This window comes from Agrobacterium sp. 22-209-1, assembly GCF_053522485.1.
Genome location: NZ_JBNWCH010000002.1, coordinates 446,917 through 503,538 on the forward strand (window position 1 = coordinate 446,917; position 56,622 = coordinate 503,538).

The following is a 56,622-nucleotide window of genomic DNA, read 5'->3' on the forward strand; positions in this document are numbered from 1 at the left end:
CTTTCCGATCTCTTCGGCGACAGGCGCGAGGATTGGGACGGCGCCCGCGCCATCATCAATGGCAGCGACAGGGCGCGGCTGGTGGGCGGTTACGGGCGCGCATTTCATCACGCGCTTGTCGCGGCGCGGATTGAACCCGGGCGGGCCAGATGATAACCCGTTACCCGGCGCCGAAAAAGCTGCCTTCGAATTCTGCATGACAGGTGACACCGTGATCCGCCATATCGTCTTTTTCACCGTTCCCGAGGAAAACCGCGACGCCGTGCGCAGGGGGCTTTCCGGCCTGACCGCGATACCGCATTCGCTGAAGCTGGAAATCGGCGAGAACGTGAAGAAGGACCAATGGGGCAATTCGGTCGATTTCATCGTCTATGGCGAGTTTGAAAACGAGGCGGCGCTGGCGGCCTATAAGGCCGACCCCGCTTATGATCTTTCGACCCGCACGGTAAAGCCGCTGCGCGAGACCCGTGTCGCGGCCGATTTCGACAGCGACACGGCGGTGAAAGCGCCGATCCGGTAAACGTCCGGTTTCGCCGAAGTTGGCGCGAGATATTGCCGCTGTGCGGACGGGGTGCCTCACGCGCGACGTCATCCTTGGGCTTGTCCCAAGGATCTGATCACGTCCAATAAAATCGAGACGTTGCAGATGCTCGGGACAGGCCCGAGCATGACGAAAGAGAGCTTTCAGGACTTCGTCAGAAATGTCAGGGTCTAGCCTGTCGGTGAAAACCCCACGCGGGCGACGCCGCAGGACTCGACGCCGCGCGCCATCAAAACAAGGACAACTCCATGCGATTTCCCTTCTCCCTGCCGTGGCTGCGCCCGGCGGATGGCAGAGCCGCGCCTGAAAGCCGGAAAATGGCCGATGGCTTCATGGCGGTTGCCGTGCAGGGCGGGCAGGCCTTCTGGTCGGGCCGGTCCTATGCCGCGCTTGCCCGCGAAGGCTTCATGAAAAACCCGGTCGCGCACCGGGCCGCCCGCATGGTGGCGGAGGCGTCGGCCTCGGTCAGCTGGCTGCTTTATGATGGCGATGAGGAACTGACCGATCACCCGCTTTTGGCGCTGCTTCTAAAACCGAGCGCCCATATGGGCGGGCCGGATTTTTTTGAGGCGCTTTATGGCCACCTCATGCTCGCCGGAAACGCCTATATCGAGCCGTTGACGGTGGGCGGGCGGCTGCGAGAGCTGCATCTTCTGCGGCCCGACCGGGTCAGCATCGTCGAAGGGCCGGATGGTTGGCCGGTGGCCTATGACTACCGCGCCGAGGGCCGCGCCTCCCGCCACATCGCCGTCGAGCGCGACGGGCTGGGGCTTCTGCATGTGAAACTTTTCCATCCGCTCGATGATCGGGCGGGTTTTGCGCCGCTCGCCTCCGCAGGCGCCGCGCTCGATCTGCACAATGCCGCGAGCCAGTGGAACAAGCGCCTGCTCGACAATTCCGCCCGGCATTCCGGGGCGCTGGTCTATCAGCCGAAGGAGGGCGGCAATCTCTCCACCGAGCAATATGAGCGGCTGAAGCGTGAACTGGAGGAAGGCTATCAGGGCGCGATGAATGCCGGCCGTCCGCTGCTGCTGGAGGGCGGGCTTGACTGGAAGGCCATGGGTCTTTCGCCGCGCGACATGGATTTTCTGGAGGCCCGCAACGGGGCGGCGCGCGATATCGCGCTTTCGCTCGGCGTGCCGCCGATGCTGATCGGCATTCCCGGCGACAATACCTATGCCAATTACCAGGAGGCGAACCGCGCCTTTTATCGCCTCACCGTGCTGCCGCTGGTTTATCGCACGGCGGCACGGCTCTGCGGCTGGCTTTCTCCGGTCTTCGGCCCGGGGTTGAGGCTCGAACCCGATCTCGACAAGATTGCCGGGCTTGCCGGCGAGCGGGATGCGCTCTGGTCTCGCATCGGCGCGGCCTCGTTCCTGAGCGACGAGGAAAAGCGCGAAGCCGTCGGTTATTGATCGCCGTCCGGCGGGATCGAAACCCCGGTTTCCTGTTCAATCATTTTCTGAAGAACCGGACTCTCTTTGTGAGGTGTTCCGCCCAAGCTTCTCCGAAGATTCGCAAAATCACCCGGCGCAGGCGCGCAAAAAACGCCTGCGTGCGACGCGGCGCGTCCGCCCGATGACAACATCCTAGAACGGAATGATTACCCATGTCTGAATTCGCCAATGAGGCCGGCATCTGGGCCGCCCGCATCACCGGCGCCGTGGCGGGCGCGGGTGTATCGCTCGTTTATCTCCTGCCGAAAAGCAAACGCGAGGCTGCGAGCCGGTTCATCACCGGCGTTTCCTGCGGCATGATCTTCGGCGGGCCTATCGGCTTGTGGATCGTGCAGCAGCTCGATATCGCCGGCGCGCTTTCGGGCCGGGAAATCATGGTGGCGGGTTCCGCCGCCGCCAGCATGGGCGCGTGGTGGGGGCTGGGCCTGCTGGTGCGCATCGCCGATCGTTACAGCGCCCGTCCACGCGGCTGACATTCCCCTTCACATCGCAGGAGTTACCCATGCACGTCTATCGCGGGCCGCGTCCCGCCACGCGCAAATTCGCCAGTCTGGAGCTGCGCGGCATAACCGTCGATGGCACCTTTTCCGGTTATGCCAGCGTTTTCGGCGAGGTCGATCTCGGTCAGGATGTCATCGAGCGCGGCGCTTTCCGCCGCTCCATCGAGGAGCGGGGCGCAGCCGGCATCCGCATGCTCTACCAGCACGATCCGGCCGAGCCTATCGGCGCCTGGCGCACCATCCGCGAAGACGAGCGCGGCCTTTATGTCGAGGGCGTTCTCGCCCCCGGCGTTGCCCGCTCCCGCGAGGTGCATTCGCTGATGAAGACCGGGGCGCTGGACGGGCTGTCCATCGGCTTTCGCACCGTACGTTCCGGCAAGGCGGCGAACCAGGGTGTCCGGCGCATTCTGGAAGCCGATCTGTGGGAAATCTCGGTCGTGACCTTTCCGATGCTGCCCTCGGCGCGGGTTTCCGACGTCAAGCATGCCCGCTTCTTCCGCGACCGCGAGACCGAACTGGTGCGCAGCATGCGCCGCGCCGCCCGCTCGCTGTTCGACACAACCTTCAAACGCTGACCGCAAAGATATCAACGAACAAGGAAAACCAGATGACGAAACCAGCCCCGATGACCGCCGCGCCGCAGGTGAAGGCCGTACCCGATACGGTGACGGCCGCCTTCGACGAGTTCATGGAGGCTTTCGAGGTCTTCCGCGAAACCAACGACCAGCGGCTTGCCGATATCGAGCGCAAGATGGGCTCTGATGTCGTGACCCGCGACAAGCTCGACCGCATCGACAGGGCGCTCGACGACAACCGCAAAATCATGGACGACCTGGCGCTCAAGAAAGCGCGCCCCGCGCTTGGCCGCAAGGATGCGCTTTCCCACGATGCCGAGGAACACAAGGCCGCTTTCGAGGCCTATATCCGTCGCGGCGAGGAGGGCGCGCTGCGCGATCTGGAGGCCAAGGCCTTTGCCGGTTCGACCGGGGCCGATGGCGGTTTTCTGCTGCCGAACGAGACGGATGGCGAGATCGGCCGGCGCATGACGGCGATTTCGCCGATCCGGGCGCTGGCGACCGTGCGGCAGGTTTCGGCCGCCGTTTTGAAGAAACCCTTCTCGCCCGGCGGCATGACGACCGGCTGGGTTTCCGAGACGGCGGCACGCCCGCAGACGGCAACGCCGCAGCTTACCGAGCTTTCCTTCCCGACCATGGAGCTTTACGCCATGCCGGCGGCCACACAGGGCCTGCTGGATGATGCGGCAGTCGATATCGAAGCCTGGATCGCCTCCGAAGTTGACATTGCTTTTGCCGAACAGGAGGCCGCCGCCTTCATCGCCGGCGATGGCGTGAACAAGCCCAAGGGTTTCCTCTCCTACACCGCCGTCGCCAATGATGGCTGGAGCTGGGGCAATATCGGGTATGTCGCGACCGGCGTTTCGGCCGGTTTCGCCTCCGCCGGGCCGATGGATGTGCTGCTCGACGCCGTCTATGCGCTCAAAGCCGGCCACCGCCAGAACGGCACCTTCCTGATGAACCGCAAGACGCAAGGGGCGCTGCGCCGGTTCAAGGATACCAGCGGCGCCTATCTCTGGCATCCGCCGGCCGCCGCCGGCCAGCCGGCCTCGCTGATGGGCTTTCCGGTGACGGAAGCGGAGGACATGCCGAACGTGGCGGCCAACAGCTTTGCCATCGCCTTTGGCGATTTCCGCGCCGGCTATCTCGTCGTTGACCGCACCGGGGTGCGCATCCTGCGGGATCCCTATTCGGCCAAACCTTACGTGTTGTTCTACACCACCAAACGCGTGGGCGGCGGCGTGCAGAATTTCGAGGCGATCAAGCTGGTGAAATTCGGGGTGAATTGAACCTCGACGGTGCCGCTCCTTTCTTCTCCCCGGACGGGGAGAAGGTGGCCCGAAGGGCCGGATGAGGGGGCAACGTTGCCGAATATCTCTACCCTTGCCCCCCTCATCCCGCTGCCGCGGACTTCTCCCCCACGGGGAGAAGAAATTCGTTGCGCCCGCTCGCTCATCCAGCCTTTATTGCCGTCACCCCGGAGACCCCATGACCTATGCCCTCATTCATCCGCCGCAGGCGGAGCCGCTGACGCTTGCCGAGGCGAAGGCGCATCTGCGTCTCGACAGCGGCGATGAGGACGCGCTTCTTGCCGCGCTCATCCGCACCGCCCGCGAGCATCTGGAACGCACGACCGGACTTTGCCTGATCCGCCAGACCTGGCGGCTTTATCTCGACCGGTGGCCTGAGAACGGTGTGATTCTGATTGGCAGGACACCGGTGCAAGCCATCGAAACCATACTGGTTTTTGACGGCGAGGGGCGCTCGGCGGACATTACCGCCGGGGAAAAATTGCTCGATGGCGCGGCGCGTCCCGCAAGGCTGTGGCTGCGCGATCCACCAGCCCCTGGACGGGCGATGAACGGCATCGAGATCGATTTCATCGCCGGTTACGGCGAGGCGGGAACGGATGTGCCCGACACGTTGAAACGCGCCATGCTGATACATGTGGCGCAGATGTTCGCACTTCGCGGCGCGGTCGCCCCGGAAAACCAGCCCGCCGCTGTTCCCGCCGGCTACGAGCGGCTGGTGGCGCCCTTCTGCCGTCTGGGGCTTTGAGACATGAACCTTGTTTTTCTCGATCCCGGCAGGCTGACCGCGCGGCTGGAACTGGAGGTGCGGACCGAAACGCCGGACGGGCAGGGCGGTGCTGCCGAAAGCTGGAATTTCCTGCGGTCGCTCTGGGCTGCGATCGAACCCCTTTCCGAGGCATGTCATGAAAGGGCCTCGGCCGAGGGCGTGACGATCACCCACCGCGTCTGGCTGGCTTACCGTGGCGACATCGACCCCGGCATGCGCTTTCGCAAGGGCCGCCGCATTCTGGCGATCCGGGCGGTCATTGACCCGGATGAAACACGCCGCTTCATCGTCTGCCGCTGTGAGGAGGAAAGCCGATGAGCGCCGCAAACCTGCTTCTTCAGGCGATTTTCGCGCGACTGACGGGCGATGCGGCGCTGACGGCGCTCATCCCCGGCGGTGTCGTCGACCGGCTTCTGCCGCGCGCGGTTCTGCCGTGCATCGTTATCGATGATCTCGAAAGCCGTGACTATTCGACGGCGACGGAAAGGGCCGAGGAGCATTTCCTGTCGCTGCATATATGGAGCGACGCCAATGGCCGCAGGGGTGCAGGCGAAATCGTCGACCGGGTGACGATCCTGCTCGATGATGCCGCGCTGCCGATTGCCGGCGTCTCTCTCGTCAACCTGCGGCTTCTTTCCAGCCGCTCGAGGCGCGAGGCGAAGTCCCGGAACTTCATCGCGGAGATGCGTTTCAGGGCGGTGACGGAGTAGCGCCCTTTCAGGCGCTTTGCCTGCGTACGGTTTTCCACAGAAGGACAAGCAGCACGAACGAAATGGCGATCAGCACGGCGGCGATGCCAAGCATGGCCGCCACCCCGCCGCGCTCCAGCGCCAGCGTGAAAATAACGGGTGCAACGGCGATGGCGAGGTTCTGCGGCAGCGAGATGCGCGCCGCCTGAAGACCGTATTCCCCCGGGGAAAACACCGCCAGCGGCAAAACGGCCCGGCTGACGGTGAGCACGCCGGCGCCGAAACCGAAAAACACGATGAAGCCGATGAAGGCCGGTATGGCCGGGGCAAAGGCCAGCAACAGCAGCAGCGACAGGAGCAGAAGACAGAGGCCGATCATGGCGGTAAGAAAGGGACCGCCGCGTTTTCCCAGCAGGAAATCCAGCCCGCGCGCGGTAATTGCCAGCAGGCTGCGCGCCGATGCCAGCTGCACCGCAAGCGATTGCGTTGCGCCCGCCTGAACCAGCAGCAGCGGCAAGAGCGGCGACAGGCCGAAGGTCGTAAAGGCGCTGATTGTCGTCATGGCCGCCAGAAGCAGAAAAGCCCGGCGTGTATCGACCGGCGAAGACGAAGGAGCGTCGGATGTCTGCCGATGCGATTCCTTGTGGGGCGGACGGGCGGGAAGGACAAAGAGATAGAGGGGCAGAAGCACGAATATCTGCAGGCAGGCATAAAGCAGAAGTGTGCCGCGCCAAGCGAGATGCTGTTCAACAAACGCGGTGAGGGGCAGAAAAACCGCCCCCGAAAGCCCGGTGAACAGCATCAGAAGCGTCAGCAACCGGCCGCTTTCCGCGCCCACGCGCTCCACCACCGCCGTATGGGCAGCCGTCGTCAACCCGCAGGTCGCGGCCAGACCCATGACGGCCCAGCCGAAAAGATAGCTTGCGATATCGCTCGAAACGGCAAGCACGGCAAAACCGACGGCGAACAGCACGGAACCGGCCGTCAGCACGGGGGCCGCGCCGCGGCGGACGAGCATTCTTCCCAGCAGCGGGCCGCAAAGCGCGCTGATCAGCATCATGATGGTGAGGCCGGCAAAAACGACCTCATTGCCGATCGCCAGTTCGCCGCCAATGCGCGGCGCAAGAACGGCCAGCATATCGAAACCGGTGCCCCAACTCACGATCTGCCCGAGCGCAAGCACGCCGATAAGGCGCGCGCGGGACGTCAGGGTGGCAGCGTCGGACATGGCAAGATCGCTGAATGCGAGAGGAAGAAACATTTTTTGGTCGCAGGCCCGCAACACCCTGCAACCGCAATCGAAACGGAAGGAAACATGATGGTGGCGCAGAAGGGCAAGGATTTTCTGCTGAAATTCAACAATACCGGAACATATGTCACTGTTGCCGGGCTCAGAACCAAGCGGCTGGCCTTCAACGCCCAGGCGGTGGACATTACCGATGGGGAAAGCGCCGGTCGCTGGCGCGAGTTGCTGGCGGGTGCTGGCGTGCAGAGAGCCGCTCTGACGGCGTCGGGCATCTTCAAGGATGCGGCTAGCGATGCACTGGTGCGCGGCGCATTTTTCGCCGGCACCATTCCGGGCTGGCAGATCGTCATTCCCGATTTCGGCACCATTGCCGGCCCGTTTCAGATCGTGGCGCTCGAATATTCCGGCCGCCACGATGGCGAGGTGCAATTCGAGATCGCGCTGGAATCGGCCGGTCTTCTCAATTTCGGAGCGTTGTGATGGCTGAGCGTTTGCGTTACGGGCGGGCGAACCGCCATCGCGGCGAGATCGAAGCGCTGATCGACGGCGAAAGGCGCATTCTCTGCCTGACGCTCGGGGCTCTCGCCGAACTCGAAACCGCCTTTGCAGCCGAGGACCTCACCGCGCTCGCCGAACGTTTCGCGAGCGGCCGCATGAAGGCGGCCGACATGATTAGAGTGATAGGCGCGGGCCTGCGAGGTGCGGGCAATGTCTTTTCCGACGACGATGTGGCCGCCGCCACGGTGGAAGGCGGCATTGCCGGCCATGCCGCCATTGTCGCCGATCTTCTGACCGCGACCTTCGGCGGCCTGAAAGGTGAGACGCCACCGGACCCTTGAGCGCCGCAGCAGGCGAAGCGACGCCGCGCCCGTTCCCCTGGGAGGCGGTTGTCCATGCCGGCTTCTGCCTGCTGCGGCTCTCCTCAGAAACCTTCTGGCGGCTGACCCCGCGCGAATTCTTCGCGATGACGGGCGGCAACGCCGTTCCCCGCGGCCCCGACCGTGCGGCGATGGAAGCGATGATGCGGCGGTTTCCGGATCGGTGAGTTAATTCCCTAAAACGATCAAGCATTTCAAAAATTTATGGTTCCGATTTGAATCAGAAAGGCAAGCGCGATGGCGGGCGAAGGATCGATGGCGGAAAACCGGCAAGAGGCGGAGGCGCTGTCCGAGGCGATGGGCGATCTCGAACGCCGGTCCGAGCGGTTCGGGGCGGCCTTGTCCTCGGCCCTGCAGGCGGCGACGGCGGGCGGCAAAGGGCTGGACGACGTCTTGCGCGGGTTGGGGCAGCGGTTGTCCGGCATTGCGCTCTCTGCCGGTCTGAAACCGCTTGAGGGCATGATTGGCAATGCCGTCAGCGGGCTGTTGAACGGCGGCGGTTCGCTGTTCGCCTTTGCCGATGGCGGTGTGCCGGGACGCGGCATCACGCCCTTTGCCGATGGCGGCGTCGTTTCCAGCCCCGCCTTTTTTCCGATGGGCGGCGGGCTTGGCCTGATGGGCGAGGCGGGGGCGGAAGCGATCCTGCCGCTGAAGCGCGGTTCGGATGGCGCTCTCGGCGTTGCCGCGCCGTCGGGCGGCGGCGGGGCGCAGATCGTTTTTAACGTGACGGCGACGGATGCTGCGAGCTTTCGGAAAAGCGAAGGCCAGATCGCCGCCATGCTGGCGCGCAGCGTCGGGCGCGGCCAGCGCGGATTGTGACGCGCTCTTTTCCCAGACCACAGAAAAGAATCCAGGAACAACGACATGGCGGCATTTCATGAAGTGCGGTTTCCGCTGCGGCTTGCGCTCGGCGTCAGCGGCGGGCCGGTGCGCCGAACCGATATCGTTAACCTCTCCAATGGCCGCGAAAGCCGCAACCAGCGCTGGAGGAACGCCAGACGCAGCTATGACGCCGGGTCCGGTATCCGCTCCATCGCCGATCTTTATGAGGTGCTTGCCTTTTTCGAGGCGCGGCGCGGCGAACTATATGGCTTTCGTTTTCGCGACCCTGTGGATTTCAAATCCTGCCCGCCGGGGAAGACGCCCGCCGCGACCGATCAGAAGATCGGCACCGGTGACGGGACGACAGCAGGTTTTCACTTGCGGAAGATCTATGCCGATGCGGGCGGCGCGTTCTCCCGGCGGATCGAGAAGCCGGTCGAAGGCTCTGTCATGGTTTCGGTCGAGGGGGTGAAGGTTGAAGCGGCTGATGTGGCGGTCGATCATGTAACCGGCATGATCGTGTTCCGGGCGGGGCGGGTTCCGCACGCCGGCGCCGCGATCCGCGCCGGTTTCGAATTCGACGTGCCGGTCCGCTTCGGGATCGACCGTATCGACGTGAATCTGACCGCTTTCGAGGCGGGCCGCATTCCCTCCATTCCACTGATGGAAATCCTGCCATGAAAACCATTCCCGCCGCGCTTGCGGAGCATCTCAAGGCCGATGCGACGACGACATGCCATTGCTGGAAGGTGACACTGAAAGATGGTGCGGTGATTGGTTTTACCGATCATGACGAGGCGATTTCGTTTGCCGGCACCTCCTACCTTGCCGCCAGTGGCTTTTCTGCCAGCGATAGCGAGGGCGAAACGGGGCTCGGCGCAGGCGTCGGGGAGGTGGCGGGTGGTTTTTCGAGCGAGGCGATTGTCGAGGGCGATCTGGCCGCCGGACGTTTCGATGGCGCGAGGGTGGAGCTTTTCCTCGTCAACTGGCAGGCGCCCGAGCAGCATGTACTGCTGAGCAGGCGCGAGATTGGCGAGGTGACGCGGGCCGGCGGGGCGTTTCGCGCCGAGCTGCGCAGCCTCGCCCACCGCCTCAGCCAACCGCAGGGCAGGGTTTATGGGCGGCGCTGCGACGCCGCCCTTGGCGACGGGCGTTGCGGCGTCGATCTGGCGCGCTTTACCGGGCACGGCCGCGTGGCGGCGGTGGACGCCTCGGGTGGCCTGATCGTCTCCGGGCTAGATGCCTTTGCCGATGATTTCTTCAGCCGGGGAAAGCTGCATTTTCTGACCGGCCCGCTCGCCGGCAAGGGGTTTGATCTCGACGGGCAGGAGCGACGTGACGGCGGGGTGCTTCTGTCCTTCTGGCTGCCGCCGGAACAGACGCCTTCGCCGGGAGACACGTTTTCCGTCACCGCCGGCTGCGACAAGAGTTTTTCCGCCTGCCGGGCAAAATTCGCCAACCATCTGAATTTTCGTGGTTTTCCGCATCTTCCGGGGTCGGATTTCGCCTATTCCTATGCCGCAGGCGGCGAGAGCCATGACGGCGGGGCGCTGTTTTCATGAGCGATACCGGCGAAAGAGTGCTGGCGCTTGCCGAAGGCTGGATCGGCACTCCCTATCGGCATCAGGCTTCGTTGAAGGGTGTCGGTTGCGATTGCCTCGGCCTCATTCGCGGCGTCTGGCGAGACCTTTACGGCCTCGAACCGGAATTGCCGCCGCCCTATGCGCCCGATTGGGCCGAACGCGGCGGCGAGGACCGGCTGATGGCGGCGGCAAGACGCCATTTTCCGGCGGTGTCGGGCATGGAAGAGGCAAGGCCGGGAGACCTGCTCCTGTTTCGCTGGCGGGCCGATGCGGCGGCCAAACATCTCGGCATTCTGGCCGGGCCGCAGCATTTCATCCATGCCTATGAACAGGCGGCGGTCGTGCGTTCGGCGCTGGTGCCGGGCTGGCGGCGGCGCATCGCCGGCGTTTCCCGTTTTCCCGATCCCTGATTTTTCGAGGCAAGCATGGCGACAATCGTTTTTCAGGCGGCGGGCGCGGCACTCGGCGGCATTTTCGGTCCTTTGGGCGCAGTAATCGGTCGGGCGGCCGGGGCGCTGGCGGGCAATGCCATCGACCGCACGCTGCTTTCCAACGGGCGGACGGTAACGGGCGCGCGGCTCTCGACCGCGCGCATTCCGGGGGCGGATGAGGGCGCGGCGATCAACCGGCTTTATGGCGCAGCAAGGATCGGCGGCACGTTGATCTGGGCGACGCGTTTTGAAGAAAGCGTCGAGGTGGAGCGCCGTGGCGGCAAGGGCAACCGTGGCCCGAAGGTCGAAACCTTCAGTTATTTTGCCAACGTCGCCATCGGCCTTTGCGAAGGTGAGGCGGCCATGGTGCGGCGTGTCTGGGCCGATGGGCGGGAGTTGGACCTGAGCGCCATCGAGATGCGTTTTTATCCCGGCAGCGAGACACAAATGCCCGATCCGTTGATCGAGGCGAAGCAGGGGGCGGGCAATGCGCCGGCCTTTCGCGGACTGGCCTATGTGGTCTTCGAACGCCTGCCGCTCGACGGCTTCGGCAACCGCATTCCGCTGATGCAGTTCGAAGTGGTGCGGCCTGTCGGGCGGCTGGAAAAAGCCATCCGCGCCATCACCGTCATTCCTGGCGCCACCGAGCATGGATACGCCACCGCGCAGGTTTGCGAACGCACGGGCATCGGCCAAAGCCGCATCATGAACCGCAACGGCCTGACCGCTTCGACCGACTGGCAGGCGGCAATCGACGAATTGCAGGCGCTCTGCCCCAATCTTGAGAGCGTGGCGCTGGTGGTGAGCTGGTTCGGCACGGATATGCGGGCGGGGGAATGCCGCATTCTGCCGGGCGTGGAAGTGGTCGGTCGGGATGGGGAAACCACGCCATGGTCGGTCGCCGGCCTGTCGCGCGATGAGGCGCATCCTGTCAGCCATCATGGCGGCGGCCCGGCCTATGGCGGCACGCCGAACGACGAAAGCGTGTTGCAGGCGATAGCCGATCTCAGGGCGCGCGGCCTTCGGGTGTGCCTTTACCCCTTCGTGATGATGGATGTTCCCATCGGCAATGGGCTGCCGGACCCCTATGGCAAAAGCGAGCAGGACGCCTATGCCTGGCGCGGGCGCATCTCCTGCTTTCCCGCACCCGGCAGAGCCGGCTCTGCGGATCGAAGCGCGGGTGCAAGGGCGCAGGTTTCCGCCTTCTGCAACCGCGATGAAGGCTACCGTCGCATGGTGCTGCACTATGCGGCGCTGGCGGCCCGGGCGGGTGGGGTGGATGCCTTCCTGATCGGCTCCGAGCTGCGTGGGCTGACGGCGCTGAGAGACGAGAACGACGCCTTTCCCTTCGTGGCGGAATTGGTACGGCTGGCGGGCGATGTGCGGGCGATATTGGGGCCGGCGGTGAAGCTGACCTATGCGGCGGACTGGAGCGAATATTTCGGCCACCAGCCGGCAGACGGCTCGGGCGACCTATTCTTCCATCTCGATCCGCTCTGGGCGAGCCCGAATATCGACGCCATCGGCATCGACAATTACATGCCGCTTTCCGACTGGCGCGACGGGGATTCCGCAAACGGCAATCCGGACGGCATGACCGGCCCGGACGATGTGAGTGCCTTCCGCCGCACTATTACGGCGGGAGAGGGGTTCGACTGGTATTATGCCGGCGATGCGGACCGCGCTGCGCGGCGGCGCACGACGATTACCGACGGGCTGAAGGGCAAGCCGTGGGTGTTCCGTTACAAGGACCTGCGCAACTGGTGGGGAAACCTCCACTACGACCGGGTGCGGGGTGTGGAGAAAACCACGCCGACGGCATGGGCGCCGCGCTCGAAGCCCATCTGGTTCACTGAACTCGGCTGCCCGGCGGTGGACAAGAGCGCGACGCGCCCCAATGTCTTTCCCGATCCGAAATCGGCGGAAAACGCCTTTCCCTATTTTTCCCGCCGCAACCGCGCCGACAGCCAGCAGCGACGGTTTCTGGAGGCGCATCTCGACCATTGGGGAAAGGGCGATGCGGCGATGGTCGATGTAGGCAGGGTCTATCTGTGGACCTGGGATGCACGGCCCTTTCCCGCCTTTCCACAGAATGGTGCGGCCTGGAGCGATGGCGGCAACTGGCGCACCGGCCACTGGCTGAACGGAAGGCTGGGCACGGCAACGCTTTCCGATGCCATCGCCGCCATCCTCGCCGATCACGGCTTTTCCGACTTCGACGTTTCGGCCGTCAGCGGCGATCTGGGAGGTTATGTGCAGGGCGACGTGACCTCGGCCCGCAACCTCCTTGAGCCGCTGATGGCGGCGTTTCAGGTGGATGTGACGGAAGATGGCGGAACCCTGCGCTTCCGCTCCCGCAATACGGCGGTCTTGCCGGTGCGGGACATCGCCGTGCTGGCCGATCTGGAGGACGAGCCGCTCTGGTCGGAAAGTCGCGGCCATGACAGCGATTTCGCGGCTGAAGCCGTGCTGACGTCTTTCAACCCGGCGCTGGATTACGAGCAGGCAAGTGTAAGGTCCCGCCGCATCGACAATGCCGGCAGCCGGGTGATGCGGCTCGATCTCAACGCTGCCCTGCCTGCGGAAACGGCGGAAGCCGCTGTCGAGGCGTTGTTGCGCGACAACCGGCAGGCTCGGCGCAGCCTGCGCTTTGCTCTGCCGCCTGGCGATATCGCGCTTGAACCGGGTGATTGTATTCGTCTGCCGGAAGGGGCTTTTCCACAGGCGCCGGCAGGGCGGTTTCTGGTCAGCCGGATCGAGGACGGCGCGGTGCGGCAGGTGGAGGCGCGGGCTTTTTCCGCTGTCTTTCCGGTCTTTGCCGGCGGCGCGGAGGAACGGCGCAGCAGCGGCGTAAGCGGAGCGGAAGGTTTCGCCCCGGAGGTGCTGTTTCTCGATCTGCCCTACCATGACGGCACTGCGCCGGAGGATTCGGCGCGGATTGCGGCGCTTGCCAAGCCCTGGCGCCCAATCATCATTTCCGCGTCGCCGGGCAGGGAAGGTTACGGGCAGCGCGTGCTGCTGGACCGGCCGGCGATGATCGGTGCGCTGGCGATGCCGTTGACATCGGGCCCTTCCGGCCGCTTCGACCGGAAAAACACCGTCTTCGTCGATCTGCCCTTCGGCGAGGTATCGTCGGCCGGGGAGCTTTCGGTGCTGAATGGCGACAACCGTCTCGCCATCAAGGCGGCGAACGGCGTGTGGGAAATCGTCGCCTTTGCAAAGGCCGAGGAAATAGCACCCGCACGCTGGCGGCTCTCCGCTCTTCTGCGGGGGCTGGCCGGCACGGAAGATGCGCTCGCCGCAGGCGCGCCGAAAGGTGCGCCGGTGGTGGTTCTGGATGCGGCGGTGCGGCCGCTCGGTCTTGCCGCGAGCGAGCGCGGACGACGCCTGAACTGGATTGCGGAAGCTGCCGGAATGGCGGGCGCGCCAAGCAGTCCTTCTGCCTTCGAGGGCGGCTTGCGGGCGCTGACACCGCTCGCGCCGGTGCATCTTGCCGCCGAACGGCGCAGGGACGGCGTTTTCATCGGGTGGAAACGCCGGGGCCGGGTGGAGGCCGACGGCTGGGATGCGAGCGACATCCCGCTGGACGAACCCTTCGAGCTCTATCGCATCGAGGTGCTGGACGGCGAGACCGTGCGGAGGGTGGCGGAGGTTTCGCAACCCTTCTGGTTTTACGCCGCCGCAGACGAACTCACAGATTTCCCGGCATTGCGGGATCACATTTCCGTGCGTGTCCGAATGCTCGGTCGCGCGGTGCCCTCGGGCTTGGTGGCGCAGGCCACCCTCCCGATCTGACATATGCCTGAAAAACAACACAAAGGATGAGACGATGGACAGCACCAAAGCATGGTATCAATCGCGCACGATCTGGGGCGCCCTGGTCGCGGTTTTCGCACCGCTTTTCAGCATTGCCGGCCTCGATCTGCCCGCCGGTCTGCAAGGCGAACTTGCGGACGGGCTGGTGACGGTTGCGGGCGGAATCGGCGGTCTGGTCGCACTTTACGGCCGTCTTTCGGCGACCAGCGCCATTCGCTGACAGCGCCCACGACGCCGCCGTTCCCGCCATGCGCCCATGCGGCGGGGGCGGCATTCATTTGCCATTCAGACGCTTTGCGCTACATATTCGCTCACAATAAGGTTCGAGACGCACCCGGTTTTTGGAAGTTTGTAGAATGGCATCACCTCTCATCATCGCGACGCTTGCAGCCGGGCTTTCCGGTTTCATGGCGCCCGAGGCTGATCTGCAGGGCCATTACATTCTGGCGGCGAGCGATTGCGGCGCAGCCGTCGCCCGCGTGGTGCGCGAAACCGGTGGTCAGCTGCTTTCGGTCTATCCTTCCGGTGACGGTCAGTCCTGTGTCGTCACTGTTCTCGTCCAGGGCAATGGCGAACGCCCGCGCAAGGTAACGATGCGCGTGCCGATGTAGCTTGCCCGCATCGCTGAAATATCGGAAAACAACCCGACACATGTAGCATGACCGGCCACCCGCGTGGGCCGGGACGGAAGGAAAGGGCGGACAATGCGTATTCTCGTTGTTGAGGACGATGCCAATCTCAATCGTCAGCTGACCGATGCGCTGAAAGAAGCCGGTTATGTTGTCGATCAGGCATTCGACGGCGAGGAAGGCCACTACCTCGGCGATACCGAGCCCTATGACGCCATCGTTCTCGATATCGGTCTGCCGCAGCTCGACGGCATCACCGTCGTTGAAAAATGGCGTGCGGCCGGCAAGGCCATGCCGGTGCTCATCCTCACCGCCCGCGACCGCTGGAGCGACAAGGTCGCCGGCATCGATGCCGGCGCCGACGATTACGTCACCAAGCCTTTCCATGTCGAAGAAGTGCTTGCCCGCGTGCGCGCGCTCATCCGCCGCGCCGCCGGCCACGCCTCTTCCGAACTGGTCTGCGGCCCTGTCCGGCTCGACACCAAATCCTCCAAGGCGACCGTCAACGGCACGACGCTGAAGCTCACCTCGCACGAGTTCCGGCTCCTGTCCTATCTCATGCACCACATGGGCGAGGTCGTCTCGCGCACGGAGCTGGTAGAGCACATGTACGATCAGGATTTCGACCGCGATTCCAATACGATAGAGGTGTTTGTCGGACGTTTGCGCAAGAAGATCGGGGTTGATCTGATCGAGACGATCCGTGGTCTCGGTTACCGGATGCAAGCGCCGGCAGATGCGAAGTAATTCCCTCACCGCCCGCGTTCTGCTGCTCGCCTCGCTCTGGTCGGTGCTGGCGCTGGTGGTGATCGCCGTCGTGATCTCGACGCTTTACCGGCAGGGAGTGGAGCGCAGCTTCACCGATCTTCTGCGGGCGCAGCTTTATAACGTCATCAATTCCGTGACGATTTCCAACGAGAACACGCTGGCCGGCAGCCCGCAGCTCGGCGATCTGCGCTTTTCGCAACCTGATACCGGCTGGTACTGGGTTGTCGAGCCGCTCGGCAATTTTCAGACCGCGCCACTGGTGTCATCGTCGCTCGGCGTCTCCACTTTGCCGGTGCCGAGCATTCTCGATGCGCCCTTCGACAACCGCTATGAGCGCTTTTATGCCGTGACCGACGAGGCGGGTAATCAGGTGCGCGTGGCGGAAACCGAAGTCGTGCTGGATGGCGAAGGGCGCGCGGCGCGCTTCCGTGTCTCCGGCAATCTGAACGTCGTGGAAGACGATGTGCGCGATTTCTCCAACAGCCTCTACTTGGCGCTGGCGGTCTTCGGTGTCGGCAGTCTCGTCGTCAACGGCCTTGCCATTCTCTACAGTCTGCGGCCGCTCGATCAGGCCCGCGTGGCGCTCGGCAAGATCAGGGGCGGGGAGGCGGAAAGCCTCGAAGGCGAATTCCCGCGTGAAATCCAGCCGCTGGCCAATGAGGTCAATGCGCTGATCGACAGCAATCGCCGCCTCGTGGAGCGCGCCCGCATGCAGGTCGGCAATCTGGCGCATTCCCTGAAGACGCCGATCGCCGTTCTTCTGAACGAGGCCCGCACGCTGGAACCGCAACATGGCGATCTGGTGCGGGCGCAGGCGGATGCCATGCAGGCGCAGGTGCAATCCTACCTTTCCCGCGCCCGCATCGCGGCCCAGCGCGGCTCGATCCTTGCCCGCGTCGAAGCGGAGCCGGCGCTGGAACGGCTGGTGCGGGTGATGCGCCGTCTGAACCCGGACAAGCAGTTTATTCTGAACATTGACGAGGCCGGCGCCGTGCTCGGTATGGAACAGCAGGATCTGGAAGAGGTCGTCGGCAATCTCCTCGAAAATGCCGCGCGGTTTGCCCAGACGCGTGTGGTCATCACGCTCGCCGCTGGCACGCACCCGTCCCCCGATGCGGAAATCGCCCGTCGCGCCTGGGTGGAACTGACGGTGGAGGATGACGGACCGGGGCTTGAGCCGGAACAGATAAGCGAAGCGATGAAGCGCGGGCGGCGGCTGGACGAGAGCCGGCCGGGCACGGGCCTTGGATTGTCGATCGTTTCCGAGGTGGTGTCAGAGTACCATGGCCGCTTTTCGTTGTCGCGCAGCGGCATCGGTGGGCTGAAAGCCGATCTGATTTTGCCGGGCCTTTCGAAAGAGCTTGCGTGAGGCAAGAAAAAAGGCAAGAAATTCAATGGCGATATATTAGGTGCAATGCGGTAGGAAAGAGGACAGGGTTTGGTTGACGTGTATGATGGCTGTCGCTCCGTGACGATGCGCTCGCTGGTGTCACGCCCGGCGCTTGTCTCGATCCTGTGCGTATCGATGCTAAGCGCCTGCACCACCACGGGCACCCGCCCGGCGGGCGGCGGCCTGTTCGGCCGCTCGTCGCAGCCCTCGACGCCGTTCCTGGCCAACCTGCAAGGCGGCATCATCGGGCGAAGCGGCGTTGAGCTCGACAGGGGTGACCAGACCAAGGCGCTGGAAGCCGAATATAAGGCGCTGGAAGCGGCGCCCGTCGGCACGCCGGTTTCCTGGGCCGGCGATGACGCCAAGGGACAGGTGGTCGCCAATGCGCCCTATCAGGTCGGCAACCAGAATTGCCGGCAATATTCGCACACCCTGACGGTCGACGGACGTGAAACCAAAGTGCGCGGCGCAGCATGCCGTAATGCCGACGGAAGCTGGTCGCCTCTCACGTAATGACTTTGCGTAAAATACTTTGACGTAAATCAAGGTCACGGGCCTTTTGCGATGACAGGAAGAGGCATGGCGGTGCAGCCGGGAGAGGGTCTGCGGTGCGGCGTGATGTCTCAAATTCGCGTCATCCCCGCGCTTCGTGTTTCCATGCGCCGCGCATTCGAGTAATTGAGCCTTATGTTCTGGATTGTCGTTGCGATATTGACGGCGGCTGTCGCCATCGTCCTGATGTACCCGCTGATGCGGAAAACCGAGGCGCCGCAGACGCGCCGCGACGGTGAAGTCGCCGTTTATCGCGACCAGCTGGCCGAACTGGACCGCGAACGCGCCGCCGGCCTCATCGGCGACACCGAAGCGGATTATGCCCGCGCCGAAATCGGCCGCCGGCTTCTCGCCGCCGCCGAAGCCGAGGAAACGCCGGCGAAAGAAAGCCGGTCGCGTCGACACCATCTCGCCACAAGCTTCATCACCCTTCTTCTGCCGGCGCTCGGCCTCTGTCTTTACATCTGGAACGGCAGTCCGGATACGCCGGACATGCCGCTCGAGGCGCGTCTTGAAAATCCCGGCAACGATATGAACATGCTGGTGGCCCGCGCGGAACGGCATCTGGCGCAGAACCCTGAGGATGGCGCTGGCTGGGATATTCTGGCGCCGATCTATTTCAAGATGCAGCGCCTTGGCGATGCCGAGCTTGCCTACCGCAACGCGCTGCGCATCCAGGGGCCGAGTGCTGAACGGCTGACAGGCCTTGGCGAAACGCTGGTGGCCAGCAATGACGGTGTCGTTACCGACGCCGCGCGCGACGCTTTTGCCGAGGCAGACCGGCTGAGCCCCGGTAATCCGCGCACCCGTTTTTATCTGGCGTTGGCGCTCGAACAATCGGGCAAGTCTGAGGAGGCGCAGTCGGCCTTTGCGGCCCTTGCCGCCGCCGCCCCCGCCGGTGCTCCGTGGCTGCCATTGGTGCAGGAACATATCGCCCGCACTGGCGGAAAAGCCGGAACAGGGCCAACTGCCGCCGATGTTGCTGCTGCCAAAGAGATGGCACCAGCCGACCGGCAGGCGATGATCGAGGGCATGGTGGCGAGCCTCGATGCCAAGCTAAAGGATAACCCTGATGATTTCGAAGGGTGGATGCGCCTCATGCGCGCCTATTCCGTGCTGAAAAACGAGGCCAAGGCCGGTGAAGCCTTGCGGGCCGGCCTGCAGGCTTTCCCGCCGGAGGGCAAAGAGGGCAGGCAGCTTCTGGCGCTGGCGAAGGAACTGGGCGTTTCCGCCGGACCGATCCGCATGAACGGGCAGCAGGATGCCGCGCCGCAGGGAGTGACGCAATGACCCGCAAACAGAAACGTCTGGCGATCATCGGCGGCGGGATGAGCTTCATTGTTGCAGCCGTGCTGCTGGTCATGTTCGCCTTCGGCCAGTCCATTGCCTATTTCTACATGCCGGCCGATCTGGAGAAGACGCCGGTCAACCCCGGCACCCGCATCCGCCTCGGCGGGCTGGTGGCGGAAGGCTCGATCAAGCGCGGCGAGGGCCGGACGGTCAGCTTCACGGTGACCGATGGCGAGGCAACCGTGCCGGTCAGCTATACCGGCATCCTGCCCGATCTTTTCCGCGAAGGGCAGGGCGTTGTGACCGAAGGCATGTTCGATGCCGCCACCCATGGTTTCGTGGCCGATAGCGTCCTTGCCAAGCATGACGAGAACTACATGCCGAAGGAAGTGGCCGACCGGCTGAAGGACAAGGGCCTGTGGCAGCAGGGCGCCGAGGGAGCGGCACCCGCCGCCGCAACGCCCGCGGCCAGCGCCCCTTCTTCCGACAAGACCGGAGCGACCAGATGATCAACGAGATCGGCCATTATGTTCTGGTTCTGGCGCTCGGTGTGGGGCTGATCGTCTCGACGCTGCCGGTCATCGGCGCGCGCCGCAACGACCGGGCGCTGATGGATATCGCGTCCATCGGCTCTGTTCTGATGTTCCTTCTGGTCGGCCTGTCTTTTGCGGCACTGACGAGAGCCTATGCCGTCTCGGATTTTTCCGTGCGCAACGTCTGGGAAAACTCCCATTCGCTGATGCCGATGCTCTACAAGCTGACCGGCGTGTGGGGCAACCACGAAGGCTCGATGCTGCTGTGGCTGCTCATTCTGGTGTTTTTCAGCGCGCTCGTCGCCGCCTTCGGCAGCAACCTGCCGGAAACGCTCAAAGCCAATGTGCTTGCCGTACAGGCATGGATTTCCGTCGCTTTCCTGCTGTTCATCCTGCTCACCTCCAACCCGTTCCTGCGGCTGGAGCCGGTGCCGGCGGAGGGGCAGGACCTCAATCCCATTCTTCAGGATTTCGGCCTCGCCATCCATCCGCCGCTGCTTTATCTCGGTTATGTCGGCTTTTCCGTCTGTTTCTCCTTTGCCGTTGCGGCACTTCTGGAAGGACGCATCGACGCCGCCTGGGCGCGCTGGGTACGGCCGTGGACGCTCGCCGCATGGACCTTCCTGACCGCCGGCATCTCCATGGGCTCCTACTGGGCCTATTATGAACTCGGCTGGGGCGGCTGGTGGTTCTGGGATCCGGTGGAAAACGCCTCCTTCATGCCCTGGCTTGCCGGAACGGCACTTCTGCATTCGGCGCTGGTCATGGAAAAGCGCGAGGCGCTGAAGATCTGGACCGTGCTTCTGGCGATCATGACCTTTTCGCTGTCGCTGCTTGGCACCTTCCTCGTGCGCTCCGGCGTTTTGACCTCGGTACATGCTTTCGCCACCGATCCGAGCCGCGGTATCTTCATTCTCGGCATTCTGACGATCTTTATCGGTGGCGCCTTCGCGCTGTTTGCGTGGCGTGCACCCTCGCTCAAGGCAGGCGGCCTGTTTGCGCCGATCTCGCGTGAGGGATCGCTCGTTCTCAACAACCTGATCCTGACTGTCTCCACCGCGACCGTACTGATCGGCACGCTCTATCCCCTCATTCTGGAAACGCTGACGGGCGAAAAAATCTCTGTCGGCGCACCCTTCTTCAACCTCACCTTCGGCCTCCTGATGATCCCGATCCTGATCGTCACACCCTTTGGCCCGATGCTGGCCTGGAAGCGCGGCGATCTTCTCGGAGCCTTCCAGCGGCTTTATGTGGCCGCGGCGCTTGCCGCTCTTGCCGGGCTGACGCTGTGGTATATCGAAAATGGCGGTCCGGTGCTGGCCGCCCTCGGCATCGCCGCCGGTTTCTGGCTGATCTTCGGCGCTTTCGCCGATCTCTGGTATCGCGCCAATTTCGGCAAGCTCGCCTTCGGCATTGCATTCCGCCGCCTGAAGGGCCTGCCGCGTTCGGCCTTCGGCACGGCGCTGGCGCATATGGGCCTCGGCATCACCGTGCTCGGCATCGTCATCGTCACCACCTATGAGACCGAAACGGTTCTGGAAATGAAACAGGGCATGAAGGCGGAAGCGGGCGGCTACAGCCTGACCTTCGATGGTATCCGCCACGCCGTCGGCCCCAATTTCACCGAGGATCGCGGCCATTTCACCGTGCGCAAGGCGGGGGTGGAGGTGGCCGATGTCTGGTCGTCCAAGCGGCTCTATACCGCGCGACGCATGCCGACGACGGAAGCCGGCATTCTGACCTTCGGTCTCAGCCAGCTTTACGTCTCGCTGGGTGACCCCATGGCCGATGGCGGCATGGTGGTGCGAGTCTGGTGGAAACCCTTCATCCTGTGCATCTGGGGCGGTACGCTGTTCATGATGGCGGGCGGTTTGATCTCGCTCTCCGACAGGCGATTGCGCGTAGGCGCGCCGACCCGCAAGGCAAAACCTGTACGGGCTGCAATGCCGGAGGCGGCGGAATGAGGGAGGTTGTGGCAGGGCTCACGCTCCTTCTCGTCCTCATGGTTACGTCATGGCCGGCCTTCGCCTTCAACCCCGACGAAGTGCTGAAAGACCCCGTGCTGGAGCAACGCGCCCGCAATCTCACGTCTCAGCTCCGCTGCATGGTTTGCCAGAACCAGTCCATCGATGACAGCAATGCCGAGCTGGCGCGTGACCTGCGCGTCCTCGTGCGCGACCGGCTGGTTCAGGGTGACAGCGACAAGGCCGTCGTCGATTATGTCGTGTCGCGTTACGGCGAATTCGTGCTCCTGAAACCGCGCCTCAGCCTTCGAACCGTGCTTTTGTGGGGCGCGCCCATCGGCCTCACCCTTGCCGGGATTTTCGCCGTCTTCGTGTTTTCGCGTCGCCGCGCCACCCAGGAACAGCCACAAAAACTGAGTGCGGACGAAGAAGAGCGAATTCGTAATCTCATTGAAAAATAATCGGTTTCCTTTTTTCTTCCGGTTCTTTTTCAACATTACGGATTTTTCATTCATCAGACACTTCGCCGTAAGGTGTTGCCTCCTATATCTTCATCATCCACCGCTTCCCCGGTCACACGGGTTCCAGTCTGAATGAAGAAAGAAGGTACACCATGTCTCATTCGCAAAACGGCCATTCCTCGCTAAAGACGGCCTCGCTGAAGACGGCCCTGAAGGCCACGACCGTTGGCGGCCTTGCGGCGCTGATGCTCTCGACCGGCCTCGCCGCTCCGATCCTTCACTCGTTTGCTGCCCCTGTCGAAGTAACCGCGCCGCAGGTTCCGAGCTTCGCCAATGTGGTCGATGCCGTCTCGCCCGCCGTCGTTTCCGTTCGCGTGCAGTCGAACGTGCAGCCTGCTTCCGACGATTCCAGCAACTTCTCCTTCAATTTCGGCGGCCGCGGCCTCGACCAGCTGCCGGATGACCATCCGCTGAAGCGTTTCTTCAAGGAATTCGGCGGCCCCAACCAGGATCGCTCCGACCGTGGTCCGAACCGCCATCGTGACGGCAAAGGTCCGTTGCGCCCGGTCGCGCAAGGCTCCGGTTTCTTCATTTCCGAAGACGGTTATGTCGTCACCAACAACCACGTCGTCGATGACGGTTCCGCCTATACGGTCGTCATGAATGACGGCACCGAACTCGACGCCAAGCTTGTCGGCCGCGATCCGCGTACCGATCTGGCGCTGCTCAAGGTCGATGTGAACCGCAAGTTCACCTATGTGAAATTTGCCGATGACACCAAAATCCGCGTTGGTGACTGGGTCGTCGCCGTCGGTAACCCCTTCGGCCTCGGCGGGACGGTGACGTCAGGCATCATTTCGGCCCGCGGCCGTGATATCGGCTCCGGCCCCTATGATGACTATCTCCAGATCGACGCTGCCGTGAACCGCGGTAACTCGGGTGGTCCCGCCTTCAACCTCAACGGTGAAGTGGTCGGCATCAACACCGCCATCTTCTCGCCCTCCGGCGGCAATGTCGGTATCGCCTTCGCCATCCCGTCCTCGGTCGCCAAGGATGTGATCGCCGACCTGCAAAAGGACGGCAAAGTTGAACGCGGCTGGCTCGGTGTGCAAATCCAGCCCGTCAGCAAGGATATCGCCGAATCGCTCGGCCTTGCCGAAGCCAAGGGCGCGCTGGTCGTTTCGCCGCAGTCCGGCTCGCCGGGCGACAAGGCCGGTATCAAGCAGGGTGACATCATCACCGCCGTCAACGGCGATCCCGTCAAGGATGCCCGTGATTTGTCGCGCCGCATCGGCGGCATGGCGCCCAATAGCAAGGTGGAAATCTCGCTGTGGCGTGGTGGCAAGTCGCAGTCCGTGACGGTGACGCTCGGCGATCTCACCAGCGACGAGGCCTCCAAGGCGACACCAGGCCAGAACGACGACAAGGGCGGCCAGTCCTCCAGCGAGAAGGTGCTCTCCAGCCTCGGCCTGACGGTTTCGCCTTCCGATGACGGCAATGGCCTTGCCATCACCGATGTCGATCCCGACAGCGATGCCGCTGCCCGTGGTCTGAAGACGGGTGAGAGGATCACCTCGGTCAACAACCAGCAGGTCGCCTCCGCCGCCGATGTCGAGAAGATCCTCGAGCAGGCCAAGAAGGACGGTCGTTCCAAGGCCCTGTTCCAGATCCAGACGGACGATGGCAGCCGCTTCATCGCTCTGGATATCGACCAGGGTTGATAGATTGACAGGCGATGCCGGTTCTTTCGGGAGCCGGCATCGTATTCCGCTCTTCAGATGGGGCGGTTGAGTATGGCAGGGCGTTGCAGCCCGTTTCTTCTCCCCGAGGGGGGAGAAGGTGGCCCGAAGGGTCGGATGAGGGGGCTAGCCCTCGTTTTATCTTGACCCTTGCCCCCTCATCCCGCTGCCGCGGACTTCTCCCCGGCGGGGAGAAGAAACAAGCGGCGACCACTCGCTCCACAGGTAGTCGCCCATCTTGAAGCGAGATAACGCCATAGGCCTTAAGTCTTCGGAGGAAACCTCATGGAAAACAAAGTTCAGGAAGTTACTCCCGCATCTGTTTCCGGTTGTGCGGAAAAGGGCGAGGGCGCTATTGTCCCGCACATGAAGATTCTTGTCATTGAAGACGACCTAGAGGCTGCGGCCTATATGACCAAGGCGTTCCGCGAAGCCGGGATCGTCGCCGATCATGCCAGCGACGGTGAGAGCGGCCTGTTCATGGGCTGCGAGAACGCTTACGACGTGATGGTGATCGATCGCATGTTGCCGCGCCGCGACGGACTTTCCGTCATAAGCGAGCTGCGCCGCCGCGGCATCGAGACGCCGGTTCTGATCCTTTCCGCGCTGGGGCAGGTGGATGACCGCGTCACCGGACTGCGCGCCGGCGGCGACGATTACCTGCCGAAGCCCTATGCCTTTTCCGAACTGCTCGCCCGTATCGAGGTGCTGGGTCGCCGCAAGGGCAAGCCCGAGCAGGACATGATCTACCGGGTCGGCGATCTCGAACTCGACCGCCTGTCGCACGATGTTCGCCGCGGCGGCAAGGAAATCCTGCTGCAGCCGCGCGAATTCCGCCTGCTCGAATATCTGATGAAAAATGCCGGCCAAGTGGTCACCCGCACCATGCTTCTCGAAAATGTCTGGGACTATCATTTCGACCCGCAGACCAATGTCATCGACGTGCATGTGTCCCGCCTGCGCTCGAAGATCGAGAAGGACTTCGAAAAGCCGCTCCTGAAGACCATTCGCGGCGCCGGTTACATGATGAAGGACGAGGGCTGATTGGCGAAAATGGCCCGCCTCAGAATATTGTTCAGATCGACGGCGGTGCGCCTTTCGGCGCTCTATATTCTGCTGTTCGCACTCTGCGCCGCCTTCCTCGTCTTTTACGTCACCGCTCTCTCCGAACGGCTGCTGAACCAGCAGACGCGCGACGCCGTGTTGCAGGAAGTCTCGGATGTGCAGCGCATCTATAATCGCGGCGGCATCAACCCGCTGCTGCGGATGATGGAGCGACGCGCGCGCCAGCCGGGTGCGAGCCTCTACATCATTGCCGGCCCGAATGGCGAAATCCTTGCTGGCAACGTCGCCTCCGTGCAGCCCGGCGTTTTCGACAAGGAAGGCTGGACCGGTTTCCCCTTCCGTTACGAGCGTTATTCCGAAAGCGGCAACAGCGTGCAGCATCTGGCCACCGCTAATGTCTTCACGCTGGACAACGGTCTGCGCATTCTGATCGGCCGCGATCTCGGCGAGCCGACGAAGTTCCGGGCGCTGGTGCGCAATGCGCTGATGGTGGCGCTGGCGATCATGAGCGGTGGTGCCTTGCTCATCTGGTTCGGCATCGGCCGCAATGCGCTGAAACGCATCGACCGCATGTCGGCGGCGACCAAGAAGATCATGGCCGGCGACCTTTCGCAGCGCCTGCCGCAGGGCCGCTCCGGAGATGAATTCGACCGCCTGTCCGGTTCGCTCAACGCCATGCTCGGCCGCATCGAAAAGCTGAATGAGGGTCTGCGGCAGGTCTCCGACAATATCGCACACGACCTGAAGACGCCGCTGACGCGGCTGCGCAACAAGGCGGCCGCAGCGCTCGACGACGATGACGAGACGAAACGCCGCGCAGCGCTTGAAGGCATCATCGCCGAATCCGATCAGCTTATCCGCACCTTCAATGCGCTCTTGATGATCTCCCGCGTCGAGGCAGGTTCGATCGCCGCCGAAATGACCGATGTGGACGTCTCGGCGATTGCCGAAGACAGCGCCGAACTCTACGAGCCGGTGGCCGAGGATGCGGGGCTGGCTCTGGAAACCGAAATCGAGCAGGGCCTTGTCGTCAAGGGCAACCGCGAACTGATCGGCCAGGCGCTCTCCAACCTCATCGACAACGCCATGAAATATGCCTGCGAGGGCGAGGGCGATAAAAAACTCGTCGTGCGTCTGGCAAGAGAGCAGGAGGCCATTGTGCTCTCCGTCGCCGATAACGGCCCCGGCATTCCCGCCGACAAACGCGGCGAGGTGCTGAAACGCTTCGTCAGGCTGGATGAAAGCCGCTCGAAACCCGGGACCGGGCTCGGCCTGTCGCTGGTGGAAGCGGTGATGGAACTGCATGGCGGATCGCTGAAGCTGTCGGACACGGACGCCGCGAATGCGGCCTGCCCGGGGCTGACCGTTTCGATGGTGTTTCCGCTGACCAAACTGTAAGCGGGGGTCACGCTCGCCCCTGGCAGCCAGCACGCCGTTCGCCCTGCCTTGGAGGGTGGATGCGATGGATTGGTACGCTTGCACCGATCTCGGATCCGGGAAAGCATCTCCCTCAGCGGTTTTTTGATCGCAAAGCACTCGGCATTTGTTACAACGCCAGAGAGGCGCGCCGGCAGGCTCTGGCAGGACGGGCGGAAGAGGGAGAGACACAGTGACGAAACGGGAAACCGTCGAAAGGCGGCTGAGCGAGGTTCTGCCGGGCGTGATCCGCCCCTATACCCAGACGGAACTGAAATCCGTTCTTTCGACGCTGAAGGATATCGGCAAAAGCGAGCCTGCGGTCGCCGCGCTGCTTGCCGGAGAAAGCCCGCTGAAGGAATTTATCGCCGCGGCTTTCACGCTGTCCCCCTATCTGCGCGACTTGGCGTCGGCGGATGAGGGGCTTTTGTCGCTGGCGATGTCGAAACCGCTGGAGCCGCTGCTGACCGAGCTTGTCCGTGATGCGCGCGATTGCTGGAAGCCGGGCGAAGAAGGTGGGGCGCCGAGCGAAAACGAGGTGATGTCGCGCCTGCGGGTAGCCAAGCGGCGGCTCTCTTTCATCGCAGCACTTGCCGATCTGGCGCGCATCTTCACCGCGCGCGATACGACACGCTGGCTGAGCGATATGGCGGATGCATCGCTCTCCGCCGCCATCGATCACCTGTTGCTCGCCGCCCATGAGAGCGGCAAGCTGAAACTGAAGAATGTTGCAGCACCCAGCGAAGGTTCTGGCCTGATCGTGCTCGGCATGGGCAAGCTCGGCGCGCGCGAGCTCAACTATTCCTCCGATATCGACGCCGTTGTGTTCTTCGAACCGTCTGCGGGCATCATGGACGATCCCTATGATGCGACGGAGAATTTCGGCCGCATGATGCGCCGCCTCGTGCGCATCATGCAGGAGCGCACGGCTGATGGTTACGTCTTTCGCACCGATCTGAGGCTTCGGCCGGACCCCGGCTCGACACCGCTTGCCATCCCCGTGGAGGCGGCGCTGCTTTATTACGAGGGCAGGGGCCAGAACTGGGAACGCGCCGCCTATATCAAGGCGCGGCCGGTTGCCGGCGATATCAAGGCGGGCGAGAATTTCCTGCGCGAACTGACGCCCTTCATCTTCCGCAAATATCTCGATTATGCGGCGATTGCCGATATTCACTCCATCAAGCGGCAGATCCACGCCCATAAGGGCCATGGCGCCATTGCGGTGAAGGGGCATAATGTCAAGCTTGGGCGCGGCGGCATCCGCGAGATCGAGTTCTTCGCCCAGACGCAGCAGCTGATTGCCGGCGGCCGCATGCCGCCGCTGCGCGTGCGTGCAACGGAAGAGGCGCTTGCCGCGCTGACGGAGGCGAAATGGATCGACGCCGAGACCCGCGACAGCCTGACGGCAGCCTACTGGTTTTTACGCGAGGTCGAGCACCGCATCCAGATGGTGCGCGACGAGCAGACCCATGTGTTGCCAGACACTGAAACTGAATTGAAGCGCATCGCCTTCATGCTCGGTTTCGAGGACACAAAGGCTTTCTCGGAGACGCTGGAAGAGGTGCTGCGGCTGGTGGAGCGGCGTTATTCGGCGCTGTTCGAGCAGGAGGTGAAACTGTCAGGCGAGGCGGGCAATCTTGTCTTCACCGGCCAGAAGGACGATCCCGATACGCTGAAGACACTTTCCACGCTTGGCTTTCAACGGCCGGAGGATATTTCCCGCGTCATCCGCACCTGGCACAATGGCCGCTATCGTGCGACGCAATCGGTCGAGGCGCGCGAGCGGCTGACGGAGCTGACGCCGGACCTGCTGCGCGCCTTCGGCGAAAGCAAGCGGGCCGATGAGGCGCTGCTGCGTTTTGATAATTTCCTCTCCGGCCTGCCGGCTGGCATCCAGCTTTTCTCGCTGCTCGGTAACAACCCTGCGCTTCTGTCGCTGCTGGTGACGATCATGTCCTCGGCCCCGCGTCTGGCTGAAATCATCGCCGCCCGCCCGCATGTCTTCGATGGCATGCTCGACCCGGCTCTGATGAGCGACGTGCCGACCCGCGATTATCTCGCCCACCGCATGGGCAACTTTCTATCCAATGCCCGCCACTACGAGGATATTCTCGACCGGCTGCGCATCTTCGCCGCCGAACAGCGCTTCCTGATCGGGGTTCGGCTGCTGACCGGCGCAATCCGCGGTGAGGTCGCTGCCCGTGCTTTCACTCATCTTGCCGATCTTGTCATCGAGGCGGCGTTGAATGCGGTTCTTTCGGAGATGGAAGCGGCGCATGGGTCCTATCCCGGCGGCCGCGTCGCCGTCATGGGCATGGGCAAGCTCGGCTCCTTCGAACTGACCGCCGGTTCGGATGTCGATCTCATCCTGCTTTACGATTATGACGACACCGCCCATGAATCCACCGGCGCAAAACCGCTGGATGTCGTGCGTTATTTCACCCGCGTCACGCAAAGGCTGATTGCCGCGCTTTCCGCACCGACGGCGGAGGGCGTGCTTTACGAGGTGGACATGCGGCTTCGTCCCTCCGGCAACAAGGGGCCAGTGGCGACCCGCATTTCCGCCTTCGAGAAATACCAGCGCGAGGAAGCCTGGACCTGGGAACATATGGCGCTGTCGCGCGCGCGGCTCATCTGCGGCGAAGCCTCGCTGATGGAGGACGCGCGCCGCATCATCGCCTCCATCCTTTCGCAAAAGCGCGACGTGGCCAAGGTTTCGGCCGATGTGCTGGAAATGCGCAGCCTCATCGAGCAGGAAAAACCGCCGGAAAACAATTGGGACTTCAAGCTCATCAATGGCGGCCTGATCGACCTCGAATTCATCGCGCAATATCTGGCGCTGGTGGGGCCGGTGAAAGGACTTGCCGTGCATGAACCGGGGCGCAACACCGCCGAAGCGCTGCAGGCGCTCGCAGCACCCGTCATGGAGCCGCAGGCTCTCGATGACTGTATGGCGGCGATGGGGCTTTATACCGAGATATCCCAGATCGTGCGGCTGTGCATCGATGGGGCGTTCAATCCGAAAGAGGCGCCGGCGGGTCTGATCGATCTCGTGTGCCGAGCGGGGGATTGCCCAGATATCTCAACGCTGGAGGGTGAGGTGAAGCGGCTGGCGAAAGCGGTGCGGAAAGCGTTTGTGGCGGTGGTGAAGAATGGTGGGTGAGGCTTCACCCCCCTCTGCCCTGCCGGGCATCTCCCCCTCAAGGGGGGAGATCGGTATGCGGCAACGGCGCGATCATCTCAAATGTTGCGAATTTGGCGGGGAGCATCCGTCTAGCTGATCTCCCCCCTTGAGGGGGAGATGCCCGGCAGGGCAGAGGGGGGTATCGCGCACTCGACCTTTACTTATTACAGGACAGTCAGCGCATCCAACGCCACCTCAATGCACCATCCCGCAACGCCCCGCCGTATGCGGAATGATAATCGTCACCACCGTTCCGCGACCCTCACACGAGCGAATTTTCATCGTTCCGCCATGCAGCTTGACGAGCGAGCGGGAAATCGCAAGACCAAGCCCCGAGCCGCCCTGGCTTTTGGCGTATTGGCTTTGCACCTGTTCGAAGGGTTGGCCGATCTTGTCGAGCGCCTGGGCGGGGATGCCGATGCCGGTGTCGGCGATGGTGAGGATCATCGCTGCTTCGTGCACATGGGTGCGCAGCGCGATACGGCCGCCCTCGCCGGTGAATTTCACGGCGTTGGAGAGCAGGTTGAGCATGATCTGCTTCATGGCGCGGCGGTCGCCCTGCATGGTGAGGCCAGCGCAGACCTTCTGCTGCACTGTGATGTTCTTCTGCTCGGCCTGAATGGCGGTGAGACGCAGCGTTTCCTCGATCAGCGGCGCGAGATCGATGGTCTCGCGGTTGATGCGCATATGGCCGGCTTCAATCTTCGACATGTCGAGAATGTCGTTGATGACGTTCAAGAGGTGTTTGCCGCTATCGTGGATATCGCGGGCATATTCGGAATATTTCGGCGAGCCGACCGGCCCGAACATCTCGTTCAGCAGGATTTCGGAAAAGCCGAGGATAGCGTTGAGCGGCGTGCGCAGCTCATGGCTCATATTGGCCAGGAACTCCGATTTCGCCCGGTTTGCCGCCTGGGCGCGCTCTTTTTCGGCGAGGTAATTGGCGTTGGCGTCCGAAAGTTCCGTCTTCTGCCGCTCCAGCTTGTGCTGCGAGGCGGAGAGATCGCCAATGGTCGCCATCAGCCGGCGTTCGGAATCGCGCAGCCGTTCCTGATGGCGCTTTAAAAGGGTAATATCGGTGCCGACCGAAACGAGGCCGCCATCTCGGGTGCGGCGTTCGTTGATCTGCAGCCAGCGGTCATCGGCAAGCTGCACTTCCGTGGTGCGCGACAGGCCGGACTGGTCTGGATCGGCAACGCGACGCTCAACGACAGGGCGAGCGGCTGCAGCATAGACGGTGCTTTTTTCGGTGCCCGCAACCAGCACGCTGTCCGGCAGGCCATAGGCCTTCTGGTAATGGGTGTTGCACATCACCAGGCGATCATTCTTGTCCCACAGCACGAAGGCTTCCGAGGTGGATTCGATGGCGTCGGCAAGGCGTTGGTCGGCCTCGGCGTAGCGTTGCGCGAGGCGATGCTGTTCGGTGACGTCCATGGCGATGCCGATGACGCGCGGGCCGTTATTGGTGCGGATGACCTGGGCGCGGGCGCGCAGCCAGACGTAATGGCCCTTGGCATGGCGCATGCGGAAAATCTGATCGATCTGGCGCAGGTTGCCGCAGCCAACGGCGCGGGCAAGCTCATAAAGATTGCCGTCTTCGGAATGCATCATGCGGGCAGCGTCGGAGAAGGAGAGCGGTGCGGCCTTCGGCGGCCGCCCGAGAATTTCGTAGAGTGAGCCCGACCAGAACATGCGCCGGCTGGCAAGATCGAAATCCCACAGGCCGCAGCGGCCGCGCGACAGCGCCGTTTCCACCCGCAGGTTCGATTCGGCGAAGATGTCGTCCGCGTCGCGGGCGCGCTTCACCTGCATGTAATAGGCGTAGAGCACGACAAGCAGGATGGAGGAGATGCCGGCGAACAACGTCACGTTCATGGCGATTTCGCTGCGCCAGAAGGACCGGATCGGCTGCAGCGAACGCGCTGCGATCACCATCGCGCCATCGTCGCCGAAGGGGATCATCGTCGCATAATGCTGCTGGCCATCGATATTGGTCTCGATGGTGCCGGGTGCGCCGGGGAAACGCTGCACGATGGCAATCTCGGGAAGCAGGGCGGGCAGCGAGGTGCCGACATAAAGCAAGGCATCCTTACCGGCGCCCGCGAAGATGCGGCCATTGCTGCCGGAGAGCAGCACCATGGTGCCATCGGCAAGGCTGCCCGATGGCAAAGCGGCGACAAGGTTCGCCTCGGCGCGGATCCGATCCTGCGTGGTGAAGACGGTGTCGTTGTTGAGAAGGGCCGCTTTGGCAGTCAGCGCCGTCAGCGCGGTGGAATGGCGGGCGGCTTCTTCCATGCGGCTATATTCGGCAACGATGCCCATCATGCGCGAGGCGGCAACGACGACGAGGAAGGCGAGGATGAGAATGGGGATCAGACGTTTCAGCAGGGTCTCGACCTGCGCCGGCGGTCGGTCGGTGCCATTCATCAAACCCATCAGGTCGCTGGAAAGCCTTTCGCCCCAGGCCGCAAGATCAGAAAATTTGGCATACGGCCGCTCATCGCCCGCAGTCGCCCGCCGCACGTTCGTCATTGTCCCGCCTTTTAGATATCCCCACTGATTCGAAGCGCCGCCGCTCGAATATCCCTAATGAATCAAATGCGATTCGCCCTGTCCAGAGGCAAAAGTTAAAAGAATTTTAACCCCTTGAACCGACTCCGTATTTTTTCGGGACGGTTTGATGCTGCTCAGGGAAAAGCGGGTTTTGTCAGCAAAATCAGTGAGCCGGAACCTCAATTCCGGCGGTGCAGGGATGTGCTCAAACGCCGTCGAAAGCATCCAGTGCAGGCCCAAGCGCACCGATCACGCCATTGCCGGCGGCGGGGAGGCCGGTCAGCACCGCGCTGATGATATCGTCGCGGCTTGCACCGCGCGCCTTGGCTTCCACCACATGAAAACCGATGCCGCTTTCCAGGCGCAGTGCGGCCAGAATGCCGATATAGATCAGGCTCTGCGTCTTCACATCCAGCGTCGAGGCCGCACCCAGACCCTGCACGGCCTGAAACCATGCCGCCTTGTGGGCCGGGGCATCGGTCATGAAACGCTGAAACGAGGCGCTCGTTTTCGACATGTCCGTCATCTGCCATTCCTTTCTGATCCCGGGCCGGCTTCGGCCCCTTGTGCAGCATAATGCCGCCCAATGCATGACGCCGCCTTGATGGAAATCAAGACGGCGTCACGGCCTGAATCAGGGTGGCCGTGCAGCCTCGGCGGAGGTTCAGCCCTTCAGGATGCGCCCGACAATATCGCTCACATCCGTCGAGAGGCCCTTTGCCTCGGCAATGGTCGAAAGCGCGGCTTTCGCGTGTTCGGCACGGCTTGCCTCCAGAGAACGCCAGGAACGCATGGAGGTGAGGATGCGCGCGGCAAGCTGCGGATTGCGCTTGTCGATGGCGACGATCTGCTCGGCCAGGAAGCGATAGGCCGCGCCATCCGCACGGTGGAAACCGGTGGGGTTTGAGAAGGCGAGCGTGCCGACCAGCGAACGCACCCGGTTCGGATTGGTGGCGATGAAATGTTTCGATTTCATCAGCGTCTTGATGCGGTCAAGCGCCCCGTCGCCGGGAATGGCGGCCTGTAGCGAGAACCACTTGTCGAGAACGAGCGCATTGTCGGCAAAGCGCCTTTCGAAGGCGACGAGTGCTTCCTTCGTCTCGGCGCTATCTGGGAAACGCTGGGTCAGGACGCTGAGCGCATGCGCGAGATCGGTCATGTTGGTGGCGTCGGCATAGGCCTTCGCCGCCCGCTCCGGCGTTCCCTCGGCATAGGCGAGGAAGCTCAGGGCGCCATTGCGCAGCGAACGGCGTCCGGCGCTGTCGGCGTCGGGGCTGTAGGCCTCGGCATTGGCAGCACTATCGGCAAGCCGTCGCAGCGTCTCGAGGCCGGTCGTGGCAATGGCGTTGATTGTGGCATTGCGCGCCTTGTGGATGGCGTCGGGATCGGTGTTGCCGCCGAGTTCGCGGGCGATATCCGTTTCGCTCGGCAGGGCAAGCGCCTGCGCCCGGAACGCCGGCTCCAGCGCGCCGTTACCGATGATCTCAATAAGTGTGGCCGACAGAGCCGCATCCGTCTGTATCTCTTCACCGTTCTGCACCGCCTTGGTGGCGGCAATCAGCGCCGGCAGGGCAAGATCGGTCAGCGCCTGGAAACGAGCGAACATGTCGGTTTCATGCCGGGCGATCTGCACCAGATCGGCCGCATTCTGTTCGAAATCCAGATTGATCGGTGCCGAAAAACTGCGGTTGATCGACAGCACCGGCCGCGAGGAAATGCCGGAGAAGGAGAAGGTCTGGTTGCGCTCAGTCAGATGCAGCACGCCATCGCGATACTCGCCGCCTTCGACGGCCTGCGGTTCGGCGATCTGGCCGTTATCAAGGATCAGCGCCAGCGAGAGCGGAATGTGGCGCGGGTGCTTCACCGACTGGCCGGGCGTTGGTGCCACGGTCTGTTCCAGCGTCAGGCTGAAAGTGGCCTTGCCGGCATCGTAAGCGGACGACACGGAGACCAGCGGCGTGCCGGCCTCGGTGTACCAAAGCGAAAACTGCGAGAGATCGCGACCGCTGGCATCGGCAAAGCTCTTGACGAAATCCTCGACGGTTGCCGCTTCGCCATCATGGCGCTCGAAATAGAGGTCCATGCCCTTCTTGAAGTCCTCAGCGCCAAGAATGGTGGCGATCATGCGGGTGACTTCGGCACCCTTCTCATAAACGGTCGTCGTGTAGAAATTGTTGATTTCGCGATAGGTATCCGGGCGCGGCGGATGCGCCAGCGGACCGGAATCCTCCGGGAACTGCTCCGATTTCAAGTGACGTACATCGGCGATACGCTTGACCGGACGCGAGCGCATGTCGGCGGAAAATTCCTGATCGCGATAAACCGTCAGGCCTTCCTTCAGGCAGAGCTGGAACCAGTCGCGGCAGGTGATGCGGTTGCCCGTCCAGTTGTGGAAATATTCATGCGCGATGATGCGCTCGATATTGGCGTAGTCCGCATCGGAGGCAGTTTCCGGGTCGGCCAGCACGAATTTGTCGTTGAAGACGTTGAGACCCTTGTTCTCCATCGCCCCCATGTTGAAATCGGACACGGCGACGATCATGAATATATCGAGGTCGTATTCGCGTCCGAAGCGCTCTTCGTCCCATGTCATCGAACGCTTCAGCGCATCCATGGCATAGGCCGCGCGCGGCTCCTTGCCGTGCTCGACGTAAATCTTCAACGCCACTTCGCGACCGGACATGGTGGTGAAGCTATCTTCCACCACGCCGAGATCACCGGCGACAAGCGCAAACAGATAGCTGGGCTTGGGATGCGGATCGAACCAGGCCGCAAAGTGACGGCCTTCATCGTAATTGCCGCCGCCGAGGAAATTGCCGTTCGAGAGCAGCAGGGGATTGCCTTCCTTCGCCGCGATGATCGTCACCGTATAGGGCGCCAGAACATCGGGGCGGTCGGGGAAATAGGTGATGCGGCGGAAACCTTCCGCCTCGCATTGCGTGCAATAAACGCCGTTGGTGCGGTAAAGCCCCATCAGTTGCGTATTGACCTGCGGGTTGATGTAATTGGTGACGCAGATCTCGAAGGGAGATTCGGCCGGCAGGTCGCGGATGATCAGGCTGTCGGGCGTTGCCTCATATTGGCCGGCGGGAAGTTCCACCTGGTCGAGCAGCAGGCTTGAGAGCTTCAGCTCGTCGCCATCGAGAACCAGGGGCGCCTCACGCTCAGCACCTTCGCGCCGGTGAAAGATCAGACGGGCTTCGACCTTGGTATTCTTGGGGTCGAGTTCGAAGGTGAGATCCACCCGCTCCAGAACGAAATCGGTGGGGCGGTAATCTGCCAGGTGAACGATCTGGCCCGTGTCTGTTCGCATGACTATCCCTGAATAACTTGGCGTGGTCTTCCCGGCATCATGTCGTCATAAGGCCCGGATGTAAAATAGGTGGAGTATTCGTCACGTTCATGTGCGCATCGGAGGACATTCTGTCCCGCCATGGAAGGCTTCGTCGGCCCCGCAGACGATCCTCCCGCCGCCGGACTTCAGGACCATCGCAGCAAATGTTGAACGATTGCTGAAATTATATTTTATTTTCTTCAAATTTTAGCGCGTGTCGCTTTTGGTTTGTGATCATTTCCGCAGCCGCGGAAATAATCCCTCTCCAGATCAACCGAATTCACGGGTAAATCACATTTTTTGTTGTAAAGCGCCGTGAGAATGCTCTAGCCTTGAACAAATCCAATTCCCCTGCGTCGTCCTTTCCCGCATGAAAATCTCCCGATGGCGTGTTTGCGCAGCCGATATGAGTAACTGCCAATGAACGCCGAACCGATGAATCCCTTTCGCGGGATTAGCATGAAGCTGATTTCGGTCGGCTTCTTTCTTGTCATGCAGACCTGTATCAAGGCCGCAGGTGATGTGCCGGCCGGCCAGATCACCTTCTTCCGCTCCGCCTTTGCCATTCTGCCCATTGTCGTTTATCTCGCCTGGCTGCATGCGCTGGCAAGCGCGCTGCACACCAACAATCTTCTCGGCCATTTCAAACGCGGTTTTCTCGGCATTCTTTCCATGGTCTGCGGCTTTTATGGGCTGACCATGCTGCCGCTGCCGGAATTCATCGCCATCGGTTATGCCTCACCCCTGCTTGCCGTCGTTTTCGCCGCCTTCATCCTGCGTGAAAAGGTGCGCATCTATCGCTGGAGTGCTGTCTTCGTTGGCATGATGGGCGTGCTGGTCATTCTGTGGCCGAAGATGACGCTTTTGCGGGAGGGCGGCTTTGCCGCGGGCGAGGGGCTGGGCGCTATTGCCGTGCTGTGCGGCGCAGCACTCGGCGGACTGGCGATGATCCAGGTGCGGCAGCTGGTGGAAACGGAAAAGACCCCGACCATCGTGCTCTATTTTTCGCTGACCGCCACATTGTTATCGCTGATCAGCGTGCCCCTCGGCTGGAGCGCGCTGACGATGACACAGGCCGTGCTGTTGATCACCAGCGGCATCTGCGGCGGCGTCGCGCAAATCTTCCTGACGGAAAGTTATCGCCACGCGGAAGTCTCTGTCATCGCGCCCTTCGAATACAGCTCCATCGTTTTCGGGATCGCTGTTTCCTACATTCTGTTCGGAGATATTCCCACGCTGACGATGCTTATCGGCACGGCGATCGTGATTCTCGCCGGCATCTTCATCATCTTCCGCGAGCATCAACTGGGTTTGGCGAGACGCGCGGCCCGCAAGGCCTCGACGCCGCAGGGGTGACGTTGCTAGTCCCACGGTATGCTTGCGTGCCGTTCTCTTGAAGTTGACGACGACGGGTCTCTCTTCTCTCGGCGTCATCCTCGGGCTTGTCCCGAGGATCTGCCAACGTTTTGATTTTGTTGAGGTTCTTAGATCCTCGGGTCAAGCCCGAGGATGACGTCAGAGCATTGGGGGGCTCAAAAACCTCGCAACCCTCTCGCGAAAAAAGCTCCACAAAAAGCAAAAGGCGCCTTCCCGAAGAAAGACGCCAGCGCGCAATCATATCTATGGGCCAGTGTTAAACTGGCCTGAGAGCATCTCAGCGCTCGCGGAAATCCGCAAAGACTGCCGAGGGACGCGCCACGCGGACCTGCTGCATGGCAGCGCGTGCGGTCATCTGTTCGTTAGCGGCTGCGCCGAAACGATGGTAACCCTGACTGGAGCGAGGGCCGAGGCCCGCCAGGCGGAGCGTTTCAAAGCCGGAATGGACCGGACGGAAGCGAGTGGTCATTGCCTTGGTTCCTTTAACCGAATTCCTCCCAAGACACGTCCGATATATCGCAGCGCAGCATGGATTCGGCAAGCCGGCCAAATGCGCCGCTGTTATGCGTAATGCGCATGGCTTTTTTCATAATTCATTTACATTGATCAGGAATGAGGCAGTCAGCCTTCAGTAATCTTTGCCTGAAAAGCCAATAAATCCTGCCATGCCAGGGACTTGCTGGCCGGCGCGTTCAACAGTTCCTGCGGATGCAGGCTTGCGAGCGCCGGCACAATCAGGTGTCCGGCTGCGACATCACGCCACTGTCCGCGCATCGTATGGATGGTGCCGGTGCCGCCAAAGAAGAAACGAGCGGTGAAGTTGCCGAGAAGCAACAGGTGTTTCGGCTCCGCAAGCGCGATCTGACGCTCGATGAAGGGGCGGCAGATATCCATTTCGGCCTGAGTCGGCGGGCGGTTGCCCGGTGGCCGCCACGGCACGACATTGCCGAGCATGATGGCGCTGCGCTCCAGGCCGATGGCTGCCAGCATGCGCTCGAGCAGCAACCCCGTCTTGCCGGCGAAGAGCAGGCCTTCGCGGTCGTCATCGGCATCCGGCATGGGGCCGATGACCATGATGGCGGAGGCGGGGTCACCCTCGGTGAAAATCGTATTGCGCGCGCTGTTCTTGAGGTTGCAGCCGTTGAAACCCTCAAGCGCGGTTTTCAGCTCGCCGAGTGAGCGCGCGCTTTCCGCCGCAAAACGCGCGGCCGCCACGGCCTGTTCGTCCGGCATGGCGACATTCTGCTGGATGGCGGGGGCCGCCGGCGTGCTGCGCGTCGCCGCCTGCCGCTGAGGCGCATCGGCACGGCGTTCCGCCGGCCTTTCCATCTGGCGTGATGCCTCGGGCACCTCCCGCGCAGGCGCGGATCGGGCCGGGCGGGCGGCGGCGAATTCGGCGAAACGGTCGACCGGGGTCTCTTCCAGCAGCCAGTCCACGCCCGCATCCGCATGGAAATGCAGTAGGGCGGCGAGTTCGGCCGGGGAAAGGTCGTGAGCGGCGATCATGGGCGGAAATTACCCCATGTTCCCCGCCCGGGGAACCCGCAAATCACACTGTCCAGCGCTGAATATCGTCGCTTTCGCCGATCATGGCGAGACCATGCGCAATCGAGAGCAGCTCGCCGCCGCTTTCGATCCGGTCGGCGTCGAAACGGCGGGTGAAAAGCTCGCGCACGGCCGGCACGAAGGAGGTGCCGCCGGTCAGGAACACCTTGTCGATGGCTTCGGGCGCGACTTTTGTTTTTTCCAGAACCTCGTCGAGCGCTTCTTCTATCTTGGCGAGGTCTTCGGCGATCCAATTGTTGAAATCGCTGCGCTTCACCATCTTGCGCCCGGCCTTGCCCAATGGTGCGAAGTTGAATTCCGCTTCTTCCGCCGAGGAGAGCGCCATCTTGGTGGCGGAAATCGCCTGATAGAGCGGGTAACCCTCGTCATGTTCGACGAGATCGATGAAGAGTTCGAGCTTTTCCGGCTCCAGTGCCGAGCGCACCAGCGATTTGAGGTCTGTGAATTCCTTTGAGGTCTTGAAGATCGACAGCTGGTTCCAGCGGCCGAAATTCACGTAATAGCCGGAGGGCACATCCAGCACCTTGTCGAAGCTCTTGAACTTGCTGCCCTTGCCGATCTCAGGCGAGACCAGATTGTCGATCATGCGGAAGTCGAAATGATCGCCCGCGACGCCAACGCCGGAATGGCCGATGGGGGTGGCGGAAAGCTTGCCGGCATGGGTTTCGAAGCGGATTAGCGAATAGTCCGTCGTGCCTCCGCCGAAATCCGCCACCAGCACATTGGCATCCTTCTTCAGGCTCTGGGCGAAATAATAGGCGGCCGCCACCGGTTCGTAGACATAGTGGATTTCCGGGAAACCGGCGCGGGTGAGCGCCTCGTTGTAACGGGCGAGCGCCAGCGCCTCATCCGGATTGCTGCCGGCGAAACGCACCGGCCGGCCGGCGATGACGGTGGAGACGTCTCCCGGCCATTCCTCGCCCGCATAGGTCTTCAGCTTGCGCAGGAACACGTCCATCAGGTCTTCGAAGCTCTGGCGCTTGGCGAAGATCAGCGTACCCTGAAACAGCGGCGAGGCCGCAAATGTCTTGATCGACTGCAGGAAACGGCAATCGCCGGCATTGTCGATGAATTGCCGGATGGCGGCATGGCCGGCTTCCACATGCAGGGCGGCCGCACCGAGGCCGGCATCCTTCATGAAGGAGAGCGCCGTGCGCATGCTGTCATCCGTGCCCGCGCTGCTGGTGAAGCGCATGGAACGGCTGGCGCCGCCCGTGTCGGAAAGAGCCATGACCGTGTTGGTCGTGCCGAAATCGAGGCCGAGAGCCCGCTTTTGCGTCATCGCCATATCCTTGTTGCCGATAGAAGAACCCACCCGGCCCTTGGGCGGCCCGGCGTGAGGATAAGGGATGCCTTTGGCACCCCGATGTCAGAGGAGGGCGGTTGATTGCACAAGGCCGACGGAATGGCAAGCGCCGCCTATTGTTTTTGAGCCATGCACCTCGTCGCATGAGCTCTCACATGCGGACAGCTACGGCGCATGGTGAACAGGATGTTTATGCCGGAATGAAAGAACGGTGTAGTTTTCGGAAATACTTTTAGGATTTTGCTGTTAGGTAGGGCTGGAGCGTAAAATGTACTTCAGTCGATACGACGTTATTTTGGAATATGAATATTTTATCAAAAAAATTGGTGTCGTACCATTGCCGTCCGTATGGTTCCATCTTGTCGTAGTCTTGGAAATTCGATGTCTCACCAGATCAGCCAACACGCCGTGAATGACGCGCTACCCGGGCATATCGGTTTCATTCAAGGTGATATGGACGTTTTCATCCAACAGCTCATGAGCCTCATAGAAGCATCGCAGCAGGGCTATGCGCTGTTTGACGGGCATGACGAGATGCGTTTTGCCAACAGTGCCTTCCGCACCGCGCTCGGTGTCGGCCCGAATGCGTTTCCGAGCTGGGTGGACCTGATGCGCAGCGGTTACCAGACCGCAACCGGCACGGCCATAGAGACGTCGGATTTCGAATTATGGCTGCGCTCGGCAAAGACGCGGCGTGGCAAACTGCCTTTTCGGACCATCGAAACCAGCCTCAAGGACGGCCGGTGGATGCTGACGACCGAAACGACGTTGTCGGGCGGCTGGATGCTTTGCGTCATAACCGATGTATCCGAACTCGGCGTCGAATTGCGCGATCTGCGCCAGGAGCGGGACCGGGCGCTGAAATCCGCCTTGAGCGATGAGCTGACCGGCCTCGGCAACCGCCGTTACGTCATGGACACTCTCAACCACCTGCTCGGCCCAAACAAGGCGCAGGCGCTCGCCGTCATCATCATGGATATCGACCATTTCAAGAGCGTCAACGACCGCTTCGGCCATGCCTGTGGCGATCTCGTGCTGAAGGATTTCGCGGCGCGGCTGTCTTCAACTGCCGGCCGTGACGACCTTCTCGGGAGAATCGGTGGCGAAGAGTTTCTGCTGGTGCTCAGCGGCGCGCGCATGCACAGCGCCGAAACGCTGATGCGCCAGCTTCAGTTGTCTCTGGCCGATGCCGCGCCGCTGCCCGACAGGCCCGAATTTCGCTACAGCTGTTCGGCCGGCATTGCCTATGCCAGTCCCGGTGAAAGCGCCAGCGATGTGCTGCGCCACGCCGATACAGCACTTTATGAGGCGAAGAATACCGGACGGAACCGTTACGTCGTTTATGGAACGGCTCCGTAATGCCGCTTGAGGCTGCCGGCGTTCAGTTCGACTTCGCCGCGCCGCCATCCACCCGCAGCATCGTGCCGGTAATATAGCTTGCCGGTGCCGAGCACAGGAAAGCGCCGGCGGCGGCGAATTCTTCCACCGTGCCGAGACGGCCGGCGGGAATGCCCTTGACGGAAGCCTCGCGGATTTCCTCGATGCTCTTGCCGAGACGCTTGGCATTGGCGCCATCCAGCTCGTCGATGCGGTCGGTGTGGATGCGGCCGGGTAGCAGCAGGTTGGAGGTGATGCCGAAGGAGGCGACTTCCGAGGACAGAGTCTTGCTCCAGCCGACGAGCGCGCCGCGCAGCGTGTTGGAAAGGGCGAGATTGGGGATCGGTTCGAACACGCCTGACGAGGCGACGGTGAGGATGCGGCCGAACCCCTGTTCTTTCATCTGCGGCAACAGCGCATTGGTCAGCGTGATGACCCGCAGCACCATGGACTGGAAAAAAGTGTCGAGCTTGTCGACCGTCATGTCCTGTGCGAGGCCGGGCGTTGGACCACCGGTATTGTTGACGAGAATATCGATGCCGCCGAGCTTGTCGTTGACGGCCTGAACCATGGCTTCGACGAAATTATCCTCGGCAAGATCGCCCCACACCCAGTCGGCCTTGCCCTTGCCGAGCGCATTGATCGCCTTGCAATTTTCCGCCAGCTTTTCACCGCTTCGGCCAACCAGAAGGACGTTTGCGCCTTCTTTTGCCAGCGCGGTCGCAATGCCCAGCCCAAGGCCGCGAGAGGAGGCGAGAACGAGGGCGCGTTTGCCGGAAATGCCGAAATCCATGGAGTTTGTCCTGTCTTGTGAGTGCCGTATGTGGTGTTTATAGAGCATTTCCAGGAAAAGTGGACCCCGGTTTTCCGTCCGGAAATGCAACAAAACAAAGAGTTAGAGATTTTTCGCCACTCGCAGAAAAGCGAAAACCTCTATAAGGCGGCGTCCGCCTTTGAAGGTCGAATACACGTCATGACAGAACAATCCCTGCTGAAATTCTCCATTGTCGTCACGGTTCTGCTGGCGCTGTTCGGCATTGGCGCGGGCATGTTTTCCGGCTCTTTCGCGGTTGTTTTCGACGGCGTTTATGCGCTGACCGATGCTTTCATGACGGTGCTGGCGCTGCTTGTCGCGCGGCTGATCGCCGCTTCCGCCGCGCCCAAACCCGGCGGCCGGCTGGTGGAGCGTTTCACCATGGGCTTCTGGCATCTGGAGCCGATGGTGCTCGGGCTTAACGGCACGCTCCTGATGGGGGCGGCGATCTACGCCCTCATCAACGCCGTCGACAGCCTGATGGATGGCGGCAGATCGATCGAGTTCGACTACGCCATCGTCGTCACCTTCGTCAGCTTCGCCGTCTCACTTGCCATGGCATGGTTCGTCAAACGGCAGAACCGCCGGCTGAAATCCGCATTCGTGGCGCTGGATGCCAAAAGCTGGCTGATGAGCGCGCTTCTAAGCATGGCGCTCTTCGTCGCCTTCGCCGTGGGTTACGGGCTCACGGGAACGGCGCAGGCATGGCTTGCACCCTATATCGACCCGGCCGTGCTGGCGCTGGTCTGCCTCGTCATCATCCCCATGCCGCTCGGCAATGTGAAACAGGCGCTGGCTGACATCCTTCTGGTGACCCCGCTGGAATTCAAGCAGCATGTGGACCGGGTGGCGGTCGAGACGGTGGAGAAATTCGGTTTCTCCTCCCACTATTCCTATGTCGCCCGTGTCGGCCGCGGCCGTCAGATCGAACTCTTTTTCATCGTGCCGAAAAACTGGCCTCCCCGGCGTCTGGAGGAGTGGGACGCGATCCGCGACGAGATCGGCGATGCGCTGGGCGGCGAGGGGAGCGACCGCTGGCTGACGATCGTGTTCACGACGGATGAAGAGTGGGCGGTTTGAGTCGGCAGGTCATCTTCAGTAAGGACGCGTTTTACGAATCGAAGAACACCTAGGGGGCTGGGTTCGCCATTCGGTAAGCGAGACGCAGCAGGTCGTTCTGGCTATGCGTCCCTGTCTTTGCGTATAGACTTTTGAGCTGTGTGCGTATCGTCTCGCGCGACACGGATGCGTCCTGCGCTATCTGCGTGATTGTCTTACCATTTATGACGCCGAGAAATGCGCGCCGCTCTCCCATCGTCAACCGATGAAATTCAGAGAACTGGTCGATTCCGGGTGTTCCGCCAGGCGCGCCGGAAGGCTGGATCAGGAGTGCAACGGTGGGTCCCTCGAAGTACAACGAGAGGCGTTCTTTCTTCATTGCGACAAGCGTGAACCTGATGCCGTGAGAGAGAAAATCCGCTGTTCTGGGACCGGCATAATTTCGCATCAACATGGCGTTCAGCACGGTCTGAGCGTCCTCGCCGCGCAGGCGTAACTTTCCGAGCGGTGAAACCGATATGAGCGTCCCTTTGTCCAGAAACTTCTGCCCGATCGGGGAAGTTGTATTTATTTGTGCGTTCTCTCCGACAATGACGATACCCGTACCAACGGCGTCAAACAGCGACGTATTGAGGTCGAAGGCCGCCCATCGCGCCGAGCTGTTCCTGTAAAAACGCGCGGCACGCCTCAGATGGGGGGCGATACGAGTAAGCTGGTCGGAAAAAGCGCTGTTTTCATCGGGATCGTCGCGGCTGGTAACGGTGGATACGATCAGGGGGCTGTCTCCATTCTTGTCAATAGTGACGCCGATGGAGGACGAAATGTTGTTGGGCGCCAACCAGTCATTGAAGAACTCGGTTCTAACCAGCTGCGTTCTGGGGACGATCTGATCCGAGAAAACGCCCAGGCCTACGCTTCGCCTGCCGCAATGCTCCAACCATGGGTTGGTGTTGATATAATATGCCGCATAGCTTTCAAGCTCCGACAGATCGAATTTTGAGGTCATGCCAACGTAATCGTCGGGTTCGCGCGTATTCATGGAGAACAAGATCGTTCGGCCATCAGGTGCATTCCCAGAAAGCCTGTCGAGAAATTGCTGCCACGACGCCTCGCCGAGCAGCGCCGCATAAATGAGGTCTATCAGGTCGTCGTCCGAGTGCCTTAAGCCACGAATGCTCATGCCTCAATCCCTGCCCCGAGTAGCCCTCAACAAAAGAGTCAGTTCCTCTAACCTCGACTAATTCACCCGATCGGGTGATTGAGGATGATAGGTGAAGCTCTAAAAATCGTCCAGTCTTGAACTAGCGCGTGTAAAAGGATGCGGTGCAAGTTCTCGTTTATTTTTTAAGATGTGCCGACCTATTAATGGAGAGAAATTATGAAGTCATATATTTCACTGACCTGCGTATCGGTTGCTGTCCTTGCTCTTTCGGGTTGCGTCAGCGCCGGCAGTGCGGACAAGACGGTGGAACTTTCGGTTGGTCAGACGCGCCACCTCACGGCTTACAGAGCGGATAGCTGCGGTGCGACTCCTTTGAGTTTTGCGGCGCTGGCGCCCAAGCTGCCGAAATCCAAGATCATCTCTTATTCAGATGGCGGCATTTCCAGTCGTTTAAGCAAGCAGTGCGGCCGCAACGTTCCGACACGTGCGGTGAATGCGACGGGTATAGCCAAGGGAACTGAAACGCACCGCTATCAGGATGTCATTTCCATCGTTGTGAAGTGAGCCTGACGGGTTAGTGTCGTAAGAGCGCCGCCGGCGCTTACGAGCAAAAAAGCGGAGTCCGATCCTCCTGTCGCGAAGTTTGCTGTCTGCTGGCGGTTCATTTTCTCACGTCTGTACTTTATGGGGGCGCCTTTCCAGCCCGGGTCCATGGGCTTTAAAGGCGCTCCCACCATGCAGACGCCTGTCGTCTGGCAATTGTGGCGTCATCATCCCCATGCCGCTCGGCAATGTGAAACAGGCGCTGGCTGAGATCCTTCTGGTGACCCCGCTGGAATTCAAGCAGCATGTGGACCGGGTGGCGGTCGAGACGGTGGAGAAATTTGGTTTCTCCTCCCACTATTCCTATGTCGCCCGTGTCGGCCGCGGCCGTCAGATCGAACTCTTTTTCATCGTGCCGAAAAACTGGCCGCCCAGGCGTCTGGAGGAGTGGGACGCGATCCGCGACGAGATCGGCGATGCGCTGGGCGGCGAGGGGAGCGACCGCTGGCTGACGATCATGTTCACGACGGATGAAGAGTGGGCGGTTTGAGTGTGGGCGGAGCCGCCAGTTCCGGTAAGATTGTGTGTCATGGTGCTGTCGCGGCTCTGCGACCTCCCGCCAGATACCAAGCGACAGCAGACAGCACGATAGCGCCTCCCGTCAGAACGAGGGGCGACATTTCTTCGTTATAAAAGAGCCAGACCCACACTGGCCCGAGGATGACATCCAGCATGGAAACCAGTCCGGCCTCCCCGGAGTTCATACGCCGGGACCCTTGGAGCAGAAGTATATAGCCGAGTGCTGTGGTCAGGACGCCGTAGAGGGCGCAGGCGATGATCTGCATCGGAGCTGGAATCGCAAACTGCATCAGCGGCAGCGCGATACACAGACAGGTCAGAGCGCCAAGAGCGGTCATCAGGGTGGCGTCCATGTCAGGGAAGCGCTTTGCGATGACGATTTGCGTGGCGCATCCCGTGGTCATGATGAAGGCGGCAAAGATGCCGAGCATGTCCTTTTGTGATACCGCCGCGCCGACCGAAATGAATACGCCGACGAAAGCCGCACAGCCAGCGATGACGAAACGATGGGTAACCCGATCCCGCAGGCATATAAAAGCGATTCCGGTCACAACAAAAGGTAGTGTCGCATAGATTGTCATGACGTTGGCGACGGTCGTCCATCGCAAGGACGCGATATATGTGATCGCCGCAATTGCAGATACCAAGCATGCAGCAACGCCGGGCAGACCGAATGACATCGACGACCGTTGCCTGACGATCTTGTTTCGAAGCAGAAGAAACGCCCCGAGAGTCAAGAAGGTGAAGGCGGAGCGCCACGCCACCATCGACCATACGTCCATATCCGCCATGCGGACGAACAGCCCCGCTGTACTCCATAAAACTGCGGAAGCTGCCACAAGATATATGCCTGTATAACGGTCGTGTGCTAAACTCATATCGGCATCGCTCCCAGGAGGTAAGTATGTGTAATCAGCAATGTAGACGATCGGTCTAGTTATGAGTGGTCAATCTGCGACGCGCACGCGTCTCATTTCGGAGGGAATGCGCCAGCTGCTCGCTCATGGCTATGAGGGGGTGGGAATCGGTCCGGTTCTGAAGGAAGTGAATGTCCCAAAAGGGTCATTCTATTACTTCTTTGCGAGCAAGGACGACTTCGTGGTGGCGGTTATCGATGCCTATGAGCAGAAATATGCGCGGATCAGGGAAAGACTTTTTTCTGATACCTCTCTGCGCGCTTTGCAGCGCCTATCGGTATATTTTGAAACGCTCGAACTGGAGCTTAAGCAAGACGGGCCTTATGCAGGCTGCCTTTACGGGGTCATTGCGCAAACTGCTGCGGGTCGCAGCGCTCTGGTTCGGGACGCGCTTGTCACTTCATTTCGGCGATGGGAGACGAGTATGCGCGAACTGCTCATGCAAGCCCAATATGAAGGCGACATCGCCGGCGATGAGGACATCTCGGATCTATGCGCATGCATCATCGAGGCGTATGAGGGCGCACTCATTCGCGTGAAAGCCACGGGCGATGTTGGCGCTCTCACGCGGTTTCGCACCAGGGGGTTGAAAAGGCTGATGGCGCAGATCCAGTGCGATGACCGCTTGTTGTCCGGCAGGGACGCCTGATTGACCGCGCTGAGGGTGGCGCCGAAGTCCAGGGTTAAAGTTCTGCCTTTGCGACCTCTCGTTTCGAGAGGTTAAACCGATCACGCTTGACGGCTGGAAGGGCAATGCTTATCCTTTTTATTACGTGAACGTAAAGGTAATAAATCAATCATCAGGTTGTCTGACAATTGACTGGCTTGCGACATGTTTTGCCGCTATAGAAGCTCGACAAAGGCGTCCTGCTTTGCGAAGACAGGCGTTGGCGGGTGCGGTGTCGCGGATGGCTTTTTGACCGGCGCAGTCGATGCGCCAGGAATGCCGATAAGCGGATATAACAACAGCCGGATGGGACCGGCGATGCGGAGAGGATGGACATGACGGAAGCGATGGAACTGCCGGAACGCGAAGCGATGGAATTCGACGTTGTGATCGTTGGCGCTGGTCCTGCGGGCCTTGCCGCGGCGATCCGGCTGAAGCAGGTAGAGCCGGAGCTTTCGGTCGTCGTTCTCGAAAAGGGTGCCGAAGTCGGCGCGCATATTCTTTCCGGTGCCGTGGTCGATCCGATTGGCATCGACAGGCTGCTGCCGGGCTGGCGCGAAGAGGAGGGGCATCCCTTCAAGACCGAGGTCAAGGATGACCAGTTCCTGTTTCTCGGACCGGCCGGCTCCATCCGCCTGCCGAATTTCATGATGCCGCCTTTGATGAACAATCACGGCAATTACATCGTCTCGCTTGGGCTGGTCTGTCGCTGGTTGGCGGAAAAGGCGGAAGGACTCGGCGTCGAGATCTATCCGGGCTTTGCCGCAACCGAAGTGCTTTATAATGAGCAGGGCGCCGTCATCGGCGTCGCCACCGGCGATATGGGCATCGAGAAGAATGGCGAGCCGGGTCCGAACTTCACCCGCGGCATGGAGCTGCATGGCAAATATGTGCTGATCGGCGAAGGTGTGCGCGGTTCGCTCGCCAAGCAGCTGATTTCCAAATTCGACTTGTCCAGAGATCGCGAGCCGCAGAAATTCGGCATTGGCATCAAGGAACTCTGGCAGGTCAAGCCGGAGAAGCACAAACAGGGCCTCGTGCAGCATTCTTTCGGCTGGCCGCTGGGTTTCAAGACCGGCGGCGGTTCGTTCCTTTATCATCTGGAAGACAACCTCGTTGCCGTCGGCTTCGTGGTGCATCTCAATTACAAGAACCCCTATCTTTATCCTTTCGAGGAATTTCAGCGCTTCAAGACGCATCCGGCCATCCGCGAGACCTTCGAGGGCGGCAAGCGCATCTCCTATGGTGCGCGCGCCATCACCGAGGGCGGCTATCAGTCGGTGCCGAAGCTCACTTTCCCGGGCGGTGCGCTGATCGGCTGTTCCGCCGGTTTCGTCAACGTGCCGCGCATCAAGGGCAGCCATAATGCGGTGCTGTCGGGCATGCTGGCGGCGGAAAAGATCGCCGCGGCCCTTTCCGCCGGCCGCGCCCATGACGAGGTTTCCGAGATCGAGGCCGAATGGCGTGAAGGCGATATCGGCAAGGACCTTAAGCGGGTCAGGAACGTCAAACCACTTTGGTCGAAATTCGGCACGCTTGTCGGCGTCGGCCTTGGCGGGCTGGACATGTGGACCAACCAGCTGTTCGGTTTCTCCTTCTTCGGTACGCTGAAGCACGGCAAGACGGACGCGCAGAGCCTCGAACCGGCCTCGAAGCACAAGAAGATCGATTATCCAAGGCCTGACGGCGTGCTCACCTTCGACCGCCTGTCCTCGGTGTTCCTCTCCTCCACCAACCATGAGGAAGACCAGCCGGTGCATCTTCAGGTAAAGGACATGGAGCTGCAGAAGCGCTCCGAGCATGACGTCTTTGCCGGTCCCTCGACCCGTTATTGCCCCGCCGGCGTTTATGAATGGGTGGAAAAGGACGGTGAGGAGGTCTACGTCATCAACGCCCAAAACTGCGTTCACTGCAAGACCTGCGATATCAAGGATCCCAACCAGAACATCAACTGGGTGCCGCCGCAGGGCGGCGAGGGGCCGGTCTACGCCAATATGTGATGGCGATTACGGCCGAAGCCTTCTCTTCCGTCATGCTCGGGCTTGTCCCGAGCATCTGCAACGGATTGATTTGACGAGACGTGGATGGATCCTCGGGACAGGCCCGAGGATGACGTCGAGCGTGTTGGGACCGGTTGCGAGGTCGGGTCCCGTCCGGCATGATCGGCGTCTACGGCCCGCTCCCCCTCAGTATTTGTGGATTGCCCTTCGATTTCTTACATATAGGATGTTGGGGTGTTGTAGCATCGCGTCGCCCGTGGATTGCGGGCGGTGAATGCGGTAACGCCTTGAATGTGCATATGGTCCTTGGGCTGGCTCAGGAGCTGTTGCGTTTGCGCCGTCGCCCGACGACAGGGAGTGAAAGAATGTCCGGCTTTCAAAGGCTGAATATCGTGCGGAAGACAGGGTTCGGCGCCGGTTTGGCGACGCTTGCGATGATTGCCGTTTCTTTCAGCGGCGGTCCGCTGGTGGCCGCAAGCTGCCGCACCGACGCCATGGCCGGCATCGACTGGCGCGAATGCAACAAGCGTCTGTTGATGCTGGGCGACAGCAATCTCGATTCGGCAATGCTCTACGGCACGGATTTCACCTATACCGACCTGCGCGGCTCGTCGCTCAAGGGCGCCAATCTCGAAAAGGCGAAGCTTATTCGCACGGCCCTCGGCGGTGCGAACCTGCAGGGCGCCAATCTGACCAAGGTGGAAGCCTATCGTAGCGACTTTTCCGCCGCCGACGCCACCAATGCCAAATTCATCAATGCTGAAATGCAGCGAACCAAATTCGAAAAAGCCAAGCTGGACGGCACGGACTTCACCAAGGCCGAACTTGGCCGGGCCGATTTCGAGGGCGCCTCGCTGAACCGCTCGAAATTCTCGCTGACCAACCTGTCACGGGCCCGTTTCGGCGGCGCCAAGCTCGGTGGCCCGGTGGATTTCACCAGCGCCTTCCTGCTGCTGACCCGGATTGAAGGGGTCGATCTTTCCATGGCCACCGGCCTTGATCAGAAGCAGATCGACATTGCCTGCGGTGACGCCAAGACCAAATTGCCGAACGGTCTGACTGCGCCGGCCTCCTGGCCGTGCCCGGAAGAGCCAGACGACGACGATTGACAGGAAAAGCCGCGGGACCTCAATATATCACTATAAGCGGAAGAGAAGCGCCCGCAATGCGGACGCTTCATTGGTCGTCAGAAGCCGGAAAGCACGATCTTGCCCTTGGCCTTGTTGCTCTCGACCAGCGCATGCGCCTTGATGAGATTTGCGGCATTGATGGTGCCGAAAACCTCGGTCAGCGTCGTCTTGATTTTGCCGGCATCGACAAGCCCGGCCACATGGTTCAGCAGTCTGTGCTGTTCGATCATGTCAGGCGTCTGGAAGACGGCGCGGGCGAACATCATTTCCCAATGGATGGACACGCATTTACGCTTGAAGGCCATGACGTCGAAACCGCCGGCCGGATCGTCGATCAGCGCGAAACGGCCCTGCGGCGCGATGGTCGCCACGCTGTCGGCGGCATGAATGTCGCTATGGGTGGTGGAGAAGACAAAGCCCGGCGCACCTAGCCCGAGCGCCTCCACCTGCGGGGCAATCGGCTTGCTGTGATCGATGACGTGATGCGCGCCGAGTTCCTTCACCCACTCCATGGTTTCCGGCCGCGATGCCGTGGCGATGACGGTGATATCCGTAAGTGCACGTAGAAGCTGGATGGCAATCGAACCGACGCCGCCGGCGCCGCCGATCACCAGAATGGCATTGGCAGCGCCCGGAACCGGCTCCTTCACCCGCAGCCGGTCGAACAGCGTCTCGTAAGCGGTGATCGCTGTCAGCGGCAGGGCGGCGGCCTCTTCGAAATTCAATGATTTCGGCTTTGCGCCGACGATGCGTTCATCGACCAGATGGAATTCGCTGTTGGAGCCGGGGCGGTTGATGACACCGGCGTAGAACACCTCGTCGCCGGGCTTGAACAGCGAGACCTTGTCACCGACGGCTTTCACCACACCCGCCGCATCGAAGCCGAGCACGCGCGGTTCATCGTTTTCCGGCGACTGGTTGCGGCGCACTTTGGTATCGACAGGGTTTACCGAAACGGCCTTCACCTCCACCAGAATATCATGCCCATTCGCTTCCGGCTGGGGCAGGTCGATATCGACGAGGGCGTCTTTCGCCGTGATGGGCTGGTTCGTCCTGTAACCGATGGCGCGCATGAACAGTCTCCTTTGCTTGTTTGCGTGCCTCTTACTTGATACATATGAACATCGATCGCAAGAATGCACATTTTGTGATGATACATACAAAAAGGATACTGTGATGTCGCGACCGCGCGCCAAGCTCACCGGCAACTTTCCCGGCTGCCCGGTGGAATCGACCTTGAGTTTTCTCGATGGCAAATGGAAAGGCGTGATCCTCTATCACCTCATCAATGAGGGCACCCTGCGCTTCAACGAGCTGCGCCGCCATATTCCCAGCGTCACCCAGCGCATGCTCACCAAACAGCTGCGCGAGCTGGAAGAGGCCGGCCTGATTTCCCGCACCGTTTTTCCGGTGGTGCCGCCGCGTGTGGACTATGCGCTGACGCCGCTTGGCGAGACCATGAGGCCGGTGATCTCGGCCCTGAAAAGCTGGGGCGATGCCCATATCGTCTGCAAGAACGGCGCGAAATATACCCGTCTTCCCGAGATGAAGGAAAAGGCCGCCTGAAAAATCACGGGTAAAAGCGCACCCCGCCGCGCGCCTTTTTTATGGTGCGATGCAACATGTATTTGCCCTGATTGATGCATAATGCTGCGATCTCGATTCGCAGCAGGGACATCAGCACACATGAGCATCGGTTGGTTGGAGGCCGCATTTCTCGGCCTTTTGCAAGGGCTTACGGAATTTCTTCCGATTTCTTCAAGCGCGCATCTACGCATCGCCGGGGAGTTCCTGCCCTCCGGCGCGGATCCGGGAGCCGCCTTCACCGCGATTACACAGATCGGCACGGAAATGGCGGTGCTGGTCTATTTCTGGTCCGATATCATGCGGATCGCTGCCGCCTGGCTCAGGCAAAATCTTCGCCTTGGGCCATATGACAAGGCTGATGCCCGGCTCGGCTGGTTGATTATCGTCGGCTCGGTGCCGATCGTGTTTCTGGGGCTGTTCTTTAAGGACGCGATCGAACATTCGCTGCGCAACCTTTACATCACCGCCGTGATGCTGATCGTCTTCGGCATTGTCCTTGGCCTCGCCGACAGGATCGGCAAAAAGCGCTACAAACTGAACCAGCTGATCTGGCGCGACGGCATTCTCTTCGGTTTCGCGCAGGCCATGGCGCTCATTCCCGGCGTCTCGCGCTCGGGCGGCACCATCAGTGCCGGCCTGCTTTTAGGCTATACCCGCGAGGCGGCGGCCCGCTATTCCTTCCTGCTCGCCGTTCCCGCCGTCTTCGGCTCCGGCTTTTACCAGCTTTTCAAAAGCATCGGCGAGGACAATCCGGTCGGCTGGGGTCCGACGGGGCTGGCGACATTGATCGCCTTCGTGGTCGGTTATGCCGTGATCGTCGTCTTCCTCAAGCTGGTCTCCACCAGGAGCTACATGCCCTTCGTCTGGTACCGCGTGGTCATAGGCTTTATTCTGCTTGGACTGTTGGCAACGGGCGTCATCAATGCCGGCGGTTGATCAGTGCTGACGCGTGCGTATACCCAAATGAGTAGGCCCGCTCCTCCGAGCGGGCCTTTCGTCTTTTAGAGCAACGTGCCGCTGAGGATCACCAGCGCTACCGAGAAGTAGATGACGAGGCCGCTGACATCCACCAGCGTCGCGACAAAGGGGGCGGACGCGCTGGCGGGGTCGAGCCGCAGGCGTTGCAGCACGAAGGGCAGCATCGAGCCGGCCAGCGAGCCGAAGGTCACGATGCCGACGAGGGCTGCGAAAACGGTGGCGCCGACCAGCAGCCAGTGCTCGCCATAATCGTAAAACCCGGCCTGCTGCCAGAGGCTCAGGCGCAGGAAGCCGATGGCGCCCAGAATGCAGCCGAGCGTCAGGCCCGTCGGGATTTCCCGGAGCAACACCCGCCACCAGTCAGAAAGCTTCAACTCGCCGAGCGCCAGCGCCCGGATGATGAGCGATGTGGCCTGCGAACCGGAGTTGCCGCCCGAGGACATGATCAGCGGAATGAACAGCGTCAGCACCACGGCCTTTTCCAGCTCGCCTTCGAAATGCTGCATGGCGCTGGCCGTCAGCATTTCACCAAGGAACAGGGCTGCGAGCCAGCCGGCGCGCTTGCGGATCATGTCCGGAAAGCCGATCGTCATATAGGGCTTGCCCAGCGCTTCCATGCCGCCGAACTTGTGGGCGTCTTCCGTCGTGTCGGCGATCATGGTGTCGATCACGTCATCGACGGTGACGATGCCGAGGATGTGCGAGCGGTCATCGACGACGGGCAGCGCCAGCAGGTCGTGCTTGCGGATCAGCCGGGCGACATCCTCCTGCGACATTAGCGGGCTTGCATAGGCAATGCCTTCTTTCGACGCGACGGAAAGGATGGAAGCGCCGGCTTGGCCGGTCAGCAGGCGGCGCAGCGTCACGACGGTGGAGAGCGTTCCGTCCTCAGCCAACACATAGATGGCATAGACCGTTTCACGCGAGCGCTCGACGACGCGGATGTGCGAAAGGGTCTGTTCCACCGTCCAATTGTCCGGCACGCTGACGAATTCCGTGGTCATGATCGAGCCGGCGGTACGCGGCGGATAACCCATCAGGTGCTGGATGGAGAGCGCTGTCGTGCGGTCCAGCCGGGAAAACAGCTTTGCCCGCGGCTCTTCGGCCATTTCCGCCATAACGTCGGCCACACGGTCGTCGGACATCAGGTTGACGAGGCGGGCGGCCTGTTCGACCGGAAGATCGGCGATGATGGCGGCGGCGCCATGCAGTTCCGGCCGGTCGAGAATGGCGACGGCCTTTGCCTGCGGCATGGCGAGGATGGCGGTTACGGCCTCGGCGACATCCAGCGTATTAAGGTGCTCGACGCGTTCGGCAATGGTGGTGGAGCCGGAGTTTCCGCTACGAAGAAGACGTGCGGCCTTGCTGGCCCTCTGGGAGAGGTTGTGGAAGTTCATGATTGCTCACCTTTCCGTCGATTCGCCGATCACGGCGAACGCGGTGGTGAGCCGACAGCGGTCGGATCAGTTCACGTTCGCCGGTCTCGGCAAAGGCAATCGACTGCTACTGTCGCTAGACATCCAATGATGCTCCGTTGAAATCCGCGCAGTGCCTGATCGGCATGCGCGTAAGGCCGTGTTGCGCCTGAAACCGAAAAGAGTCAAGCGCCTGATTGTGAAATTTCCGCAAGGGTCCGTACCGCGGCAGGAGGCGGTGGTGCCGGCTGTTAAAAAGGCGATCTCAAGCCGCCTTTTCACGCCGCTCGACAGTGACCGAAACAAGGAAAACGCCAAGCCCGAGCAGGGAAAGAACCGCGCCCACATAACCGGTGGAGGCGTAGCCGAAACCCATGGCGATGACGAGGCCGCCGAGCCAGGCGCCGAGCGCATTAGCGATGTTGAAGGCGGAGTGGTTGGAGGCGGCGGCCAGCGTCTGCGCATCCTGCGCCACATCCATCAGCCGCGTCTGCACGGCGGGACAGGCGGCGAAACCGCAGCCGATCAGGAAGACGCAGAGACAGAGCATGAAAGGATTGTCCGCTGTCATGCCGAACACCGTCATGACAAGCACGTTGAAGGCAAGCATGCCGCCAATCGTGCCGTTAAGCGAAATATCGGCCAGCCGCGAGCCGACCACATTGCCGACATTCATGCCGATGCCGAACAGCGCCAGCACCATGGAGACGGTGGAAACCGGCATCATCGCCACATCGGTGGTGGTCTTGGCGATATAGCTGAAGACCGAGAACATGCCGCCGAAGCCGACGGCGGCGATGGCGAGCGTCAGCCACACCTGCACACGGCGGAAAGCGCCGAGTTCGCGCCAGACGCTGGCGCCTTCCTCCACCCGATCACGCGGCTGGAAGAACCAGAGCAGCGCCACCGTCAGAAGTGCGATGCCGCCGACCAGCATGAGGGCCGCACGCCAGGAAAGCAGCTGGCCGAAGAAAGTGGCGAGCGGCGTGCCGAGCAGGGTGGCGATGGTGAGACCGAGCATGACGCGGCCAACGGCGCGGGCGCGCTTGTGGATCGGTGCCATGGAGGCCGCCACCAATGCCGCAACCCCGAAATAAGCGCCGTGCGGCAGGCCGGTGATGAAGCGCAGAACGGTGAAGCTCAGGAAATCCGGTGCTACGGCGCTCAAGATATTACCGGCCGCAAAAAGCCCCATCAGGCCGAGAAGCAGGGTGCGGCGCGTCATGCGCGCGGCGAGAACCGCGATGATCGGCGCGCCGATGACGACGCCGAGCGCATAGGCCGTGATGACATAACCCGCCTGCGGAACGGTGACGCCATAGGTGGCGGCGACGTCGGGAAGCAGGCCCATGATGGCGAATTCGCCGGTGCCGATGCCAAAGCCGCCGGCGGCAAGCGCCAGTTCGATGAGCGCGATGGCAAGCGGGGAGAGGGCCACGGCAGGGGCGGCCGTGTAAACGGCTTCATTCTCCGCGCCAAGGCGGGCTTCAGAGAAATTCGAGTGGCTCATCGTGACCTGAAAAGCGGGAAGGGCCCACAGAAAAAAGGGCAAGACCGTATGGGAGCGGTCTGCCCTGACTGGAGATGCGCGGTCATGAAAATGACCTTAAGTGATCCCTAACATGAAATGATGCGTTGCGGTAGAGCGATTCTCGGCAAAAGAGCATCTTCACGCGATGGTGTTCGGAACCCTATATAAGGTCAGGCATTTACGCGCGGCTGCCTTGTTGGATCGGGTTGGAAACATGAAGCTCATTGCAATTTTCAATCGTGACGGTGGCACGTTTCGCACCACAGGCATGGAGGCCTATTGCGACCACGCCCGCGAGGTTTTCAGCCGCGCCGGCCACGCCATCGAGTGCCGCCTGGTCTCCGGAAAGGATATCGTCGAGGAAATGGAGCGCGCCGCCGATGAGCCGGGCATTGAAGGCATCATCGCCGGCGGCGGTGACGGCACGATTTCCGCAGCGGCGGCCATCGCCTGGAAACACGGCATCGCGCTCGGTATCGTGCCGGCCGGCACCATGAACCTCTTTGCCCGCTCTTTGAAGCTGCCGCTCGATATTCGCCAGGTGCTGGAGACGTTGGCGCATGGCGAAGTTGCCAGTGTGGATATCGCCAGCGCCAATGGCCGCCTCTTCGTTCACCAGTTTTCGGCTGGCCTGCATTCGCGCATGGTGCGCTACCGCAACAATCTCGCTTTTGCCTCCCGTCTCGGCAAGATCAAGGCAAGCATCCGCGCCGCCATCAGCGTTATCCTCAATCCGCCGGTGTTCGAGGTGGAATATACCGTGAATGGTGAAACCCAGTACCGTAAAGTCTCGGCCATCTCCGTCTCCAACAACGAGTTCGGCCAGAACTCGCTCCTGGTGGCGGACAATGTTTCCGGCGGCCATCTCGGCTTTTACCTCACCGATCCGCTACGCCCTTCGGGCGTTGCAAAACTCGCCTTTGACATTTTGCGCGGCAAGCTCAAGGAGAACGACGCCGTGACGGCCATGACCTCGACTGATGTGGAGCTTCATTTTCCGAAGAAACGCCACGACGTGCGATGCGTGATCGATGGCGAATTGTTGCCGATGGAACGGGATGTGGCTCTCAAAGTTCATGCGGGCGAATTGAGGGTTCTGGTGGGGCGGTCGTTTTTCGC

At 61.6% G+C, this 56,622-nt stretch carries 53 protein-coding genes and 1 pseudogene (2 of these 54 cut by a window edge); 41 read left to right on the forward strand and 13 right to left on the reverse strand.

Going from position 1 to position 56,622, the window contains the following annotated elements; genetic code table 11:
* The 9 genes from ACQZ48_RS06500 to ACQZ48_RS06540 form a co-directional block, all read left to right on the forward strand.
* Positions 1–153, forward strand: the end of a protein-coding gene (locus tag ACQZ48_RS06500; RefSeq protein ID WP_448728683.1) for a hypothetical protein. It extends 486 nt beyond the left edge of the window; only the last 153 of its 639 coding nucleotides appear in the window; the start codon falls outside the window, past its left edge; the stop codon is at positions 151–153.
* A gap of 58 nt (positions 154–211) precedes the next feature.
* The gene (locus ACQZ48_RS06505; RefSeq protein ID WP_003522330.1) at positions 212–520 is read left to right on the forward strand and encodes a Dabb family protein; all 309 of its coding nucleotides are present in this window, start codon (positions 212–214) and stop codon (positions 518–520) included.
* A gap of 269 nt (positions 521–789) precedes the next feature.
* On the forward strand, positions 790–1,956 hold the full coding sequence (locus tag ACQZ48_RS06510; protein WP_448728684.1) for a phage portal protein: 1,167 nt from the start codon (positions 790–792) through the stop codon (positions 1,954–1,956).
* Between the two features lie 194 nt (positions 1,957–2,150).
* On the forward strand, positions 2,151–2,471 hold the full coding sequence (locus ACQZ48_RS06515) for a DUF6107 family protein (protein WP_077982668.1): 321 nt from the start codon (positions 2,151–2,153) through the stop codon (positions 2,469–2,471).
* Between the two features lie 29 nt (positions 2,472–2,500).
* The gene (locus ACQZ48_RS06520; protein WP_077982667.1) at positions 2,501–3,073 is read left to right on the forward strand and encodes an HK97 family phage prohead protease; all 573 of its coding nucleotides are present in this window, start codon (positions 2,501–2,503) and stop codon (positions 3,071–3,073) included.
* 32 nt (positions 3,074–3,105) lie between these two features.
* Positions 3,106–4,362, forward strand: coding sequence for a phage major capsid protein (locus ACQZ48_RS06525; RefSeq protein ID WP_448728685.1), 1,257 nt, complete (start codon positions 3,106–3,108; stop codon positions 4,360–4,362).
* 199 nt (positions 4,363–4,561) lie between these two features.
* Positions 4,562–5,131 carry a head-tail connector protein gene (locus ACQZ48_RS06530; protein WP_448728686.1) on the forward strand — a complete coding sequence of 190 codons (570 nt, stop codon included), beginning with the start codon at positions 4,562–4,564 and terminating at the stop codon, positions 5,129–5,131.
* A 3-nt stretch (positions 5,132–5,134) separates the two neighbouring features.
* A complete protein-coding gene (locus ACQZ48_RS06535) occupies positions 5,135–5,470 on the forward strand; it encodes a phage head closure protein (protein ID WP_448728687.1) in 336 nt (111 codons plus the stop codon).
* Positions 5,467–5,862, forward strand: a complete 396-nt coding sequence (locus tag ACQZ48_RS06540; RefSeq protein ID WP_142912445.1) for a DUF3168 domain-containing protein — start codon at positions 5,467–5,469, stop codon at positions 5,860–5,862. The genes ACQZ48_RS06535 and ACQZ48_RS06540 overlap by 4 nt, the downstream gene beginning before the upstream one ends.
* Positions 5,863–5,869: 7 nt before the next feature.
* Here the strand turns inward: ACQZ48_RS06540 and ACQZ48_RS06545 are convergent, their stop codons facing one another.
* The gene (locus ACQZ48_RS06545; RefSeq protein WP_173988459.1) at positions 5,870–7,069 is read right to left on the reverse strand and encodes an MFS transporter; all 1,200 of its coding nucleotides are present in this window, start codon (positions 7,067–7,069) and stop codon (positions 5,870–5,872) included.
* A gap of 90 nt (positions 7,070–7,159) precedes the next feature.
* Between ACQZ48_RS06545 and ACQZ48_RS06550 the strand changes: the two genes are divergently transcribed.
* The 21 genes from ACQZ48_RS06550 (at position 7,160) to ACQZ48_RS06650 (ending at position 29,587) form a co-directional block, all read left to right on the forward strand.
* Entirely contained in the window at positions 7,160–7,567 is a 408-nt protein-coding gene (locus tag ACQZ48_RS06550) for a phage major tail protein, TP901-1 family (RefSeq protein ID WP_142912623.1), read from the forward strand.
* Entirely contained in the window at positions 7,567–7,926 is a 360-nt protein-coding gene (locus ACQZ48_RS06555) for a gene transfer agent family protein (RefSeq protein ID WP_077982662.1), read from the forward strand. The genes ACQZ48_RS06550 and ACQZ48_RS06555 overlap by 1 nt, the downstream gene beginning before the upstream one ends.
* The gene (locus ACQZ48_RS06560) at positions 7,923–8,132 is read left to right on the forward strand and encodes a rcc01693 family protein (protein WP_443387182.1); all 210 of its coding nucleotides are present in this window, start codon (positions 7,923–7,925) and stop codon (positions 8,130–8,132) included. Before ACQZ48_RS06555 ends, ACQZ48_RS06560 begins: the two co-directional genes overlap by 4 nt.
* 70 nt (positions 8,133–8,202) lie before the next feature.
* Complete coding sequence (locus ACQZ48_RS06565; protein ID WP_077982660.1) at positions 8,203–8,784, forward strand: phage tail tape measure protein; 582 nt, start codon at positions 8,203–8,205, stop codon at positions 8,782–8,784.
* Positions 8,785–8,829: 45 nt separating this feature from the next.
* Entirely contained in the window at positions 8,830–9,468 is a 639-nt protein-coding gene (locus ACQZ48_RS06570) for a TIGR02217 family protein (protein ID WP_077982659.1), read from the forward strand.
* The gene (locus ACQZ48_RS06575) at positions 9,465–10,349 is read left to right on the forward strand and encodes a DUF2163 domain-containing protein (protein WP_448728688.1); all 885 of its coding nucleotides are present in this window, start codon (positions 9,465–9,467) and stop codon (positions 10,347–10,349) included. Before ACQZ48_RS06570 ends, ACQZ48_RS06575 begins: the two co-directional genes overlap by 4 nt.
* On the forward strand, positions 10,346–10,780 hold the full coding sequence (locus ACQZ48_RS06580) for a C40 family peptidase (protein WP_217004420.1): 435 nt from the start codon (positions 10,346–10,348) through the stop codon (positions 10,778–10,780). Before ACQZ48_RS06575 ends, ACQZ48_RS06580 begins: the two co-directional genes overlap by 4 nt.
* A 15-nt stretch (positions 10,781–10,795) precedes the next feature.
* Entirely contained in the window at positions 10,796–14,596 is a 3,801-nt protein-coding gene (locus ACQZ48_RS06585; protein ID WP_448728689.1) for a baseplate multidomain protein megatron, read from the forward strand.
* A 34-nt stretch (positions 14,597–14,630) separates the two neighbouring features.
* Positions 14,631–14,837 carry a hypothetical protein gene (locus tag ACQZ48_RS06590; protein WP_035262738.1) on the forward strand — a complete coding sequence of 69 codons (207 nt, stop codon included), beginning with the start codon at positions 14,631–14,633 and terminating at the stop codon, positions 14,835–14,837.
* A gap of 136 nt (positions 14,838–14,973) precedes the next feature.
* Positions 14,974–15,228 carry a hypothetical protein gene (locus ACQZ48_RS06595; RefSeq protein ID WP_077982655.1) on the forward strand — a complete coding sequence of 85 codons (255 nt, stop codon included), beginning with the start codon at positions 14,974–14,976 and terminating at the stop codon, positions 15,226–15,228.
* 93 nt (positions 15,229–15,321) lie between these two features.
* Complete coding sequence (locus ACQZ48_RS06600) at positions 15,322–15,993, forward strand: response regulator transcription factor (protein ID WP_006311298.1); 672 nt, start codon at positions 15,322–15,324, stop codon at positions 15,991–15,993.
* Positions 15,983–17,383 (forward strand): ATP-binding protein, encoded by a 1,401-nt coding sequence (locus ACQZ48_RS06605; RefSeq protein WP_077982654.1) that lies wholly within the window; start codon positions 15,983–15,985, stop codon positions 17,381–17,383. The genes ACQZ48_RS06600 and ACQZ48_RS06605 overlap by 11 nt, the downstream gene beginning before the upstream one ends.
* Positions 17,384–17,488: 105 nt before the next feature.
* The gene (locus tag ACQZ48_RS06610) at positions 17,489–17,917 is read left to right on the forward strand and encodes a hypothetical protein (RefSeq protein WP_077982653.1); all 429 of its coding nucleotides are present in this window, start codon (positions 17,489–17,491) and stop codon (positions 17,915–17,917) included.
* 174 nt (positions 17,918–18,091) lie between these two features.
* Positions 18,092–19,246, forward strand: a complete 1,155-nt coding sequence (gene ccmI, locus ACQZ48_RS06615) for a c-type cytochrome biogenesis protein CcmI (RefSeq protein WP_191217128.1) — start codon at positions 18,092–18,094, stop codon at positions 19,244–19,246.
* A complete protein-coding gene (ccmE, locus tag ACQZ48_RS06620) occupies positions 19,243–19,755 on the forward strand; it encodes a cytochrome c maturation protein CcmE (protein WP_142912453.1) in 513 nt (170 codons plus the stop codon). The genes ccmI and ccmE overlap by 4 nt, the downstream gene beginning before the upstream one ends.
* Complete coding sequence (locus ACQZ48_RS06625) at positions 19,752–21,743, forward strand: heme lyase CcmF/NrfE family subunit (RefSeq protein ID WP_191216916.1); 1,992 nt, start codon at positions 19,752–19,754, stop codon at positions 21,741–21,743. The genes ccmE and ACQZ48_RS06625 overlap by 4 nt, the downstream gene beginning before the upstream one ends.
* Positions 21,740–22,204 (forward strand): cytochrome c-type biogenesis protein, encoded by a 465-nt coding sequence (locus tag ACQZ48_RS06630; RefSeq protein ID WP_191216915.1) that lies wholly within the window; start codon positions 21,740–21,742, stop codon positions 22,202–22,204. Before ACQZ48_RS06625 ends, ACQZ48_RS06630 begins: the two co-directional genes overlap by 4 nt.
* 152 nt (positions 22,205–22,356) lie before the next feature.
* Positions 22,357–23,925, forward strand: coding sequence for a Do family serine endopeptidase (locus tag ACQZ48_RS06635; RefSeq protein ID WP_443387177.1), 1,569 nt, complete (start codon positions 22,357–22,359; stop codon positions 23,923–23,925).
* A gap of 303 nt (positions 23,926–24,228) precedes the next feature.
* Complete coding sequence (locus ACQZ48_RS06640; protein ID WP_080791074.1) at positions 24,229–24,987, forward strand: response regulator transcription factor; 759 nt, start codon at positions 24,229–24,231, stop codon at positions 24,985–24,987.
* 9 nt (positions 24,988–24,996) lie between these two features.
* Positions 24,997–26,406 (forward strand): sensor histidine kinase, encoded by a 1,410-nt coding sequence (locus ACQZ48_RS06645; protein WP_077982647.1) that lies wholly within the window; start codon positions 24,997–24,999, stop codon positions 26,404–26,406.
* 211 nt (positions 26,407–26,617) lie between these two features.
* Positions 26,618–29,587, forward strand: coding sequence for a bifunctional [glutamine synthetase] adenylyltransferase/[glutamine synthetase]-adenylyl-L-tyrosine phosphorylase (locus ACQZ48_RS06650; RefSeq protein ID WP_191216913.1), 2,970 nt, complete (start codon positions 26,618–26,620; stop codon positions 29,585–29,587).
* 216 nt (positions 29,588–29,803) lie between these two features.
* Here the strand turns inward: ACQZ48_RS06650 and ACQZ48_RS06655 are convergent, their stop codons facing one another.
* The 3 genes from ACQZ48_RS06655 to pepN all read right to left on the reverse strand — a co-directional run bounded on the left by ACQZ48_RS06655 (position 29,804) and on the right by pepN (position 35,474).
* On the reverse strand, positions 29,804–32,140 hold the full coding sequence (locus tag ACQZ48_RS06655) for a PAS domain-containing sensor histidine kinase (protein WP_191216912.1): 2,337 nt from the start codon (positions 32,138–32,140) through the stop codon (positions 29,804–29,806).
* Between the two features lie 226 nt (positions 32,141–32,366).
* The gene (locus tag ACQZ48_RS06660; protein ID WP_191216911.1) at positions 32,367–32,687 is read right to left on the reverse strand and encodes a carboxymuconolactone decarboxylase family protein; all 321 of its coding nucleotides are present in this window, start codon (positions 32,685–32,687) and stop codon (positions 32,367–32,369) included.
* Positions 32,688–32,825: 138 nt separating this feature from the next.
* Positions 32,826–35,474: an aminopeptidase N gene (gene pepN, locus ACQZ48_RS06665; RefSeq protein WP_191216910.1), complete on the reverse strand. Its 2,649-nt coding sequence runs from the start codon at positions 35,472–35,474 to the stop codon at positions 32,826–32,828.
* Positions 35,475–35,915: 441 nt separating this feature from the next.
* Between pepN and ACQZ48_RS06670 the strand changes: the two genes are divergently transcribed.
* A complete protein-coding gene (locus tag ACQZ48_RS06670; RefSeq protein WP_142912462.1) occupies positions 35,916–36,851 on the forward strand; it encodes a DMT family transporter in 936 nt (311 codons plus the stop codon).
* 298 nt (positions 36,852–37,149) lie between these two features.
* Here the strand turns inward: ACQZ48_RS06670 and ACQZ48_RS06675 are convergent, their stop codons facing one another.
* From ACQZ48_RS06675 to ACQZ48_RS06685, 3 genes are all read right to left on the reverse strand, one after another.
* Positions 37,150–37,341 carry a hypothetical protein gene (locus ACQZ48_RS06675; protein ID WP_191216909.1) on the reverse strand — a complete coding sequence of 64 codons (192 nt, stop codon included), beginning with the start codon at positions 37,339–37,341 and terminating at the stop codon, positions 37,150–37,152.
* 152 nt (positions 37,342–37,493) lie between these two features.
* Entirely contained in the window at positions 37,494–38,378 is an 885-nt protein-coding gene (locus tag ACQZ48_RS06680; RefSeq protein ID WP_191216908.1) for a uracil-DNA glycosylase, read from the reverse strand.
* Positions 38,379–38,421: 43 nt separating this feature from the next.
* Positions 38,422–39,720 carry an Hsp70 family protein gene (locus ACQZ48_RS06685; RefSeq protein WP_077982998.1) on the reverse strand — a complete coding sequence of 433 codons (1,299 nt, stop codon included), beginning with the start codon at positions 39,718–39,720 and terminating at the stop codon, positions 38,422–38,424.
* A 405-nt stretch (positions 39,721–40,125) separates the two neighbouring features.
* Here ACQZ48_RS06685 and ACQZ48_RS06690 point away from each other — a divergent pair, with 405 nt between their 5' ends.
* On the forward strand, positions 40,126–41,103 hold the full coding sequence (locus tag ACQZ48_RS06690; protein WP_191216907.1) for a GGDEF domain-containing protein: 978 nt from the start codon (positions 40,126–40,128) through the stop codon (positions 41,101–41,103).
* A 22-nt stretch (positions 41,104–41,125) separates the two neighbouring features.
* Here ACQZ48_RS06690 and ACQZ48_RS06695 read toward each other — a convergent pair whose 3' ends face one another.
* A complete protein-coding gene (locus tag ACQZ48_RS06695) occupies positions 41,126–41,914 on the reverse strand; it encodes an SDR family oxidoreductase (protein ID WP_142912465.1) in 789 nt (262 codons plus the stop codon).
* Between the two features lie 180 nt (positions 41,915–42,094).
* On the opposite strand from ACQZ48_RS06695, the gene ACQZ48_RS06700 reads away from it, so the two are divergent.
* Positions 42,095–43,015 carry a cation diffusion facilitator family transporter gene (locus ACQZ48_RS06700; RefSeq protein WP_173988491.1) on the forward strand — a complete coding sequence of 307 codons (921 nt, stop codon included), beginning with the start codon at positions 42,095–42,097 and terminating at the stop codon, positions 43,013–43,015.
* 49 nt (positions 43,016–43,064) lie between these two features.
* On the opposite strand, the gene ACQZ48_RS06705 is transcribed toward ACQZ48_RS06700, so the two are convergent.
* Positions 43,065–44,174: a helix-turn-helix domain-containing protein gene (locus ACQZ48_RS06705; protein ID WP_191218761.1), complete on the reverse strand. Its 1,110-nt coding sequence runs from the start codon at positions 44,172–44,174 to the stop codon at positions 43,065–43,067.
* A 198-nt stretch (positions 44,175–44,372) separates the two neighbouring features.
* Here ACQZ48_RS06705 and ACQZ48_RS06710 point away from each other — a divergent pair, with 198 nt between their 5' ends.
* Positions 44,373–44,720, forward strand: a complete 348-nt coding sequence (locus ACQZ48_RS06710; RefSeq protein ID WP_077982638.1) for a hypothetical protein — start codon at positions 44,373–44,375, stop codon at positions 44,718–44,720.
* A 196-nt stretch (positions 44,721–44,916) separates the two neighbouring features.
* Positions 44,917–45,249, forward strand: a pseudogene (locus ACQZ48_RS06715) (cation transporter); the annotation flags it as partial.
* A gap of 37 nt (positions 45,250–45,286) precedes the next feature.
* On the opposite strand, the gene ACQZ48_RS06720 reads toward ACQZ48_RS06715, so the two are convergent.
* Positions 45,287–46,156, reverse strand: a complete 870-nt coding sequence (locus ACQZ48_RS06720; RefSeq protein WP_191218662.1) for a DMT family transporter — start codon at positions 46,154–46,156, stop codon at positions 45,287–45,289.
* A 61-nt stretch (positions 46,157–46,217) separates the two neighbouring features.
* Between ACQZ48_RS06720 and ACQZ48_RS06725 the strand changes: the two genes are divergently transcribed.
* From ACQZ48_RS06725 to ACQZ48_RS06735, 3 genes are all read left to right on the forward strand, one after another.
* Entirely contained in the window at positions 46,218–46,844 is a 627-nt protein-coding gene (locus ACQZ48_RS06725) for a TetR/AcrR family transcriptional regulator (protein ID WP_191218661.1), read from the forward strand.
* 353 nt (positions 46,845–47,197) lie between these two features.
* Entirely contained in the window at positions 47,198–48,862 is a 1,665-nt protein-coding gene (locus ACQZ48_RS06730; protein WP_077982995.1) for an electron transfer flavoprotein-ubiquinone oxidoreductase, read from the forward strand.
* A gap of 365 nt (positions 48,863–49,227) precedes the next feature.
* Entirely contained in the window at positions 49,228–49,971 is a 744-nt protein-coding gene (locus tag ACQZ48_RS06735) for a pentapeptide repeat-containing protein (protein ID WP_173988497.1), read from the forward strand.
* 77 nt (positions 49,972–50,048) lie between these two features.
* On the opposite strand, the gene ACQZ48_RS06740 is transcribed toward ACQZ48_RS06735, so the two are convergent.
* Positions 50,049–51,065, reverse strand: a complete 1,017-nt coding sequence (locus ACQZ48_RS06740) for a zinc-binding alcohol dehydrogenase family protein (protein WP_191218660.1) — start codon at positions 51,063–51,065, stop codon at positions 50,049–50,051.
* A gap of 103 nt (positions 51,066–51,168) precedes the next feature.
* On the opposite strand from ACQZ48_RS06740, the gene ACQZ48_RS06745 reads away from it, so the two are divergent.
* Together ACQZ48_RS06745 and ACQZ48_RS06750 are read left to right on the forward strand one after the other, a co-directional pair.
* Positions 51,169–51,558 carry a winged helix-turn-helix transcriptional regulator gene (locus tag ACQZ48_RS06745; protein ID WP_077982633.1) on the forward strand — a complete coding sequence of 130 codons (390 nt, stop codon included), beginning with the start codon at positions 51,169–51,171 and terminating at the stop codon, positions 51,556–51,558.
* Between the two features lie 120 nt (positions 51,559–51,678).
* Positions 51,679–52,515 (forward strand): undecaprenyl-diphosphate phosphatase, encoded by an 837-nt coding sequence (locus ACQZ48_RS06750; protein ID WP_077982632.1) that lies wholly within the window; start codon positions 51,679–51,681, stop codon positions 52,513–52,515.
* A gap of 65 nt (positions 52,516–52,580) precedes the next feature.
* Here ACQZ48_RS06750 and mgtE read toward each other — a convergent pair whose 3' ends face one another.
* A complete protein-coding gene (gene mgtE / locus ACQZ48_RS06755) occupies positions 52,581–53,954 on the reverse strand; it encodes a magnesium transporter (RefSeq protein WP_077982631.1) in 1,374 nt (457 codons plus the stop codon).
* 283 nt (positions 53,955–54,237) lie between these two features.
* Positions 54,238–55,482 carry an MFS transporter gene (locus ACQZ48_RS06760; protein ID WP_448728690.1) on the reverse strand — a complete coding sequence of 415 codons (1,245 nt, stop codon included), beginning with the start codon at positions 55,480–55,482 and terminating at the stop codon, positions 54,238–54,240.
* A gap of 235 nt (positions 55,483–55,717) precedes the next feature.
* On the opposite strand from ACQZ48_RS06760, the gene ACQZ48_RS06765 reads away from it, so the two are divergent.
* Positions 55,718–56,622, forward strand: partial view of a diacylglycerol/lipid kinase family protein gene (locus ACQZ48_RS06765; protein WP_142912472.1) — the 5' portion only. Its footprint extends 4 nt past the window's final position; the window shows 905 of its 909 coding nt (coding positions 1–905); its start codon is at positions 55,718–55,720; the stop codon falls past the right edge of the window.

Coding starts and splice junctions, on each gene's coding strand:
- ACQZ48_RS06595 (WP_077982655.1), top strand. CDS start 14,974: ATGGCATCACCTCTCATCATCGCGACGCTTGCAGCCGGGCTTTCCGGT.
- ACQZ48_RS06735 (WP_173988497.1), top strand. CDS start 49,228: ATGTCCGGCTTTCAAAGGCTGAATATCGTGCGGAAGACAGGGTTCGGC.
- ACQZ48_RS06605 (WP_077982654.1), top strand. CDS start 15,983: ATGCGAAGTAATTCCCTCACCGCCCGCGTTCTGCTGCTCGCCTCGCTC.
- ACQZ48_RS06590 (WP_035262738.1), top strand. CDS start 14,631: ATGGACAGCACCAAAGCATGGTATCAATCGCGCACGATCTGGGGCGCC.
- ACQZ48_RS06610 (WP_077982653.1), top strand. CDS start 17,489: ATGCGCTCGCTGGTGTCACGCCCGGCGCTTGTCTCGATCCTGTGCGTA.
- ACQZ48_RS06670 (WP_142912462.1), top strand. CDS start 35,916: ATGAACGCCGAACCGATGAATCCCTTTCGCGGGATTAGCATGAAGCTG.
- ccmI (WP_191217128.1), top strand. CDS start 18,092: ATGTTCTGGATTGTCGTTGCGATATTGACGGCGGCTGTCGCCATCGTC.
- ACQZ48_RS06750 (WP_077982632.1), top strand. CDS start 51,679: ATGAGCATCGGTTGGTTGGAGGCCGCATTTCTCGGCCTTTTGCAAGGG.
- ACQZ48_RS06575 (WP_448728688.1), top strand. CDS start 9,465: ATGAAAACCATTCCCGCCGCGCTTGCGGAGCATCTCAAGGCCGATGCG.
- ACQZ48_RS06510 (WP_448728684.1), top strand. CDS start 790: ATGCGATTTCCCTTCTCCCTGCCGTGGCTGCGCCCGGCGGATGGCAGA.
- ACQZ48_RS06685 (WP_077982998.1), bottom strand. CDS start 39,720: ATGACGCAAAAGCGGGCTCTCGGCCTCGATTTCGGCACGACCAACACG.
- ACQZ48_RS06705 (WP_191218761.1), bottom strand. CDS start 44,174: ATGAGCATTCGTGGCTTAAGGCACTCGGACGACGACCTGATAGACCTC.
- ACQZ48_RS06710 (WP_077982638.1), top strand. CDS start 44,373: ATGAAGTCATATATTTCACTGACCTGCGTATCGGTTGCTGTCCTTGCT.
- ACQZ48_RS06515 (WP_077982668.1), top strand. CDS start 2,151: ATGTCTGAATTCGCCAATGAGGCCGGCATCTGGGCCGCCCGCATCACC.
- ACQZ48_RS06580 (WP_217004420.1), top strand. CDS start 10,346: ATGAGCGATACCGGCGAAAGAGTGCTGGCGCTTGCCGAAGGCTGGATC.
- ACQZ48_RS06760 (WP_448728690.1), bottom strand. CDS start 55,482: ATGAGCCACTCGAATTTCTCTGAAGCCCGCCTTGGCGCGGAGAATGAA.
- ACQZ48_RS06570 (WP_077982659.1), top strand. CDS start 8,830: ATGGCGGCATTTCATGAAGTGCGGTTTCCGCTGCGGCTTGCGCTCGGC.
- ACQZ48_RS06530 (WP_448728686.1), top strand. CDS start 4,562: ATGACCTATGCCCTCATTCATCCGCCGCAGGCGGAGCCGCTGACGCTT.
- ACQZ48_RS06600 (WP_006311298.1), top strand. CDS start 15,322: ATGCGTATTCTCGTTGTTGAGGACGATGCCAATCTCAATCGTCAGCTG.
- ACQZ48_RS06645 (WP_077982647.1), top strand. CDS start 24,997: ATGGCCCGCCTCAGAATATTGTTCAGATCGACGGCGGTGCGCCTTTCG.
- ACQZ48_RS06565 (WP_077982660.1), top strand. CDS start 8,203: ATGGCGGGCGAAGGATCGATGGCGGAAAACCGGCAAGAGGCGGAGGCG.
- ccmE (WP_142912453.1), top strand. CDS start 19,243: ATGACCCGCAAACAGAAACGTCTGGCGATCATCGGCGGCGGGATGAGC.
- ACQZ48_RS06740 (WP_191218660.1), bottom strand. CDS start 51,065: ATGCGCGCCATCGGTTACAGGACGAACCAGCCCATCACGGCGAAAGAC.
- mgtE (WP_077982631.1), bottom strand. CDS start 53,954: ATGAACTTCCACAACCTCTCCCAGAGGGCCAGCAAGGCCGCACGTCTT.
- ACQZ48_RS06630 (WP_191216915.1), top strand. CDS start 21,740: ATGAGGGAGGTTGTGGCAGGGCTCACGCTCCTTCTCGTCCTCATGGTT.
- ACQZ48_RS06725 (WP_191218661.1), top strand. CDS start 46,218: ATGAGTGGTCAATCTGCGACGCGCACGCGTCTCATTTCGGAGGGAATG.
- ACQZ48_RS06690 (WP_191216907.1), top strand. CDS start 40,126: ATGTCTCACCAGATCAGCCAACACGCCGTGAATGACGCGCTACCCGGG.
- ACQZ48_RS06745 (WP_077982633.1), top strand. CDS start 51,169: ATGTCGCGACCGCGCGCCAAGCTCACCGGCAACTTTCCCGGCTGCCCG.
- ACQZ48_RS06545 (WP_173988459.1), bottom strand. CDS start 7,069: ATGTCCGACGCTGCCACCCTGACGTCCCGCGCGCGCCTTATCGGCGTG.
- ACQZ48_RS06675 (WP_191216909.1), bottom strand. CDS start 37,341: ATGACCACTCGCTTCCGTCCGGTCCATTCCGGCTTTGAAACGCTCCGC.
- ACQZ48_RS06640 (WP_080791074.1), top strand. CDS start 24,229: ATGGAAAACAAAGTTCAGGAAGTTACTCCCGCATCTGTTTCCGGTTGT.
- ACQZ48_RS06730 (WP_077982995.1), top strand. CDS start 47,198: ATGACGGAAGCGATGGAACTGCCGGAACGCGAAGCGATGGAATTCGAC.
- ACQZ48_RS06525 (WP_448728685.1), top strand. CDS start 3,106: ATGACGAAACCAGCCCCGATGACCGCCGCGCCGCAGGTGAAGGCCGTA.
- ACQZ48_RS06660 (WP_191216911.1), bottom strand. CDS start 32,687: ATGACGGACATGTCGAAAACGAGCGCCTCGTTTCAGCGTTTCATGACC.
- ACQZ48_RS06700 (WP_173988491.1), top strand. CDS start 42,095: ATGACAGAACAATCCCTGCTGAAATTCTCCATTGTCGTCACGGTTCTG.
- ACQZ48_RS06535 (WP_448728687.1), top strand. CDS start 5,135: ATGAACCTTGTTTTTCTCGATCCCGGCAGGCTGACCGCGCGGCTGGAA.
- ACQZ48_RS06540 (WP_142912445.1), top strand. CDS start 5,467: ATGAGCGCCGCAAACCTGCTTCTTCAGGCGATTTTCGCGCGACTGACG.
- ACQZ48_RS06550 (WP_142912623.1), top strand. CDS start 7,160: ATGGTGGCGCAGAAGGGCAAGGATTTTCTGCTGAAATTCAACAATACC.
- ACQZ48_RS06635 (WP_443387177.1), top strand. CDS start 22,357: ATGTCTCATTCGCAAAACGGCCATTCCTCGCTAAAGACGGCCTCGCTG.
- ACQZ48_RS06720 (WP_191218662.1), bottom strand. CDS start 46,156: ATGAGTTTAGCACACGACCGTTATACAGGCATATATCTTGTGGCAGCT.
- ACQZ48_RS06680 (WP_191216908.1), bottom strand. CDS start 38,378: ATGATCGCCGCTCACGACCTTTCCCCGGCCGAACTCGCCGCCCTACTG.
- ACQZ48_RS06520 (WP_077982667.1), top strand. CDS start 2,501: ATGCACGTCTATCGCGGGCCGCGTCCCGCCACGCGCAAATTCGCCAGT.
- ACQZ48_RS06625 (WP_191216916.1), top strand. CDS start 19,752: ATGATCAACGAGATCGGCCATTATGTTCTGGTTCTGGCGCTCGGTGTG.
- pepN (WP_191216910.1), bottom strand. CDS start 35,474: ATGCGAACAGACACGGGCCAGATCGTTCACCTGGCAGATTACCGCCCC.
- ACQZ48_RS06585 (WP_448728689.1), top strand. CDS start 10,796: ATGGCGACAATCGTTTTTCAGGCGGCGGGCGCGGCACTCGGCGGCATT.
- ACQZ48_RS06655 (WP_191216912.1), bottom strand. CDS start 32,140: ATGACGAACGTGCGGCGGGCGACTGCGGGCGATGAGCGGCCGTATGCC.
- ACQZ48_RS06555 (WP_077982662.1), top strand. CDS start 7,567: ATGGCTGAGCGTTTGCGTTACGGGCGGGCGAACCGCCATCGCGGCGAG.
- ACQZ48_RS06695 (WP_142912465.1), bottom strand. CDS start 41,914: ATGGATTTCGGCATTTCCGGCAAACGCGCCCTCGTTCTCGCCTCCTCT.